Genomic DNA, 44,688 nt, shown 5'->3' on the forward strand with positions numbered 1-44,688 from the left:
ATATCTCCATGGCAAACTTGCAAGGAACGCTGCAGCTGATTGTCCAGAAGATGTTCGGCCAAGACCGCAGCATCCGCCTTCGTCCATCTTACTTCCCGTTCACAGAGCCGTCTGTTGAAGTGGATGTTTCCTGCTTTAAGTGTGGCGGAGCCGGCTGTAATGTCTGCAAGAAGACCGGCTGGATTGAGATTATGGGAGCTGGTATGGTGCATCCGCGCGTGTTGGAAATGAGCGGCATTGATGCAGAGAAATACTCTGGATTTGCCTTTGGTCTTGGCCAAGAGCGGGTAGCTATGCTCCGCTATGGTATCAACGATATTCGTGGTTTCTATCAAGGAGATATTCGTTTTTCTCAGCAGTTTAAGTAGAAACCAGTATTCATAGATACAGCTTTTCTGAGAAAGGAGTGCAGTATGCTAGTCAGAGTCAAGAAAGAAGAAGCGACCCTCCTGCGGGAGTTGGAGGTCGCGACCTATCAAGAAACCTTTGGTCCATTTATCAAGGAATCTGATATGGCTCATTATTTTGACAATGAGCTCTCACTTGCAACTATCGAAAAGGAGCTGGAAGATCCTGAGTCAGAGACTTATTTTGTTATCAAAGATGGTGAAATTGCTGGTTTTCTCAAGTTTAACTGGGGACAGGCTCAAACGGAGCAAGAACTGCCTCAGGCCTTTGAGGTTCAGCGAATCTATGTCTTGAAAGCCTATCATGGTCAAGGCTTGGGCAAGGAAATGTTTGAATTTGCCTTGGAAGAAGCCGAGAAACGAGGATTGGACTGGGTCTGGCTGGGCGTCTGGGAAAAGAATTTTAGAGCTCAAGATTTTTACTTCAAATACGGCTTTGAAAAATTCAGCCAGCACGACTATATCACTGGTGAGACGGTGGACACAGACTGGCTGCTGCGCAAGAAATTGAAATAAAAAAGAAAATTTAAAGAGAGGAAATGATACGACCTAAAAGTTTAAATTTAGATGATTTGGTCATTCAGATTCCTCAGCGATAGAATAGAGAAAGGAATTGAACTTGGGCTAAAAACTCGGAAAAAAGATAGATTTGCGAGCATTCATCGAATGCTTGGGTAATCTCCTATTTTTCAGTTGTTTTTGACGCCCTTGGCATCTTAAATATGCTAGTAAGTTATAAGTGGTTAAAAGAGTTAGTAGACATTGATGTGGCGAGCGCTGAGCTGGCTGAGAAAATGTCAACGACAGGAATTGAAGTGGAAGGTGTGACATCACCAGCTGCTGGCCTGTCAAAAATTGTTGTTGGTGAGGTGGTATCGTGTGAGGATGTTCCTGATACTCACCTGCATGTTTGTCAAGTCAATGTCGGAGAAGAGGAGAACCGTCAGATTGTCTGTGGTGCTCCAAATGTTCGCGCAGCCATCAAGGTCATGGTAGCTCTGCCAGGTGCTCGCATTGCCGACAATTATAAGATTAAAAAAGGGAAAATCCGGGGCTTGGAGTCACTGGGTATGATCTGCTCTCTGGGTGAGCTGGGCATTTCTGATTCTGTCGTGCCAAAGGAATTTGCAGATGGCATTCAAATCCTGCCTGAAGAAGCAGTGCCGGGTGAGGAAGTCTTCTCTTATCTTGACTTGGACGATGAGATTATCGAGCTTTCCATCACACCAAACCGGGCAGATGCTCTGTCTATGCGCGGGGTGGCTCATGAAGTGGCTGCAATCTATGACAAGTCAGTACAGTTCAAAGATTTTCCGCTGGTGGAAAATGAAAAGCAGGCAGCTGACAGTCTTTCAGTTGCCCTTGAGACGGAGAAGTCTCCTTACTATGCGGCTCGTATTCTGGAAAATGTCACCATTGCCCCAAGTCCTCAGTGGCTGCAAAATCTCCTCATGAACGAAGGAATCCGTCCGATTAACAATGTAGTAGACGTGACCAACTACATCCTGCTCTACTTTGGTCAGCCCATGCATGCCTTTGATCTGGATACGTTTGAGGGTAACCAGATCGTTGTGCGGGAAGCGCGTGCTGGTGAAAAACTGGTGACGCTGGATGGCGAAGAGCGCGAGCTGGAAGTTAGCGACCTAGTCATTACTGTGGCAGATAAGCCAGTGGCTTTGGCTGGTGTCATGGGCGGAGCAGCGACTGAAATCTCTGGCAAGTCCACTCGTGTTGTTCTGGAAGCAGCTGTCTTTGATGGCAAATCAATCCGTAAAACCAGCAGCCGCCTTAATCTTCGTTCTGAATCATCTTCCCGCTTTGAAAAAGGTATCAATGTAGCAACTGTCAATGAAGCTTTGGACGCAGCAGCAAGCATGATTGCGGACTTGGCAGGTGCAACTGTTCAGGCTGGTATCGTATCAGCCGGTCACTTGGATACTCGTGATGTAGAAGTGGTGTCTAGTCTCGCGGATGTCAACCGAGTTTTGGGAACAGACTTGCTTTATACAGATATTGTGGATGTCTTCCGCAGACTTGGCTTTGGCTTGTCAGGAAATGCTGAACAGTTCACTGTCAGTGTCCCTCGCCGTCGCTGGGATATTTCAATCGAAGCGGATCTCTATGAAGAAATTGCCCGCATTTACGGCTATGACAAATTGCCAGCTAGCCTGCCAAAAGATGATGGGACTGCCGGTGAATTGACTGCAACGCAGAAACTGCGCCGTCAAGTACGGACCTTGGCAGAAGGAGCAGGGCTGACAGAAATCATCACCTATGCTTTGACGACACCAGAAAAGGCGATTGAGTTCACTCTCAATCCTAGCAACTTGACTGAGCTCATGTGGCCAATGACAGTGGAGCGATCTGTTCTTCGTCAGAACATGGTTTCTGGCATTTTGGACTCCCTAGCCTACAATGTAGCTCGTAAAAATAAGAATCTAGCTTTCTATGAGATTGGAAAAGTCTTTGAGCAGACTGGCAATCCTAAGGAAGAACTGCCAAATGAAATCAATAGCTTTGCCTTAGCTTTGACAGGACTCGTTCAAGAAAAAGACTTCCAGACCAAGCCAGCAGCAGTTGATTTCTTCTATGCTAAGGGTGTAGTGGAAGCACTCTTTGCTAAGTTGGGCTTGACAGCTGAATACGCGGCTAGCAGCCAGATTAAGAGTTTGCATCCTGGGCGGACTGCTTTAATCTCTATCAATGGCCAGCCTGTCGGCTTTGTCGGCCAAGTCCATCCTGCGACAGCCAAGGCTTACGATATTCCTGAAACTTATGTGGCTGAGCTTAACCTGTCTGCTATCGAAGAGCAGCTCCAGCCAGCACATCCATTTACAGAAATCACTAAATTCCCAGCTGTTAGCCGTGATGTGGCCCTCTTGCTCAAGGCTGAAATCACTCACCAAGAGGTTCTTGATGCAATCCAAGCAGCTGGTATTAAGCGCTTGACCGATATTAAGCTCTTTGATATCTTCTCTGGTGACAAGCTGGGTGTCGGCCTCAAATCCATGGCCTACAGCCTGACTTTCCAAAATCCAGAAGCTAGCCTGACCGACGAAGAAGTGGCTAAATACATGGAAAAAATCGAAAAATCTCTGACCGAAAAACTCGGCGCAGAGGTACGCTAATGAACTATTCCCCAGTCATGTGATTGGGGATTTTGATTCATACTCTTCGAAAACCTATTCAAATCATAGTTGATTTGCAGTTTCGCTTTGCTTCCTATTATGGCAAGCTTATTGCTAGGATGCGAGCAAAGATGTAGACGAAACGAGAAGAATTCGAAATTGAAAATCAGTAGGAAAAGTAATTATGGAAAATTCAAACCAAATCTCCCAATGTCAGACTCTTTGGGCTAGAAATAAATATCTGGTTCTCAGTCATTCCAGTAAGATATATCAGGAAATCCGTCAGTATCTAAAAAGCGACTCGGTGGAAGCAGCACATGTTCAAGGCTTGATTGACCAGGCGGTAGCCTTGCCTGAAAACCGCGGTCAGGTCAGCAATGCTTTTCAGCATGTTTGGGGTTATTTTAAGAAAAAAGCCAGTACAACTGAAAAAGAAGATTTTATGCATCTTTTGCTTCGTTACCAATCCGGTCAGGCTGAGCAGAAAGACTTGGTAAGAGCTGTAAGGGATCTGCTAGTCAAGTATCCTAATCCTTATCTGCAAAACTCGACTTTATTATTTGGGGATGAAGAATGAGGAACTGAAATCCAGGTGAAAGATTGTTACTTTAGTAGCTTTGAGGGGTGTAGATGACAAGAATAATTTGTTAGGCTTATTAACAATATTATTTTGACTGTTTTTGATAAAGGCTTCACCTCGAGCAAAACGCGTCTTTAAAGTATGATTGGAGAAAAAATGTTTTTTACTTATCAGGGAAATAAATTATATTATAAAGTGATTGGTCAAGGAAAGCCGGTCTTGGCAATTCATGGTTTGGGCTGTTCATCTGAATTGATGGAAGGATGTTTGGAACCTATTTTTGAGAAACATGCTGACTATAAAAGGATTTATTTAGATTTGCCTGGCATGGGTAAGTCTGATGCCAATCCTGCTTTTGCAAGTGCGGATGCGATTTTAGAGATGCTCTTGAACTTTATAGAGACTGCAATCGGCGGACACAGCTTTCTCTTAGCTGGAGAGTCTTATGGTGGCTATCTCGCTCGAGGAATTTTGGCTAAGAAAAGGTCGGAGATTGATGGTTTGCTGCTTATTTGTCCAGTAGTTGTACCTAATCCGCAAGAAAGAATTCTTCCAAAAGACAGCCTGCTAATTAGAGAGGTGGGTTTTGATATAGCAGGCAAAAGCGAAGATTTCGTTGATTTAGCGATTTTACAGACTAAAGAAACTTATCAACGGTTTGAAAAAGAAATCCTAGCAGGGCTTCAGATGATGAATGCTCCCTTTGTCAAAAAGCTGCAAGAAAACTATTCTTTTTCGTTTGAAGTGGAACAAGAGATACAGGAAGAGGGCTATGACGAGCCCAGCCTTTTTATAGCAGGAAAGCAGGATCAAGTCGTGGGCTTCCAGCAGTTAGCGCAACTGTCTCACTATTTTCCAAGGGCAACCTATGCTGTGATGGATCTTGCTGGCCACAATGCACAGATAGATCAAGAGGCTCTCTTTACGGCCTTGGTTGAAAATTGGCTCAAGCGAATTGAACTTTCCTGATACTACAAGATTTAATATGTTGAACAGATGCAGATGAAAATAGAAAAAAGCGGTGTGACCGCTTTTTTGCTTATTATCCCCAGAATTTTTGGGCGATTTCTTGGCCTTGTTTGATTTTGGCCCATTGTTGTTCAATGGTGAGTTCGTTTCCAGAGTCACAAGAGGCGAAGCCGCATTGGTGGGAGAGCAAGAGTCGTTCTTTTGGTAGAATGGTTGCTGCTTTCTCGAGTAGGTCTAGGACGCGTTTTTCGTCATCCAAGCCTGTCGTCTTACTGGAGAGCAGTCCTAAAACGACTTCTGCATCCTTGTCTTTCAAAGCTGCTAGAGCTGATACATCACCAACTACATCGCTGTCCCACTCTAGGAAGTAGCGATCATAATGTTGGTCGCGCAGGAATTTTTCCGCGATAGCTTCGTAGGTGCCTTCAGCGGCAGAGCGGCTTTCGTAGTTGCCACGGCAGTTGTGGGTCCAGACAGTCAGTCCTAGCTCATGAGCGTGGTCTACGACTTCGTTATTAATAGCGACAAACTCGTCTGCTAAGTCAGCTAGACTAGCATTGCCCTCCGCAAAGAAGCTGGCAGGATTGGACTCGTCAAAAAGCTCCCAGAGACAGTCGTCAAACTGGATAATCTGTCCGCCAGCAGCCTTATAGTCGTCCAAAAATTCCTTGTAGGCTTGAATCAAGCCTTTTTTCAAGTCTTCATTGGTCTCATAAACTTGTCTTGGCCCCGCCAAGCGGTCAAAGATAGCTAACTCAGTATAAGCATGGGCAGGTCCCCAGACAGTCAGCTTGGTATCTTCACCAGCAGCCTCTTCCTTGACTAACTTATAAATCTCGATAAAGTGATGGTTTTTACCAGAGAGTAGTGCTGTGATGCGGATACCAATATCTTTCCGAGTCTCATATTGCCCACCGTCGTGGTCCTTGAAGGTGTAGCCGTGGTCAGCAATGTAGCGCTCGATTCCCTTAAGTCCCCAGACAAAGTCCAGATGCCACATGGACTTGGAGTATTCTCCATCCGTCAGGATGTCAATTCCCTTTGCCTTTTGCTCAGAGATAATCTCCTTGATGTCAGCTGTCTCCGTCTCATGGTAGCCTGGGAAGCTGTCGTAGAAGGGGTATTGAATATCATCGCGGTGCTCAATTTCTGTCTTATACTGGCGGAGATTTTCTGGGCGCAGAAGTGAACCAACCAATTGAAATTTTGATTTTGTCATAAGATTTCTCACTTTCATTACCTATTACTATCTATTGTATCGAAAATTTCTCGGCAAATAAAATAGTTAATTCTGCTGGTAGGGTATATCCGAAAACTATTGCTAGCGTTTCCTGAAATTGTTCTCTCAAATCAAAGTATCTTCTCCATTACAGTTTCCTGAGCCTGAAGCCCTAATCGCTCATAGAAACGCAGGGCTCCTACATTATCGTTCCAAACATTGAGAGTCAGATTATAGCAGCCGATTTTCCGAGCATAGCCTTCCGCAAAGCGGTAAAGCTGCTCGCCAACCTTTTGCCCTCTGGCTTTCTCATCTACACATAAATCCTCAATAAAAAGTGTCTTGATGAGATTGAGTACCGGACTGACAGGCTGCTTGATGGAGCAAAAGAGGTGACCAAGGATTTCTCCATCTTCATTTTCAAAGACAAAAATAGGGGTGGACTTTTGACCCAGAAACTTCTCTAGTTCTTCATTGCTAAACTTACTGCCTTTGGCCTTGAAAATATCCGGCCGAGCTTGATGATGGACAAGCAGGATTTGCTGAAGGAGTTCTTGTAGTGCAGGAATATCGCTGACTTTGGCTTTTCTGATTGGCATGATTTTCTCCTTTTATCTTTTATAGAATCATTATACGACAGGGAACTATTTTGTCAAGTTAGCTCGGGAAACCTATCAGAACAATTGGCGTCTGAATAGCAAAGTTCAGTCAGAGTACTTCATTTCCTTTAGATAGATGTATTTTCCTTATAATAAAAACTGCTTTTTCTTGACAAATGAAACAGACAAGTGTAGAATATAAGTATAAACTACAAATGTAGAAAAAGGAGAAAGCGATATGACTATTACAAAAAAAGCCTTTATCGGAATTCTATCTCTGACAGCAGCAGTTCTATTGGCTGCCTGCTCAGGCAATACCAACCAAGGAGGGAATACTAGTTCATCACAGAATACGCAAGGCCAGACATCACAATCTGCGCAAAATCAGACTTCGCAGTCATCAGCTGCATCTTCCTCTAATCAGCCTTCGTCATCATCAAATACAGGGCAGGCTACAAATCTAGATGGGCGCTACCAAGCAACCGACCATGATGGCGACCAACATGTCCTAGAAATCAATGGTACGACTGGTACTTGGACTGAGACTGAGGTTGATGGCAGCAAGGAAATCAAGCAGGTACAAGTAGATGCTGCTAATCAAAGACTGATTGTTGGTGATGATGTCAAAAGTTACCGCCAAAATGGCAATCAGTTGATTGTGGACGAATTGGATGATGATCCAGACACTCTGACCTTTACCAAGCAGTAAAGCGCTTTTCATTCTGCTCAGGACAACAGGAAGAGCAGTGAGGAAATCTAACTAGGAAACTCTGAGAAAGGAGTTTCCTTTTTTATAAGAATTTTATCGCCAATGATGTCAAAAATTTGACTTGAAGGGTGCTCTAAGTTGTATAATAGTTACTATAAAGATATCAAAGGAGAAGAAACGATGAAATTGGCAGTTTATACAAAAGCAGGTCAAGTTGGACTGACTGAGATTGATCGTCCGCAAATCATTGAGGCAGATGATGCCATTATTCGGATTGTTCGGACCTGTGTCTGTGGCTCTGACCTATGGCGCTACCGCAGTCCAGATATTGAAGCAGGCCATCAAAATAGTGGGCACGAAGCGATTGGAATTGTCGAGGAAATTGGCGATGCAGTAACGACTGTTAAACCTGGTGACTTCGTTATTGCACCTTTCACTCATGGATGCGGGCAATGTGATGCCTGTCAAGCAGGATTTGATGGCACTTGTGATTCTCATATTGGGAATAATTGGTCAGATGGGGTGCAAGCAGAATATATGCGCTTCGAATTTGCTAACTGGGCTCTTATCAAAATTCCGGGCCAGCCTTCTGATTATACAGAAGGAATGCTCAAATCACTCTTGACACTGGCAGATGTCATGCCGACGGGTTACCATGCCGCGCGTGTGGCAGACGTCAAGCCTGGTGATAAGGTGGTCGTGATTGGTGACGGAGCTGTTGGACAATGCGCTGTGATTGCTGCTAAAATGCGTGGTGCTTCCCAAATCGTTCTTATGAGCCGTCACGAAGATCGACAAAAGATGGCTTTGGAGTCAGGGGCGACAGCTGTTGTTGCAGAACGTGGCGAAGAAGGAATTGCCAAGGTCCGTGAGATTCTAGGTGGCGGGGCAGATGCAGCTCTGGAATGTGTCGGAACAGAAGCAGCTGTTGATCAAGCTCTAGGAGTCCTGCACAACGGCGGCCGCTTAGGCTTTGTCGGTGTACCTCACTATAATAACCGAGCTCTTGGTTCTACCTTTGCTCAAAATATTACAGTGGCAGGCGGAGCGGCCTCTGTCACGACTTACGACAAGCAAATCTTGCTCAAGGCAGTTCTTGATGGTGATATTAATCCGGGCAAGGTCTTTACTAGTGAGTACAGGCTGGATGAGATTGACCAAGCTTATAAGGATATGGATGAACGCAAGACCATTAAGTCCATGATTGTCTTTGATTAGGTGTAGAAGAAAAACAGCCTTGCTGCGGTCTCTTTATGATGGCAGTAGGCTGTTTTTGAATAGCTTGGTAGTTCTTTTCATGAAAGGAAATTCATTCTTTATGTTCTTTGCACCAAATTATCCATCTTGACCATTCGGCAGCCAGGTGGAGCTGGTGTTCTTTGATAAGGCTGTCTGGACAAAGGCTGGGGAATTCGACGCAGAATCGGGCTTCTAGGCCTTTTTCTGTGTCGCGAAACTGATGGCGAATGCCACCGATATTGCAACCATTCGCTAGACTGGCGGCACCGACAGTTTGGAAGGGATAAGACGCATCACGAGGCTCCTCTATTTCAGCTTCACCACCAAGGTCAAGGAAAAACTGTGTTGGCAGTGGGCTGTTTCCTGCAGTCTCAATGACTTCCAGTTTGCTGCCGTGCGGCTGCAAGGCATAATGGTCTGGACAGGCACCGAGATTGACGCTTTTATGAACATTTGTCTTTTCTAACATCAACTTTTCTAGCATTATACTGAAAGAAGCGGCAGTCAGTCCACTTGCAAAAATCGTTACAACAGCTCTTTTTCGTGGTTTCTTGGACCATTTGGCTGCCCATTTCATTAAATATTTGCTCCATTTGAGTTTGGTTCCGATTTGCTGGATTAGCTCCTCGTATGTCAGCTTCATTTTTGCTTCCAGTAGGGCTTGGTCTAAAATCTCCGTGTTGTCAGTATTCGGCAGCTGTAGATTAAGTATCTTAGCTGCTTTATGGATTCTTTGCTTTCTCCATTGTTCAATTCTTTCTTGACTAACTTCCTTTTGATTGATAATAATCTTCATCTTTTAATCCTCTTGTTCTTGTCTTCTGCTTATATTTATTATATAGTGGGAGCTGGATGGCATACAAGCATCAATTTTAGAGAGACTGTTGCATTTTGAGGTGAATGGCATGTATGAGAAAAAAAGAAGAGAGACAGAAAAGCGGATGGAGACTAGCTTGCTGCAGTTGATGAAAGAGCAGACTTTTGAGACAATCAGCATTCGCCAATTGATTGATTTGGCAGAGGTGAATCGCAGTACTTTTTACCGGCATTATTTGGATAAATATGATCTGCTGGAGAAGATAGAAGACCGCTTGCTAGGTGATTTGCAGGTCTATTATCAAGAGGCTCTAGATTCTGCCTGCTTGTTCAAGTTAGAAAAGGATTTTAAACTGGAAGACTATATCCATGAGAAACAAAATCTTTTTCATTTTTTTGAGCCTTACTTGGAAGGCTTAGCCATTCTTTTGGGTCCAAATGGCAGTCCAACTAGTTCGCGGCGGTTGCAGGAAGCTCTGAGGGAGATTTTCTCGCAGAGTATTTCCTTGGCTGATCCACATTTAGAGGAGATAGAAGCAGATTTGCTGCTGAATCATCAGGTCGCGTCCTTTATGGGAACCCTGACTTACTGGCTGGCTCATCCTTGTTATCAGGTTCAGCAAATGAGTGATTTTCATGCTAGGGTGACAGCAGTCGGTCTGGCGGGCTTTGTCAGAGAGCATATGGAGGGAGATTGACAGGATAGTTTTTCCAGTTTGCTGCTTTATGATATAATAGTGCCGTATATCTCAGAGGAGGGTAGCCGTGTTTTTAGCTTTTAAAGAGATTGTCTACAGCAGAGGGCGTTATCGTTTAGTGGTTGCTGTGGTCTTTCTCATTACCTATATGGTTTTCTTTTTATCCAGTCTTTCCGTCGGTTTGGCTAGGCTCAATCGCTTGGCTTTGGACCAATGGCAGGCTGAGTCGATCGTCTTGTCAGAGTACGCCAATAAGAATCTAATAGCTTCGACTCTCAAGGAAGAGGAATACAGCCGCCTGCTTCAAGGGGACTCAATCGCTGCTTTGGGACAAACGTCAGCAGTGGCCAATTATGAAGATGGGACTGATAAACTCAATGCTCAGGTTTTTGGTCTGCCTTGGGATAGTTTTCTAGCGCCTGACATTATTGAGGGACGTCCTGCTGAGAATGCTTATGAAGTTATTGCGGATAAGCGCCTCCAGCAAAAAGGTGTGAAACTAGGCGACCAGCTTCAGCTCAATGGCAGTGAGCGCCTTTATCAGGTTGTTGGTTTCACAGAGGATAATAGCTTCTTTACGCAACCTGTAATTTTTATGGATCTAGATGATTTCAGGGAATTAAAGTACGGCTCTAGTCAGGTTAAGAATATCAGCGCACTTGTGGTCAAGGATGGTCAGAAGATTGAAGAAGCAGGACTTAGTCAACTCTCTATGAGTGATTTTATAGAAAATATCCCTGGTTATCAGCCTCAGGTACTGACTTTTTCCTTTATGATTGGGGCCATGGTTCTGATTACATTTTTGGTATTGGGAATTTTCATGTACATCATTACCATCCAAAAGACGCATTTTTACGGTATTATGCGCGCCCAAGGAATTGCCAGTGGGAAGATTATTGCTTCTATTTTTTGGCAGATTTTCATCCTGTCCACTCTGGGAATCAGCTTAGCTGTCTTGGCTCTCTTGGGAACCCAGCTAGTCTTGCCGGCTTCTATGCCTTTTTACAGTGACTGGCGAGCTTATGCTGGATTGATTGTCCTGATTATTTTCATGTCACTGGCTGGCGGACTCTTGTCCATTCATCGGGTTCTGAAAATTGACCCTATCACAGCGATTGGAGGTGAGTAAATGTCAATCATAGAACTAAAAGGGGTTACAAAAGAATACGGCCAGGGACATACGCTGGTTCAAGCTCTAAAACCAACTGATTTCCGATTGGAAGCAGGGCAGTTTGTAGCTATTATTGGGCCGTCAGGCTCGGGTAAAACAACCCTTCTGACCTTGCTGGGGCATTTACAAAAGCCTTCAAAAGGGCAGATTCTTCTGCATGGGAAAGATACTTCCCAGCTCAAGGAAAAGGAACGGGCTGCTCTGCGTTTCAATGATTTCGGCTTTATTTTGCAGGCTTCCAATCTCATTCCTTTTCTGAAAATCGAAGACCAGTTTCAGCTGATTGACCGCTTATCTAAAAAGGAGAGAACAGATCTAGACAGTCTGATTGAGTTGCTGGATCTAAAAGGAACACTCAAGCAGTATCCGAAAGAATTGTCTGGCGGGGAACGGCAGCGGGCTGCTATCGCTAGAGCGCTTTACAATAGCCCAGATATTATCTTGGCTGATGAACCGACAGCTAGTCTGGATACGGAGCGGGCCAAGCGCGTGGTCCATTTGCTCAAAGAGGTGACCCAGAAATTCCATAAGAGCGTGGTCATGATTACCCATGATACCCGCCTTCTGGACGAGGTTGACAAGGTCTATGAGATGCAAGACGGAGTGCTGACTCAAGTTCGATAAAGCTTTAGAATGGTTTATGCAATCAAACAGAGAAAAAACAAGGAGAGGACTATGATTCATTATAAAACAAATCCGCAGCTAGATTTTGCGGCAGTACTAGACCTCTATGATTCGGTTAATTGGAGCAATTATACTAATCGTCCTCAGCAGTTAGAGCGGGCCTTCCAACAGTCCTTGTTTGTGATGGCGGCCTATGACGAAGGCAAGTTGGTTGGTTTGATTCGAGCAGTCGGGGATGGACTTACCATTGTCTTCATTCAGGATTTGCTGGTGTATCCACACTACCAGCGTCAGGGGATTGGCCGAAGCCTTCTTCAGAAAACATTGGAAAGATTTAAGGATGTTTACCAAATCCAGCTGGCAACGGAGCAGTCAGATAAAAATCTAGCTTTTTATCGAGAGCTCGGCTTTCGCCGACAGGAAGATTTCGACTGTACTGGCATGATTTATGCCCCTAATAAAAATTAAAATTCTAGAGGAGCTTGTTCGCAAGCTCCTTTTGTTATGTTTACAAGAGGAAAAGGGAAGTAGAACTAGATCGATGAAAATATTTCTCGGTCTCTTTTGTTTTTCCTTGACAGTTAAATTGTCAGAATTTATAATAAAAGAAGAAAGGTGATAACAGTGTTATCGAATTGAAACCATGAAAAAAGAAACAGATGAGTTAAACGAAAAAATCTTGGAAAGCGCAAGGAGTGAGTTCTTAGCTTATGGCTATCAAGATGCTTCACTGCGGAGAATTTGTCGCGCGGCTGGCTTGACAACTGGGGCACTTTATAAGCGCTATGAGAGTAAGGACAGTCTCTTTACTGCCCTGCTTGAGCCTACTCTGATAGCTTTAGATCAGTATGGACAAGAGCAGAAGCGACGTGACTATGCTTTCCTAGAAGAGGGACACCTGTCTGACATGTGGGCCTATCGCTTAGAGGATCTCCAGTCCCTGATGCGGATTCTCTATGAGCATAAGGATATTATGCAGCTCTTGCTCTTTAAATCTCAGGGGTCTTCGCAAGCGGACTTCAGGATGTGTCTGCCTCATTTGGCTGCAGACGAGACTTATCGCTATTTGGAGCTGGCTTACAAAGAGGGGAAGATCAGTCATTTGGTCAAACACGAGTTTCTGCGATCGTGCATGACAGCTTATTACACAGCTGTATTTGAGCCCTTGGCTCAAGACTGGCCCCAAGAGCAGGCGCTGGAATTTTGCCATTCCATCATGGACTTGTTTGACTGGGGAGGTTTGCTAGGTTTTTGATAGAAAGAAGGAAATTCTATGAAGAAAAAATCTGTTCTTGCTTGGATCTGGGACTTTGTTTACCTTCATAAGATATATTTTGTGCTCAGTCTGATCTTTGCCTTTGCTTCTGTGATTTCAGGATTTCTGCCTTATTTCTTTATTGGTGGAATGATTAATCAGCTCTTGGATGGCAATAAAAACTGGAATTTCTACTTGCAGCAGTCAGCTTGGGCAGGTCTGGCCTGGATTGGCTACTGGGGATTTCACGGTATTTCCACCATGCTGTCACATACGGCTACTTTTAAGATTCTAGCGGAAATGCGGCACCGCCTGACAGACAAGCTGGCTAGGCTGCCTCTAGGTACAGTGCTCAGTCAGTCATCAGGCAGTTATAAAAACATCATTGTCGAGCGGGTGGATGCGACCGAAACGACCTTGGCTCACCTGATTCCAGAGTTTACCGCTGGGATTTTTGGTCCGATTATTGTTCTCATTGCTATGCTGGTTATTGATTGGCGGCTAACCTTGCTGTCTCTCCTGACTATTCCCATCGTGGCGCTGGCCTATATGCGGATGGTTGCCAATAGCGAAGCAGACTATCAAAATACTCTGGTCAAGACCAAAAAGCTCAATGATACAGCGGTGGAATACATCAATGGGATTGAGGTTATCAAGGTTTTTGGCAAAGAAAAATTTTCTTACGATAAGTTTGTGACGGCTGCTAGAGAAGGAGCAGACTGCTTTATTGAGTGGATGCGCAAGTTCAATCTGGAGATGGGCATTGTGACTGCATTTCTGCCATCAGGCTTGCTCTTTCTGCTGCCGGCTGGCTGTTATTTCTATCTGCAAGGCAGCCTGACTGCTGGCAATTTCATTCTGATGATTATTCTATCGCTCAGTCTTCTGACTCCTCTGATTTTAGTTGCTAGTTATATGGACGATTTACGGAAAATCAGCACTATTTTTGGCCAAGTCATTGATATTTTGGAAAAGCCTGATTTGAAAAGGCCTCAGGAGCTGAGAGAACTTCCAAAAGCAACAGATCTGGTCATGACGGATGTCAGCTTTGGCTATACAGATGAAGAGGAGGTGCTACATGGAATTTCGCTAGATATTAAGGCTGGCAGCATCAACGCTTTAGTTGGGCCATCAGGCTCAGGTAAGTCTACAATTGCCAAGCTTCTAGCTTCTTTCTGGGATGTCACTTATGGTCAGATTAGCTATGGTGGCTTGGATATTCGCCAGCTTCCGCTAGACTATTACAGTCGGCAGATTGCTTACGTGACCCAGGATAACTATCTCTTTGATGAGACTATTATGGAAAATATCCGAATGGGAAATCCAGCAGCATCTGACGAAGAGGTCATCGAAATTGCCCGTCGCTGCGGCTGTTATGACTTTATCATGAACTTAGAAAACGGATTTGAGACTCAGGTAGGCTCTGGCGGCGGTCATCTATCTGGCGGGGAGCGTCAGCGGATTGCCATCGCCCGTGCCATGCTTAAGGATGCGCCGATTCTTATCTTGGATGAAGCGACTGCTTATACAGATCCGGAAAACGAAGCACGGATCCAGTCCAGTCTGGCTCGTCTGATTGAGGGACGAACCTTGATTGTCATTGCCCACAGGCTGTCTACGATTATGAGTGCAGACCAGATAGTTCTGGTCAATGATGGTCGGATTGAAGCAAGGGGCCGGCATGAAGAATTGCTTGCAGCTAGTGCGCTTTATGCTTCCATGTGGCGGGCCCATATTGCTACCAGGGATAATAGTGAGATGGAAGGAGGGCTGACTCATGCTTAACATACTGAAGAAATTCTTTGATTTCTGTACGGCAGAGGATCGCAGGAAATTTTATCAATCCATTTATCTGGGCATCATCAAGTCCTTTATCATCGCTCTGCGTATCCCAGCAATCGGCCTAGTCGTCATGGGACTGATTGAGAAGAACCTCTCTATGCAGACCTTCTGGCTGGCTCTGGGTATCATGTTGGTATCCACTGTGCTAAACGTCTGGATTACCCTGAAAATTACCATGCTGCAGACGGAAGCGGGCTATCATACCTGTGCTCAGAAGCGGATTGAAATTGCCGAGCACATGCGCTATTTGCCCATGGGTTACTTTAATCAAAATAGCTTAGGCAAGATTACCAGTGTTACGACCAATACGCTGGAAGGGCTGTCTGATGTAGCTACCAGAGTGGTTATGATGACTGTGCAGGGCTTTCTGACGACTGGTCTCATCACTATTTTGGTCTTTCTCTATGATTGGCGGGTTGGACTGGTTCTATTGGTGGGTCTCGTCTTCTTTCTCCTGCCGAATACCCTCATGCGTTGGCAAGTTGGTAAGGTTTCTGATGACAAGTATCAGGCGGATATGGATCTGGTAGCCGTTGTTTTGGAGTACAGCCAAGGGATTGCTGAAGTTAAGAACTACAATCTGGTCAACCGTTCTGCCAAGAAGCTGTCCAAGGCTATTGAAGGCAAGAGTCAGCAAGATACCAAAATGACACTCGTGACCTCACCTTACATCGCCCTACAAGGCATAGTGACCAAGCTGACCGGTCTCTTTATGGGGCTTTTCTCTATCTACTTTTATCTCAATGGCAGTATGGAGCTGCTGGTAACCATTATGATGATTGTCAGTGGTTTTATGATTTATGAAAATCTAGACGGCGTTGGCTCTTTCTCTTCTCTCCTGCGCATTGTTGATTTGTCGGTTGATATGGTCAATCAAGTTTTGGCTATCCAGCCGATGGACATCAGTGGTCAGGATATTGAGCCTAAGAGCAGCCGGATTGATCTGAGAGATGTTAGTTTCTCTTATGGAAATAAGAAAATCATTGACCGGGTTTCCCTCACCATTCCCGAAAAAACAACAACTGCTCTGGTCGGACCTTCTGGATCAGGCAAAACAACGCTTTGTAACCTCATTGCCCGCTTCTGGGATGTGGACCAAGGAAGTATCAGTCTGGACGGACATGATGTTAGGGATTACAGCTATGACAGCCTGATTCGTAATTTCAGCTTTGTCTTTCAAAGCGTTTATCTCTTTGAGGATACCATTGCTAATAACATTCGTTTTGGCAAGCCAGAGGCCAGTCAGGAAGAAGTAATAGAGGCTGCCAAGAAAGCGGCCTGTCATGACTTTATTCTCTCGCTGCCTGATGGCTATGACACCAAGATTGGTGAAGGAGGTGCTAGTCTTTCTGGAGGTGAGCGCCAGCGCATTTCCATTGCACGAGCAATTATCAAGGATGCGCCTATTATCATTCTGGATGAAGCAACAGCCAATGTTGACCCAGAAAACGAAGAAGCCCTCATGCAGGCTATTCAGGCTTTGACTCGCGATAAGACCATTATCATGATTGCCCACCAACTCAAGACGGTTGAGCATGCAGACCAGATTTTGGTGCTGGATCAAGGTCGTATTGTCGAGCAAGGCAAACACCAAGACTTACTAGCTAAACAAGGCATTTACAGTAAATTTATCCAAGAAAGAAAAACAGCCGCCAGCTGGCGGATTGAGATGGGTGAGTGATAAACTGATACAGCAAGCTATTTGGCTTGCTGTTTTTAATTTCGAGAAAGGATGGTATAATAATCATAAAGATTAACGAGCAGAAGTAGGAGAAAGATGGAAAGAGCAGATAAGCGGCCTCCTGGCCGGGCCTTTAGTTTGCATGATTTGAGCACTCGGAAGATTTGGCTGGAAAGCAATCATTTGCATGTTCAGTTTGATTATATGATTGATTATAGTCAGGAGGGCGAAAAGTATTATGAAGCTGGCATTTGCTTTGAAAATGTTGAGCTTGATTATTGTCAAATTTACATTTTGGACAGTCAAGAAAATCGGGCATTCACTGGTGTTTACTATCCATTAGAACATTTTCTAAAAGAATATCCGCAATTTATTATTACAATTATTCACGAATATTACAGTGATAAAAAGTGTCTTTGGCCGGGAGAATTATCAATAGGAAATAAGATTTTTCCTTGTCAGCTCCAAATAATGTATGAAGGCTGCATGAACTGTCGGATCGGAAAAGAAAAAGAATAAAGAGTTTAACTACAGAGAAAGAGGTACCCCATGAACGAAATCAAATGCCCCAACTGCGGGGAGGTTTTTATAGTCAATGAGAGCCAGTACAGTGAGCTTTTGTCGCAGGTTCGAACTGCAGAGTTTGACAAGGAGATTCATGCTCGGATTGAGCAGGAGCTGGCTTTAGCAGAGCAAAAATCCCAGAATGCCCATCAAGCTCTTCTATCGCAGAAAGATCAGGAAATTAGCAATCTTCAAAGTCAAATTGCTCAGTTTGAGACCCAGCAGGAATTGGCAAAGAAAGAGGCGGAGCAGGCAGCTAGTCTTCAATTGCAGGAGAAGGATAAGGAAGTTCAGCAATTGGAAAGCCAGCTGACAACGCTGCGCTTGGAGCATGAAAATCAACTGCAAAAAACCTTATCTGCGCTGGAAAAAGAGCGCGACGAGGTTAAGAATCAGCTAATTCTGCAAGAAAAGGAAGCAGCGCTGGCTCAGACCTCTCTCAAAGAGCGCTATGAGGTAGAGCTGCGGCAGAAAGATGAGACCATAGAATTCTACAAGGATTTCAAGGCCAAGCAGTCTACTAAGATGATTGGTGAGAGTTTGGAACAGCACTGTGAGTACGAGTTTAACAAGAACCGTATGGCCATGTTTCCACGAGCGGAGTTTGGCAAGGACAATGATGCCAGAACCGGCAGCAAGGGCGACTACATTTACCGTGAGGTGGATGAAAATGGTGTAGAAATCCTCTCCATCATGTTTGAGATGAAAAATGAAGGCGATGAGACAGCGACCAAGAAGAAAAACGAGCATTTCTTCAAAGAGTTGGATAAGGATCGGCGGGAGAAAGGCTGTGAGTATGCTATTCTGGTGACACTTCTTGAGGCTGATAGCGAGCTTTACAATTCAGGTATTGTCGATGTGTCCTATGCCTATGAGAAGATGTATGTTATCAGGCCTCAGTTCTTCCTCCCCATGATTACCCTCCTGCGTAATGCTGCGCTCAACTCGCTCCAGTACAAGCAGGAGCTGGCCTTGGTGCGGGAGCAGAATATTGATATTACGCATTTTGAGGAAGATTTGGATGCCTTTAAAATAGCTTTCGCTAAGAACTATCAGTCTGCTTCGACCAACTTTGGCAAGGCCATCGAAGAGATTGACAAGGCCATCCGCCGGATGGAAGAAATCAAGAAGTTCCTGACGACCTCTGAAAACCAGCTGCGCTTGGCAAACAACAAGCTGGACGATGTCTCTGTCAAAAAACTGACACGCAAAAATCCTACCATGAAAGCTAAGTTTGAAGCATTGAAGGAGTGACTAGGAGGATCCTATGCAGATACGAAAAGCAACCATGAAAGATGCTGAAGCTTTACTGTCTTTATACGAAGACTTGGGCTATCCAACGACCGCTTCTAAGCTGGCTCGACGTTTAGAAACGATTCTTTCTCAGCCGCATTATGGCTGTCTTTTAGCTGAAAGAAACGGAGAAATTTTAGGTTTCTTAGGTTATGCAAAGCTCTTCTTTTTTGAAGCAGATGGATCTTACTATCGTATTTTGGCTTTGTCAGTTGCAAAAGAAGCAAGACGACAAGGAATTGCTAGTAGGCTAATCGATGAATTGAAAAAACAAGCGGTAAAAGAAGGAGTTAAGGCACTGGCTCTAAATAGTGGATTAACTGCTGAACGAAATGCTGCACATCAGTTTTATCAGGCGGTTGGATTTGAAAAAGTGACTGCCGGCTTTGCTCTGCATTTAAAAAGTCAACATGAATAAACATGATAAGATAGTAAGGGAAACGAAGTAATGTCTTCAACTAAGGGGAAAACCTTATATTTTAACAATAAGAGCATGGAATATGTGACCTTTGGAAAAGGTAAGAAACCTCTGCTCATCATTCCAGGTCTAGGGGATGGTTTGGCGACAGTTAAGGGAATGGCGCAAATGCTTGCTCTATCTTATAGGAGCTTCGCAACAGCTTACCAAGTGTATGTTTTTAGCAGAATCAATGAGTTGTCAGAAAATTATACAACACGAGATATGGCGACTGATATAGCTGAAGCTATGGATGTTTTAGGTTTGAAAACGGTAGCTGTCTTAGGAATTTCTCAAGGTGGTATGCTTGCCCAATGGTTGACAGCAGATTTCCCAGAAAGAGTTGAAAAATTGATTTTGACAGTTACTACTGCGAAACTGAATAATCTTGGTAGGGAGCGGATTACTCACTGGCTTGAGTTGAGTCAGACGGGATCCTATAAAGAACTAATGTTCGATATTGCAAGTCACTCTTATACGCCAAAATCTTTTGGAAAGTTTAAATACCTTTATCGGATAATGGGAATCTTTGGTCGCATTAAAGATAACCAGCGTATTGCTGTTCAGGCCATATCTTGCTTAAAACATGATAGTCTGGCAGTTCTGGAAAATATCAACTGTCCTACGCTGATCATTGGAGCAAAAGAAGATGATGTTCTAGGTGTGGGAGCTTCGCTCGAATTGCATCACCATATCAAAGATAGCCAGCTCACTATTTTGTCAGACTGTGGCCACGCACTCTATGAACAGCATAAGTATTTCCAAAAGAGAGTTTTAGTATTTTTAGAAAGTTAATCAATGAACGGAATTATCAACCTAAGAAAAGAAGCGGGCATGACCTCGCATGATGCGGTATTTAAGCTGCGCAAGATTTTAAAAACCAAGAAAATCGGTCACGGGGGAACCTTGGATCCGGATGTGGTCGGGGTGCTTCCCATTGCTGTGGGCAAGGCGACGCGCTTGGTCGAGTTTATGCAGGAGGAAGGCAAGGTCTACGAGGGGGAGATTACTCTAGGCTGCTCAACTACGACAGAGGATGCCAGCGGAGACATCTTAGAGCGAACGCCAGTGACGGAACTTTTAGATGAAGCTCTCATTGATGAAGCGATGGAGTCCATGACTGGTGTGATTCGCCAGATTCCGCCCATGTACTCTGCAGTCAAGGTAAATGGCCGCAAGCTTTATGAGTATGCTCGTGCGGGTCAAGAAGTGGAGCGGCCAGAGCGGCAGGTGACTATCTATAGCTTTGAGCGCACCAGTCCGATTTCCTACGAAGATGAGGAAGCCCGCTTTCGTTTTCGAGTGAAATGCAGCAAGGGGACCTATGTCCGAACCCTGTCTGTTGATTTGGGAGCTAAGCTTGGCTTTGCCAGTCACATGTCCAAGCTGACACGGACTTCCTCTGCAGGTATGAGCTTAGATGATGCCTTGACCCTGGATGAAATAGCAGAGCGAGTAGAAGTGGAAGATTTCTCCTTTCTCCAACCACTCGAATTGGGAATCGGAGATTTAGTGAAAGTTGAGCTTTCTGACGAGCAAGTTGAGGACGTGAGGAACGGCCGTTTTATCAGCTTGATATCAGAAGAAGCTGAGCTAGCTGGCTTCTATAAGGAAAAGTTAGTAGCCATTTTAGAAAAGCGGGAAGCAGTTTACAAGCCCCGCAAAGTCTTCCTTTAATATCCGCAGTAGAATTGTCAAAAGATTGTTACTCTTTTGTAATATGAAATGTGCGCTTGCATGTTATAATAATTTCATTAAACCTCACAAAAGGACAGCAACTGCACAACTGCTGTCCTTTTGTTTTACATTTTTCAGCTTTTGACAAACGTCCTGCATTAGAACGGTAAAAATCTTTTTGAATATTTTGCGGTTTCGAGCGGAACGGATATTGTAAAAATAGCAAATGCGTAGTAAAATATAGAAATGATGATAACCAAGAGAATTACAGATGAAAAAGGGATTGATCAGACAGAAGATACGGTCCTTGTTCTAGGCTATTTCGATGGGCTGCATAAGGGCCATCAGGCACTCTTTGAGAAAGCGAGAGAGATTGCAGCGGAGCAAGGTCTCAAGATTGCAGTGATGACCTTCCCAGAGTCGCCTAAGCTGGCCTTTGTCCGCTATCAGCCTGAGCTCATGCTGCATCTGGCTAGTCCAGAAGATCGGATGGCTCAGCTGGAAAGTCTGGGTGTTGACTATCTTTACCTGATTGATTTTACTAGCCATTTTGCGGGGAATACAGCCCGAGACTTTTTTGAGAAGTACGTATCTCGTTTGCGCGCCAAGGCTGTGGTAGCTGGCTTTGACTATCATTTTGGCTCAGACCGCAAAGAGTCACATGAGCTGAGAGATTATTTTAACGGTAAGATTGTTATCGTTCCTTCGGTTAATCTGGATAATCGGAAGATTTCTTCCACACGGATTCGGGAGACGATTGCTGTCGGTGATATGCTGAAAACCCAGGAATTGTTGGGCTATCCTCTGTCCACTCGCGGGATCGTGGTTCATGGCAATGCCAGAGGACGGACGATTGGCTATCCAACAGCCAATCTAGCTCCCTTGGATCGAGTTCATCTCCCAGGAGATGGCGTTTATGTAGCGGACGTTGAGCACAATGGTCAGCGCTATCGTGGTATGGCTAGTGTTGGGAAAAATGTAACTTTTGACGGTGATGAACTCCGTTTTGAGGTCAATATCTTTGATTTTTCTCAGGATATCTATGGCGATAGCATTCGGATTTTCTGGCTGGATAAGATTCGCGATATGGTCAAGTTTGATGGTATTGACAGCTTGATTGCTCAGCTGCAGAGTGATGAACGGATCGCTAGAAGTTGGACTGGTTATCGAAATAGTTGAAAAATTTATATTTTCATGACATTCGGCAGTAATTTTCAAAAAAATATAGTCAAGCCAAATAAAATTTAGTATAATAGAGGTAGTTATTATACAGAATTAGAAGAGAAACGCATGATTACATTATTTTTATCGCCGAGTTGTACTTCTTGCCGTAAGGCGCGTGCTTGGCTGCTAAATCATGAAGTGCCCTTTCAGGAACATAATATCATGACGAGCCCTCTGTCAGCTCCCGAATTGCAACATATTCTTTCTCTGACAGAGAACGGTACAGACGACATTATTTCAACTCGCTCAAAAATTTTTCAGAAATTAGATTTGGATGTGGAGGATTTGTCCATTTCAACTTTGATTCAGTTGATTGAGGAAAATCCCAGTCTTTTGCGACGCCCAATTATTTTAGACGGCAAACGGATGCAAATCGGCTTTAACGAGGATGAAATTCGTGCTTTCCTGCCTCGTAGTTATCGTAAGGAAGAGTTAAGATCCGCAACCATGCGGGCAGATATTCAGTAAAGATGAACAAAAATTATAGTTACCCACTAGATTTATCGTGGAGCACTGAAGAGCTTGCTTCGGTGCTCTCTTTTTTTAATGATGTAGAAGCAGCTTATGAGCAGAAAGTCCAAGCTGAAAAGCTCTTGAAGTCCTATGCGGCTTTCAAGCAAGTTGTTCCTAGCAAGGGCCAAGAGAAGCGAATCGGCCGTGAGTTTGAAAACGTCAGCGGTTATTCGCTTTATCGTGCTGTTCAAGAGGCAAAAAGTAAAGGTAAAGGAAGCATTTCTCTTGGAAAATAAATTTCATTTTGCTAAAGAAATCATCTACCAAGCTGGTGCTTTTTTGAGAGAACATCTCTATGATGATTTGGATGTGAGTCAAAAGACTAGTGCCACTGACTTGGTCACCCAGATGGACCGGAAGGTTCAGGATGATTTGGTGGCTAAGATTCTAGCCCGCTATCCGCAGGATGCTATTTTAGCGGAGGAAAATGGACTCCGACATAATATTACTGATGGCAATGTCTGGGTGATTGATCCGATAGACGGGACCACCAACTTTATCACTCAGAAGGCTGATTTTGCCGTTATGATTGCCTATTTTGAAGAGGGTATTGGCCGTTTTGGCCTGATTTATGATGTGACTAGAGACCAGCTCTATCATGGTGGCGGAGACTTTGATGTCTATTGTAACGACAGGAAACTTCCTGCTTTTGAGGACCGGCCTTTTCAAGATTTTCTCATGGCTTCTAATGCCGGTATGCTGCAAGCCAATGATTGGGGCTTGGCAGACTTGGCTAGGGAGTGTCTAGGTGTTCGTGTTTATGGCAGTGCTGGGATTAGCTTTAGCAAGGTGCTGTCTGGTGGCCTCTTGGCTTATTTCTCCTACAACTGGCCCTGGGATTATGCAGCGGCTTCGATTATGGCGGAGAAGCTAGGCTTTATCGTCCAGACCTTGGATGGCAGTCAGCTAAATTTCCAGACTCGGCAGCCTGTCATGATGGCACCTAAGTGCAAACTATCAGCTCTGAAGCCTTATTTAGAAAAGGGGAAGCAGTAGATGGACTTTCCTAAAGGTTTTAAAGAAAAATATGATCAGATTTTAGGCGCAGAAGCAGCAGAATTTTTTGCGACCTTTGATGAGGAGCCGATTTCAGCCTTTCGTACTAATCCTTTAAAAGAAGGCCAGCAGAATTTCTCAGATGCCATTCCTCAGACAGACTGGGGCTTTTATGGCAAGGTGTCTGGCAAGTCTGCTGAGCATGTGACTGGTCTGGTTTATTCGCAGGAGCCAGCAGCTCAAATGGTAGCCCAGATAGCAGCACCAACTAAGGGGATGAAAGTCTTAGATTTGGCGGCGGCACCAGGTGGCAAGTCAACTCATCTCTTGTCTTTTCTGGACAATACGGGCTTACTGGTCTCCAATGAAATCAACATCAAACGCTCTAAAATCTTAGTGGAGAATATTGAGCGCTTTGGTGCCAGAAATGTGGTGGTTACCAATGAATCAGCTGATCGTCTGGCTCAGGTTTTCGAGGGCTATTTTGATTTGATTGTGCTAGATGCACCTTGTTCGGGCGAGGGCATGTTTCGTAAGCAGCCGGATGCTACCCAGTATTGGACTCCGGATTATCCAGTCCAGTGCGCCCAGCTCCAGCGAGAGATTCTAACAGCTGCTATGAGCATGCTTGCCAAGGATGGTCACTTAGTTTATTCAACCTGTACTTGGGCTCCTGAAGAAAATGAAGACATCGTTGCTTGGTTACTGGAAGAATTCCCTCTTGAACTGATTGATATTCCTAAGATAAACGGGATGACTGAAGGAATTGGCTTTCCTGAGACGGCTCGGATGTATCCGCATCGTTTCAAAGGTGAAGGTCAGTTTGCAGCTCATTTTCACTTTACTGGTGAGAATAGCAGTAAGAAGATTAAACCAGGTAAGAATCGTTTGACGAGCGAGCAAAGAAAGCTATGGCAGGACTTTGAGAGCAAGCATTTAAAAACAGTCTTGATTGGAGAGCTGCAGACCTTTGGGGACAATCTTTATTTGTTGCCAGCTGGACTGCCAGACTTGTCCAAGATTAAGATTGCGCGTAACGGTTTGCATCTAGGAACGTTTAAGAAGAATCGCTTTGAGCCTAGCTTTGCCCTAGGCTTGGCTATGAAGCCCAGCGAGGTTCTGAATCGAGTTGAAATCAATAATCAGGACTTCAAGAAATATGCTGCAGGCGAGACGATTGAACTGGCAGAAACGCAGCCGAACGGCTGGTACCAGCTGGTCCTTGGCGGGAACGGCCTGGGCTTTGCAAAAGTCACTGGAAAAACCCTGAAAAATTATTTCCCAAAAGGCCTGAGATTTAGATAAAATATTAGGAAAAGCTGGTATTATATGATATAGTTGAAGATGTGAATGTATTGAAAAAAGCTTCTTTCTGCTAAGTAAGAAATACTAAAGATACTTCCCATCCTCTTGATTTTATTAAAGGAGAAATCTTTTGAACAAATTGAAAAAATTTGCTTTAGCGCTGACAGCTCTGGGCTTAGGACTCACCTTATCAGCTTGTTCATCATGGATTGACCGTGGTGAATCTATGACAGCAGTAGGGTCAACTGCTTTGCAGCCTTTAGTTGAAGCGGCAGCTGATGACTTTGGCTCTAACAACATCGGTAAAACAGTCAATGTTCAGGGTGGTGGATCTGGTACAGGTCTGTCTCAAGTGCAGTCAGGAGCTGTTGAAATCGGGAACTCGGATGTTTTCGCTGAAGAGAAGGAAGGAATCAAAGCGTCTGACTTGGTGGACCATAAGGTCGCCGTGGCTGGGATTGCTGTGATTGTCAATAAAGAAGTTGACGTGGATAATCTGACATCCGAGCAGCTGCAGAAAATTTTCACTGGTGAAATCACCAACTGGAAAGAGCTGGGCGGTAAAGACTTAGAGATTTCGATTATCAATCGTGCGGCTAGCTCTGGTTCCCGCGCAACCTTTGACAGTGTCATCATGGATGGGAAATCAGCTGTGCAGAGCCAGGAGCAGGATTCCAACGGTATGGTCAAAAATATCGTTTCGCAAACTCCTGGTGCGATTTCTTACCTAGCCTTTGCCTATGTTGATGAGTCTGTAAAAACTTTGAAACTCAATAACTACGAGCCAACAGCAGAAAATGTTGCTACCAATAACTGGTCGCTCTGGTCTTATGAGCATATGTATACATTGGGCAAGCCGACTGGTCTGGCTGCTGAGTTTCTTGAATACATGCTGTCAGATGATGTTCAAAAAGGGGTAGTTACCAGCATGGGCTATATCTCAATCAACGATATGAAAGTCAGCAAGGACGCTGATGGGAATGTCACAGCAATAGAAGGAGATTCAAAATGAAAAATGAGGAATTAACTAAAAAGTTGTTATCGCCTTCTAAAAATTCTCGCTTGGAGAAGTTTGGTCGCTATCTGACTTTTGCCTGTCTGTCACTGATTGTGGTGATTGTGGCTATGATTCTAATCTTCGTTGCTCAGAAAGGTCTATCTACTTTCTTTGTCAACGGCGTTAATGTTTTTGATTTTCTTTTTGGTGGTGTCTGGAATCCTTCTGGTAAGGAATTCGGTGCCCTGCCAATGATTTTAGGCTCTTTTATCGTTACCATTTTGTCAGCCCTGATAGCAACTCCCTTTGCGATTGGTGCAGCTGTCTTTATGACAGAGGTGTCTCCAAAAGGAGCAAAGATATTGCAACCGGCGATTGAACTTTTAGTTGGTATTCCGTCTGTTGTTTATGGATTTATCGGTCTGCAAATCGTAGTACCTTTTGTCCGTACAGTCTTTGGCGGTACTGGTTTTGGGATTTTGTCTGGTATTTTTGTGCTCTTTGTCATGATTTTGCCGACAGTAACTTTTATGACGACGGACAGTCTGCGTGCTGTGCCGCGCCACTATCGTGAAGCTAGTCTGGCTATGGGCGCAACACGCTGGCAGACCATTTGGCGGGTAACACTCAAGGCTGCTCGCTCAGGTATCTTTACAGCTGTGGTCTTTGGAATGGCGCGTGCCTTCGGTGAAGCCCTAGCTATCCAAATGGTCGTTGGGAACTCTGCGGTGATTCCAACCTCTCTGACAACACCAGCAGCTACACTGACCTCTGTCTTGACCATGGGAATCGGAAATACCGTTATGGGAACAGTGGACAATAACGTTCTCTGGTCTCTAGCTCTGGTGCTCTTGATGATGAGCTTAGCCTTTAACAGTGTGATTAAACTAATTACAAAAGAAAGAGGTAAGAAAAACTATGCACGCTAAGAAATTAGATAAATTGGCGACTGGTGTTCTCTACACAATAGCGAGTATCATTGTTGCCATCCTTGCCTCTCTCATCCTCTATATCTTAGTTAGAGGTTTGCCGCATGTTTCCTGGTCTTTCTTGACAGGGAAATCCTCTTCTTACCAAGCTGGCGGTGGTATCGGGATTCAGTTATACAATTCCTTCTTCCTGCTAGTAATTACTCTGATTATCTCTGTGCCTCTTTCTATGGGGGCTGGGGTTTATCTGTCAGAGTATGCTAAGAAAGGGCCAGTGACCAACTTTGTCCGCACCTGTATTGAAATTCTGTCTTCGCTGCCTTCGGTAGTGGTAGGGCTCTTTGGTTATTTGATCTTTGTTGTCCAGTTTGAGTATGGCTTCTCAATTATTTCTGGTGCCTTGGCCCTGACTGTCTTCAATCTGCCACAGATGACGCGGAACGTCGAAGATAGCCTGCGTCATGTCCATCATACGCAACGTGAAGCTGGTTTGGCCTTGGGAATCTCCCGCTGGGAAACGGTCCTGCATGTGGTCATTCCGGAAGCTTTGCCTAGTATTGTGACAGGGATTGTACTGGCTTCCGGTCGTATCTTTGGTGAAGCAGCGGCCTTGATTTATACAGCAGGTCAGTCAGCGCCGGCTCTTGATTGGTCCAACTGGAATATTTTCAGCGTTACCAGCCCTATCTCTATCTTCCGTCAGGCTGAAACCTTGGCTGTCCATATCTGGAAGGTCAATAGTGAGGGTACAATTCCTGATGGAACGGCTGTTTCTGCAGGTTCAGCAGCAGTTCTCCTGATCTTCATTTTGATTTTCAATCTGGGAGCCCGCAAACTGGGCAGCTATCTGCATAAGAAATTAACCTCTGCTTAAAGGAGAAGAAATGACAGAATATAATTGGAATGAAAAACATATCATTACTTTTCCTGAAGAAAAGGTAGCCCTGTCAACCAAGGATTTGCATGTTTACTACGGTAAAAAGGAATCCATCAAGGGCATTGATATGCAGTTTGAAAAAAACAAAATCACTGCTTTGATTGGCCCCTCTGGCTCAGGAAAATCAACCTATCTTCGCAGCCTCAACCGCATGAACGATACCATTGATATTGCCAATGTGACTGGAGAGATTCTCTATGAGGGGATTGATGTCAACCGGCCTGAAATCAATGTTTATGAAATGCGTAAGCATATTGGCATGGTTTTCCAACGACCAAATCCTTTTGCCAAGTCCATCTATCGAAATATTACCTTTGCTCATGAACGGGCTGGTGTCAGAGATAGAAAGGTTTTGGATGAGATTGTGGAGACCTCGCTTAAGCAAGCAGCTCTTTGGGATCAGGTCAAAGATGACTTGCACAAGTCAGCCTTGACTCTCTCTGGGGGTCAGCAGCAGCGGCTCTGTATTGCCCGTGCTATCTCGGTCAAGCCAAACATTCTGCTCATGGATGAGCCAGCGTCAGCCTTGGATCCGATTGCGACCATGCAGCTGGAAGAAACCATGTTTGAACTTAAGAATAACTATACCATTATCATTGTGACCCACAATATGCAGCAGGCTGCCCGTGCTAGTGACTACACTGGATTCTTCTATCTGGGCGACTTGATTGAGTACGATAAGACGGCCAATATTTTCCAAAATGCCAAGCTTCAGTCCACTAATGACTATGTTTCAGGTCATTTTGGTTAAGCAGCTGTCCGTATTCATCACGATTCAACAAGCTTAGTCTTTGGTTGAATGTAAAATAAAATGAAGGAAAAACGTATGACAGAACCTATTTTGCAAGTCAAGGACTTGTCGGTTTATTATAATAAAAAGAAAGCCCTTAATAGCGTTTCACTTGATTTCATGCCAAATGAGATTACGGCTTTGATTGGACCGTCAGGCTCAGGTAAGTCAACCTTGCTTAAGGCCATCAACCGAATGGGCGACCTGAATCCAGAAGTAACGACTACAGGAACGGTCATTTATAACAGTCACAATATCTATGGTCCGAGGACAGATACGGTAGAGCTTCGCAAAGAAATCGGAATGGTTTTCCAGCAGCCTAATCCCTTCCCTATGACTATCTATGAAAATGTGGTCTATGGACTTCGGATTAATGGTGTTAAGGACAAGGCCGTCTTGGACGAAGCAGTAGAACGTTCCCTTATTGGCGCTTCTATCTGGGATGAGGTCAAGGACCGTCTGCATGATTCCGCTATCGGTCTTTCCGGTGGTCAGCAGCAACGGGTTTGTGTGGCTCGCGTGCTAGCTACTAGTCCTAAGATCATTCTCTTGGACGAGCCGACATCAGCCTTGGATCCAATCTCAGCTGGGAAAATCGAGGAAACTCTCTACAGTCTGAAAGACAAATATACCATGCTTTTGGTCACTCGCTCCATGCAGCAGGCATCTCGGATTTCTGAAAAGACCGGCTTCTTCCTTGGTGGAGACTTGATTGAATTTAATGAAACCAAGAAGATGTTCCTTAATCCAGCCCACAAAGAGACCGAAGACTACATTACTGGTAAATTCGGATAATAGAAAGGAATCTTATGCTTAGAGTACAATTTGAAGAAGATTTAGAAAAACTTCATAATCAATTCTATGCGATGGGAAATGAAGTCCTATCGCAGATTAACCGGACGGTGCGTGCCTTTGTTACACACGACCGTGAACTGGCTCGTCAGGTCATTGAAGATGATGCTGAAGTCAATGACTACGAGGTCAAACTGGAGAAAAAATCTCTGGAAATCATCGCCCTGCAGCAACCTGTGTCTCAAGATTTGCGAACCGTTATCACTGTGCTGAAAGCCAGCAGTGACTTGGAACGCATGGGTGACCATGCCGTATCTATCGCCAAAGCTACTGTTCGGATGAAAGGAGAGGTCCGCATCGAGTCCGTAGAGGATGCTATCAGCAAGATGGGGCGCGATGTTAAGAATTTCGTCGAAGAAACCCTAAACGTCTACCTCAATGGAAATGTAGACCAAGCTTATGCCGTAGCAGCTATGGATGAGAAAATCAACCAATACTTTGATGATATTCGCGATCTGGCTACAGAGGAAATCAAACAAAATCCAGAACTGATTGTTACTGGCCGTGACTACTTCCAAGTTATCTCTTACTTGGAACGAATCGGTGACTATGCCAAGAATATCTGTGAATGGGTTGTTTACTTTGAAACAGGTAAAATTATTGAGTTGTGATGATAAAAGATACGATTTGTTTCGTGTCTTTTTTGTATATTCTCAAGAATTGTCAGAATTCTGTTTTGTGTTTTAACTTACAACTAACTATGTTATACTACGAGTGTAGATTCAAAAAATATATATTTTTATATTAGTACATAATGGAGAATGTTTATGAAGAAAAAGATCATTTTCACCTTGGCAGTTCTGATGCTTCTCATTCCAGGTGGAATCTTTGGTATGACAAAATGGATTGAACATCAAAATTCGCCATATAATGTTAGTGACGTTTTAGACGATAAAGGAGTGAAACTTTACAAACGCGGATTTCGTTTGTTAGAAGAACAACTGGCGACTTACATCAAAGAACACTATTCAGGAGTTAGTAAAATTGAGTTTTCACCAATTTTTGTTCAAGGTGGAGATGAGCATAGCATGTTTCGGGCAAATATTGTTCCTGTGGTTTATGATTTACAAGGCAATAAAGCCTACTTGGGAAAAAAATTGGTGAGAAATCCTACAGTCATTATGGTAGTTTTTGGGATGTTAGGCTTGATTTTAATGGCTGGGATGAAGAAATCATAGAATTAAAGGTTGGTGACGATTTTATTGATATTTCCGAGAGTAAAAAATTACCTGTGGAAGCCAAATTATCAACTAAACCAAAAATTGATGAGAATATAGAAGCTTTAGTTCAAGAACATCAGCTCGTAGATGTTAAAAAAAGCAAGAACGGTAGTCCTGATGCAGAAATTAATTATAATACGGACATAAAAAAAGGGAGTGTGATGAAATGACGAAACTAAAGAAAGATAAGGTCATAAATCTACACTGAAATCAAAATGGAAAGTTAATAAAATGGTATTTATATTATAATACAGGCATGTAGTTGCTTTTACACAGTTTTCACGAAATACAAAAGGAGGAGACTGATGAAGAAAAAAATTTTTGCCGTCAGCGCAGTTCTTATAGTTTTAATTTTTGGAGGAGTATTTTATATGGTGAATTCACAAAAGAGTTCGACAGGACTTGATGCAAAAGAAGAAAAGATTATTAAGCATGGTTTTCGCTTGCTGGAAGAACAGATTGGGACCTATATCAAAGAAAACTACTCCGGAATCTCTAAAATAGAATTTTCACCAATTTTCATTCAAGGTGGAGAGGACAATCCCCCTTTTACAGCAGATGTCTTGCCAGTAATTTATGATGAGGAAGGGAATCGGGCGGTGATGGGAAAGCGAATCGGTAAAAGAGGCTATCCTTCTTATGGAACAACTGGTGACTTAACTCTTGACTTTGATCATATGGGCAATGAAAGTATTTGGCTAGAAGGTTCAGCGACAAGTTTGGATAAAAAAATTGATGTTAGTAATGCTAATCATTTGCCGGAGGAGGCGAAATTAACAACACCAATTAAGGGTACAGACGATAACATTGATGCTTTGGTAAACGATGGTCAGTTGAAAAAAGTTACTAAAAGTGAGAAGGGAAGTCCTAAAGCAAAAATAGATTATAACCTTGAAATTAAAAGAGGGAGATATTCATAATGGGAACAATTATCTAAATGATGTTTTAAAAAATGAGGAATAATAATGATGAAAAAAATTTTAACGACATTTGCCCTTATTCTTGTCTTGGTATCTGGTGGCGTCTTTGTCTACAACAAACTAACAAAACCTAACTTTAGCCCCAAAACAACCAAGCTTTATCAGCGAGGTTTTCGACTCTTAGAAGAACAAATTGGCACTTATATTAAGGAGAAATATTCAGGTATTGAAAAAATTGAATTTTCTCCAATATATGTCACAGGAGATGATGATTCTTCAATGTTGAATGCTTATGTACGTCCGACGATCTATGATAAATATGGGAATAAGGCTACTTTGGGTACACAAATAAAAAATATGTCCCAAATAGTTTTGGTATTGTTACTGACTTAATCGTTGATTTTGACTGGGATGGTAACGAGGTAATTGAATTATTTGATTCATATGACGAGAGAATTGATGTTTCGAATGCAAAGAAACTACCTAAAGAAGCAAAACTAAGAGATGCAAAAAGTATAGATATAAATATTCAAATGTTAGTAGAAGATGGTCAGTTAAAGGATGTTATTAAGGATGAAAAAGGCAGTCCGAATGCAGAAATTGTTTATAATGTTAACTTGAGTAAAGGAGACGAATGATATGACTTTGTCTGATCAAGAGGTTCAAAGATTACAGTTTGGTCTTAAGGGAAACGTAAAGAATGAAAGCGAAGTTATTTATAGGATTTGAAATAGAACTTTTTTATGTAAAAGATTCAAGATATCATAAACAGATAATTAAAAGCGCTTTTATAAAGAAATGAATGAGACCAGAAATAATGATATGACTAGAAATATTATGATATACTATAATTAAAAAATAAAAGCGTTTTTATAAAGGTGTGAGGTAAGTAAATAATGAAGAAAAAATTTTTTGCAATCGGAGTAGCTCTTATAGTTTTAATTTCAGGAGGAGTATATTGTATGACAAAATGGATTGAACACAAAAATTCTCCATATAATGTTAGTGATGTTTTAGACGATAAAGGAGTGAAACTTTACAAACGCGGATTTCGTTTGTTGGAAGAACAACTGGCGACTTACATTAAAGAACACTATTCAGGAGTTAGTAAAATTGAGTTTTCGCCAATTTTTGTTCAAGGTGGGGATGGGCAGAGCATGTTTCGGGCAACAATTGTACCTGTCATTTATGACAATCATGGTAATAAGGCTTATTTGGGACGTTCTGTTGGAGAAGAAGATTTTGGCCGTTTTACAAGTAGTGGCAGTATTCAACTTAGCTTTGATGGGGACGATAATGAAATTGTTGAAATAAAGGCGGATAATGGCTATGTCAATATCTCCAATAGTGAGAAACTGCCTGAAAAAGCAAAATTATCAACAAGCCAACGAATTGATAATAATATATCAGCTTTGATTAAAGTTGGACAGATAAAGGGCATAGAAAAGAATGAAAACGGAAGTCCTAATGCTGAAGTGAAATTTAATACTCAAATTAGAAAAGGAGATCATTTCAAATGGCGTTGATAGAATGGCAATGTTTATATTAAATAACGCTTAGCAAGGCTAATAATTTGTAAAAAGTTAAGTCATAAACATTATGAATCTTACCTTGTTGTTATAATCCTTATATATGCGTTCTAATTACAAATTTTTTACAGAACATAAGAGACTGATGAAGAAAAAAATTTTTACGACACTTGCCCTTATTCTTGTCTTGGTATCTGGTGGGATCTTTGTCTATAATAAACTGACTAAACCCAACTTAGGTTCCAAAACAACCAAGCTCTATCAGCGAGGCTTTCGGCTCTTAGAAGAACAAATTGGCACTTATATTAAGGAGTAATATTCAGGTATTGAAAAAATTGAATTTTCTCCAATTTATGTGACTGGAGATTATGATTCTTCTATGCTGAATGCTTATGTACGTCCGACTATTTATGATAAATACGGGCATAAAGCAACATTAGGAAGAACAATAGAGAACTACACACCTAATAGCTATGGATTAGTTACTCATATATTTCTTGATTTTGATGGTTCAGGAAATGATGTTATAGAATTAATGGACTCAGAAGGTAATGAGATTGATGTTTCAAATGCAAAACATTTGCCAGACGAAGCAAAGCTCACGAAGGCTAGAAGTACAGATGAAAATATTTCTTTATTGGTTGAAAACAGTCAGTTAAAAGATGTTGTCAAGGATAAAAACGGAAGCCCAGAAGCTCAAATTGTATACAATATAGAGTTACAGAAAGGTGAGGCTGGATGAAGAAAAAAATATTTATAACACTTGCTCTTATTCTTGTCTTGGTATCGGGTGGCATTTTTGTCTATAATAAGATGACAAAACCTAACCTTAGCCCCAAAACAGCTAAACTCTATCAGCATGGCTTTCGACTTCTGGAAGAGCAACTAGGAACTTATATAAAAGAGCATTACTCAGGGGTTGAAAAGATTGAGTTTTCCCCAATCTACGTTACTGAGGAAGGGTCAACTTTCTCAAATGTCTATATCCGTCCAACTATTTATGATAAGCATGGAAATAAAGCCACTCTTGGTACTAAAGTTAATAATGTGTATCCAAGTAGCTTTGGTATCGTCTCACATATAATTCTTAATTTTGATGGAGGTGGAAATGAAGCTATAGATTTAAAAGACTCAAACGGGAATAACATTGATGTTTCTAACGCGCAACATTTACCTGATGAAGCTAAACTCACAAGAGCTAAAGGGATTGATTTGAATATGGAATTATTAGTTGAATACGGTCAGTTAAAGGATGTTATTAAGGATGAAAAAGGAAGTCCGAATGCAGAAATTGTTTATAATGTTAACTTGAGTAAAGGAGACGAATGATATGACTTTGTCTGATCAAGAGGTTCAAAGATTACAGTTTGGTCTTAAGAAAGACGTAAAGAATGAAAGCAAAGTTATTTATAGGATTTGAAATAAAACTTTTTTATGTAAAAGACTCCAGATATTATAAACAGATAATTGAGAGCGCTTTTATAAAAAATGAATGAGACCAGAAATAATGGTATGACTAGAAATATTATGATATACTATAATTAAAAAATAAAAGCGTTTTCATAAAGGTGTGAGGTAGGTAAACAATGAAGAAAAATAAATTTGCGATCATTGCAGTTCTTGTAGTTTTAATTTCAGGAGGAGTATATTGTATGACAAAATGGATTGAACACAAAAATTCTCCATATAATGTTAGTGATGTTTTAGACGATAAAGGAGTGAAACTTTACAAACGCGGATTTCGTTTGTTGGAAGAACAACTGGCGACTTACATTAAAGAACACTATTCAGGAGTTAGTAAAATTGAGTTTTCGCCAATTTTTGTTCAAGGTGGGGATGGGCAGAGCATGTTTCGTGCAAATATTGTTCCTGTGATTTATGATTTACAAGGCAATAAAGCCTACTTGGGAAAAAAAATTGGTGAGAAATCCTACAGTCATTATGGTAGTTTTTGGGATGTTAGGCTTGATTTTAATGGCTGGGATGAAGAAATCATAGAATTAAAGGTTGGTGACGATTTTATTGATATTTCCGAGAGTAAAAAATTACCTGTGGAAGCCAAATTATCAACTAAACCAAAAATTGATGAGAATATAGAAGCTTTAGTTCAAGAACATCAGCTCGTAGATGTTAAAAAAAGCGAGAACGGTAGTCCTGATGCAGAAGTTGTCTATAATACAGAAATTAGGAAAGGAGACTTTTTAGAATGGCCTTAACAGACGAGAGCATACAGGAATTACAAGTTGAAGTTCTTAATATAATAAAAGAAGAAAAAAATGGGAATGAGTTCTCACTTGATGAGAGCGGAAAGAAATATAAACTGATTAACGAAGTCAACGAAACAACCCAAGCCATTGCTGTTGCGCCTCTTGATAAGGAAGGTAAGCCAGATTACACTCAAACTACTATTGTTGTTGCTGGTACTCAATCACCTAATAACGAAAATAATAACCATGTTACAGAATCAGTATTCAATGCGGTAATAGCAAGAAATCAATTAACAGAACAGACAAAGGACGTTCGAGAATTTTATAATCAATCATTAGCTAGTGCTAAAAAAATGGCTGGAACAGGACAGGAAGTTGATATTAGTAATATGTCGGGATTCAGTCAAGCTGGACCAGCAGTTGCTAAAGTAGCTGCGGAAATGAAAGTCCAGAAGATTACAAATTTCATGGACTGGGGTGCGTGGAATTCGTTGACAAAAAATACAGCCGATTATAGAGGTATTAGTGATGAAGAATTAGCATATATTAATAAACACTTACATTCATACAGTGATCAAGGGAAAGATTTAACAAGTTGGGATGGTCATGGAGGAATCATTCCGTATGGAAAAGTATTTACTGTAGAGGGAAAAAATCATAATGCTGGATTACCAAAGATTAAAGGTAATAGGCTAGATTTTGAGTGGTATGAAAAAAATGGTCTTTTCTGCACTGGTATGACCGAAAAGCAAGTCAGAAAGATTGCAAAACATAAAGCAAAAATGTATGAAATAAATGTAGCAACCGCAAATTTTGGATTAGACTATGCCAAAAAGAATCCTGAAAATTATGTTCTTGAGTATTTAAGGGACTACGGAGACTTCGCTCCTGAGCCTTCTAAGCATGATTTAATCGCCATAAATAGGAAATACATTGATGAATTGCATGCTTCTTTAAGAATTAGTTCTGGCGAAATAACAATTAGTTTAAGAGAGGAACTCGTTCGCACAAGCGCTCAAACCGCTCAGCTTCAAGCTGAGGTCTACGAGCAAGAGATTAAAGATAAGTTAGCAAGTGCAAAATCGAAAGTTGAAGCACACATCTCAGAACTGAGCAATGCAGCCTATACTCTAGCCCATAATCTTTCAGCTGATGAGGTAGAGGGCTTATTATCTGAGTTGAGCATGTCAACTGCTTGGAATGATGGAAAAGAAGCAAGTACCCTTGCCTCAGCAAACTCTTATATGACTACAATGACTGGTATTGCAGGGAATTTAAACAAAGCAGCAGATAGGATAGTAGAAATCGATCAACAAGGTGCCCAGATTTTTGAAAAAAGCTAGGAGGTAGAGTATGATTGAACCAAATACAGAAGATCGAGTTGAAGCCGAACGTATAAAAAAAGAATATTTAAAGATTCAGGAACGCATAGCTATTCGTGGCTTGATTTCAGCTAAAAGAGCCATTCTTCTTGAGGAGAGTCAAGCTTTACAAAGCTGGCTGGATAATCAAGCTGAGACTATGAAATCTTTTGCGTCTTCTCAAGTGCCTGCCGACTTATCTGGGGCTTTCTCTGGAGGAGCGGCAGATTCAATCAAGGAGGTGCTTGGTGCTGTTCCAAAGCCTGAATTGGCCAGCCCTATCCTATAGGAGGCCGTATGGATATTCAGAAAAAAATTAAGCGCCTTGATGACGAGCATATAGCTTTTAGAAAGAAAGTCAGCGAGTATGAATGGGATTATCAGGACATGAGACGAGAGGCTAAAAATGTTTCAGAGCAAATGAGCGAATGGATATTATCTTTTTGTCGCAATAGTCCTGATACCGTCCCCTCATATGAATTAAATCAAATAGAGGAAAACAGGGAAATTTTTGAGAGAAAAATTCAGCGTTATGAAAAACGGCTAAACAAAATTTATCACGAAGAAAATCGAATCTATAACAAAAAATTAGAGGAACTTGAGAAAGAAAAGAAGAACTCTTGACCTTTCTTCTATTATCATAAACCAAATGGACAGGTTTTCCTGTCTTTTTGTTTACATTTATTCTGCACTGAAATCATTTAAATATGATACAATAATAACAGATTATAAGCGGACAAGTATGGCGGAGTAATCTTGCTGCATTGTTCGTTAGATGAGGAGAAGCAGATGCAAGCAGTTAAACATTTTATTGAAACTTTTGTTCCTGAGCACTATGATCTTTTTTTGGATTTGAATCGTGCTGATAAGACTTTTTCAGGCAAGGTGTCCATTACTGGGGAAGCTAAGTCAAGCAAGATTTCCCTACACCAAAAAGATTTGACAGTTGAAGCTGTAGAAGTGGCTGGTCAAGCTCGTCCTTTCACTCTTGATAAGGACAATGAAGCTCTTTATATTGAGCTGGAAGCAGCTGGGCATGTAGTGGTGACAATAACTTATACTGGTAAGATTACGGACAATATGACGGGGATTTACCCATCTTACTACACGGTTGATGGTGTGAAAAAAGAGATTATTTCTACGCAGTTTGAGAGCCATTTTGCCCGCGAAGCCTTTCCGAGTGTGGATGAGCCAGAAGCTAAGGCAACTTTTGATTTGGCTTTGAAATTTGACCAAGCAGAGGGTGAGTTGGCTCTGTCTAATATGCCGGAAATTGATGTTGAAAACCGCAAAGCGACTGGCGTTTGGAAGTTTGAAACGACTCCACGTATGTCTTCCTATCTCTTGGCTTTTGCTGCAGGTGATATGCAAGGAATTACTGCTAAAACCAAGAATGGAACCTTAGTAGGAGTTTATGCGACCAAGGCCCACCCAGCCAGCAATCTAGAGTTTGCTTTGGACATTGCGGTTCGCTGTATTGAATTTTACGAAGAATATTATGGAGTCAAGTATCCTATTCCTCAGTCACTTCATGTGGCTCTGCCAGACTTTTCTGCTGGTGCTATGGAAAACTGGGGCTTGGTAACCTATCGGGAAATCTATTTGCTGGTGGATGAAAATTCAACAGCTCTGAGTCGTCAGACAGTTGCCTTGGTTGTTGCACACGAACTAGCTCACCAATGGTTCGGAAATCTAGTGACCATGAAGTGGTGGGATGATCTTTGGCTCAATGAAAGCTTTGCCAATATGATGGAGTATGTCTCAGTTGATGCGATTGAGCCTAGCTGGAAAATTTTTGAAGATTTCCAGACCAGCGGAGCTCCTTATGCCCTCAAGCGTGACGCGACAGATGGCGTTCAGTCGGTCCATGTAGAGGTCAAGCATCCTGATGAAATTAATACACTTTTTGATGGAGCAATTGTCTATGCGAAGGGCAGCCGTCTCATGCACATGCTGCGCCGTTGGCTGGGAGATGATGCTTTCCGTAAGGGGCTAGGCGCCTACTTTGAGAAGCATCAGTATGGTAATACTATCGGTCGTGATCTTTGGGATGCTCTTTCTCAAGCTTCTGGCCGTGATGTAGCTGCCTTTATGGATGCTTGGCTGGAGCAGCCGGGTTATCCAGTTGTAACTGCCAAGGTCGAAAATGACTCCTTGATTTTGAGCCAGAAGCAGTTCTTCATTGGGGAGCACGAGGATAAGGGCCGTCTCTGGCCAGTACCGCTTAACAGCAACTGGCAAGGACTTCCTGATACTCTGACGACAGAAAGACTGGAAATTCCTAATTATGCAGCCTTGGCAGCGCAAAATGAAGGAGCCCTGCGTCTCAATACAGAAAATACAGCCCACTATATTACAGATTATCAAGGTGAGTTGCTGGATGCTCTTCTGAATAATCTCAGCTCTTTGGACAATATCAGCAAACTGCAAATCGTGCAGGAGCGTCGACTTCTGGCAGAGTCTGGTAAGATTTCCTATGCGGACCTGCTGCCAGTCATCAGTAAGCTGGCAAACGAAACTTCTTATATGGTGGTTTCAGCTGTTTCCCAAGTTCTAGAAGGGTTGAATCGCTTTGTGGATGAAGGCAGTCAGACAGAAGAAGATTACAAAGCTCTGTTGAAAGTTCTCAGTCAAAGTAATTTCGACCGTCTTGGTTTTGAAAAACAGGAAGGCGAAAGTGATGAGGATGAGATGGTTCGCCAGCTGATTGTGGGTAATATGATTAAGGCGGACGATGAGACAGCTAGAGCTCAAGCTAGCCAGATTTTTGAAAGATATCGTGATAATTTGGAAAAACTCCCTGCCGCTATTCGTTTGCAGGTATTGGTCAACCAAATCAAACATCATGAAAGCAAGGAGCTGACTAAGCTTTATCTGGACCTATATGTCGCTTCAAATGATGGAAGCTTCAAGAATGCTCTTTCTACAGCCCTTTCTTATACGAAGAACAAGGAAACCTTGGATGAACTGTTAGCGACTTGGAAGGATAAATTTACTGTGAAACCGCAGGATTTGTCAGCTTGGTATGCCCGCTTCCTCAGCCGTGATTTTACTCAAGAAGCAGTGTGGACTTGGGCGCGTGAGAATTGGGACTGGATCAAGGCAGCGCTAGGTGGCGATATGAGCTTTGATAGCTTTGTCATTAGCCCAGCAGTGGTCTTCAAGACAGAAGAGAGATTGGCAGAGTACAAAGCCTTCTTTGAGCCACAGTTGGATGATATGGCGATTAGCCGAAACATCAGCATGGGAATCAAGGAAATCGCTGCGCGTGTTGAACTGGTGAAGCGCGAGAAAGAAGCAGTGGAAAAAGCGATTCGAGCTGCGATTTAATGGATTTAATTATAATGACTAGAACAGTCTGAGATAGTAGTCTACCTCAGGCTTTTTCTTTATTATTTTTAGTATTTAAACATTGCTTATTTGCCTTTGCTCTGATAAAATAGAATAATATGGACAATAAACAGGTAACTGTTTAAAGGAGAAATGGAGATTATAATGGAAAAGAAAATAGTCTATGGCTTCCGCAAGAGCCGCCTTTCTAAGGGCTTGTGCGGAGCTGTTTTGGGTGCGGCTTTGTTGCTAGCTGCTGGGTCGGTTCAGGCTGAGGAAAAGTCAGCTGAAGCAGCAGATCAGTCTTCCCTTTCTGAAGCTGCACTTTCACCAACCGAAGCACATCAGCCAACTGTTGCGCCAACTCAGTCAGAGCCTGTAAGTCAAGACAAGCTTCCTTTGGAAGTTTCTCATGCGGACTTGGACCAAACCTTAGCTGAGGCTGAGAAAGCGGGCATCGAACTAAAGCAGGAGCCGACTGTTGATTTAGGAACAGCTAGAAATCCAGAAGAAGCTGCGAGTAAACGGGAGACTGCACTAGCAGATTATGTGACACAAGTAAAGGAAATACGTGAAACCACAGCAGCTTATCAAGAGCAACTGAAGACCTATGAGAAAGATCTCAGTCAGAAAGAGTCTGCCAATCAAGCCTTGAAAGACCAATATGACAAGACTCTGGCTTCCTATGCACAAGAGTCCAACCGTATTCAAGCTGAAAATGCTCAGCTACAGGCGGACTATGAACAGAAACGTGCTGCTTATCAAGCAGAATTGAGCCGTATTGTAAAAATCAATCAAGAGAAAGAAGCCTCCTATCAAGCAGCTTTAGCAGCCTATCAAGAGGAGAGTTCACGAATTTTACAAGAAAATGCTCAAGCGAAAGCAGACTACAAAACTGCTATGGAGAGCTATGCTACAGAGCTTAAAGCTACCCAGGAGAAGAATGCAGAAGCAAAGCGTCGCTATGAAGAAAAGCTTGCTCAGGTCTCAGCTCACAATAAAGCTGCTCAAGCTGAAAATGCAGCCATTGCAGAACGAAATCAGGCAGCTGAAAAGACCTATCAGGAAGCAGTCAAGCAGTATGAAGCTGAAGTTTCCAGACTGATTCAGGTTAAGGCAGAAAAAGAAGCTGTTTATCAAGCTGCCTTGGCTGACTATGAGAAAGAATTGGCTCGAATTCAGAAAGAAAATGCTGAGCTAGAGCAGCAGTATCAGTCAGATTTAAGGGCTTATCAGCAGGAAGTAGAACGTATTCAAACAGCCAATCAAGAAGCTAAACAATCTTATGAGACAGCCTTGGCTAAAATCCAAGAGCAGAATAAAGAGATTGAGACCCAAAATCTAGCCGTTCGGAAGAAAAATGCAGCTTTAAAGGAGCAGTATCAGGCTGATTTAGCTGCTTATCAAGAGCGATTGGCTGAGATTCGACAAAAAAATCAAGCGGCTGAGAAAGACTATGAGAGCAAATTAGCTGCTTATCAAAAGAATCGCTCTGAAATCGAGGCGTCCAATGAGGCCAGAGAAAGAGATTATCAAGCGGCTTTAACTGCCTATCAATCTGAACTTGAGCGTGTCCAAGCTGAAAATAAGAAGCGCCAAACTGCCTATGAGACAGAAAAAGCAGAAGTAACAGCCCGTAATGCTGCCATTGAAGCTGAAAATGCACAGATTCGTCAGCAAAATCAGGAAAAACAAGAGCTTTATAAAAATCAATTAGCCCAATATGAGCAGGATGTAGCTCGAATCACTGAAAGCAACCAGAAAAGTCGAGAAGCATACGAGAAAGCCTTGCTTACCTATCAGGAGGCGACTGCTCGGATTGAGACGGAAAACAAGAATAAATTAACTGCTTATCAGGCAGACTTAGCGACCTATAAAGCAGATCTTGCAAGAATTGAAGCAGAAAACCAAAGACTAAAAGAAGATTATGAGGCAAACCTTGCAGCTGTTTCAGCGCAGAACGCAGTGATTGAGCAAGAAAATGCAAGCATTAAAGAAAAAAATGCCCGCTTGAAAGCTGACTATGATAAGCTCTTAGAAGAATATAAGAAGGCAAAAGCTGCCTATGATACTGCCAAAACTAAGTATGATGCAGCTCTTGTAACTTTTGAGAGAGAGTTGCAGGAAGCGGAGGCTAAGAAAAATGAAGAAGGCTATCTCAGCAAAGTTGAAAGCCAGCCTTTTGTTTTCAAATCTGAGCCCCAGGCCGTCTTGACACTTGATCCCTCTATTAGAACATATACCAATGATGAGCTGACTGATGAGGTTCGTTCTTGGAGAATGGATGAATCAGGAATGAGAGCTTTGACCAGTGTTTTAAAAGGGAAAGAGCATCAGACTAAAGTCGTTTTGCAAAAAGATGTGCCTCTGGTAGCTACTTATACCAATATCAAAAATTCCAGTATTCAAGGCAAGAAAATCGCTAAAGTTGTCTATACTTATACTCTGAAAGAATCAACGAAGAGTCAGGATAAGCTGCCGGTTTTCTTAGTTAAGGATCCGACCTTGACTGTGTGGACCTTGGATTTTCATGGCCAATCTCGAGTCAATGTCCAAGCGGAATTTTTCGATGAGGCTGGAGAAAGGCTTGATATGACAGGTTCGCTTGTCAGCTTCTCATCTTTAAATACTAATAAAGCTGCGATTGAGTACATCAAGAATTTTAATGGTGAATATGTTCCTATCACAGGTTCTGCTATTAACATTCACCCAGATACCAGTGTCCATGCCGATATTTCTATTAACTTTGAGAGAGAAGGTTCTCGCTTTGAGTATAATAAGTGGGATACACCTACTAGTCCTTATAACTGGTATGGCGCTATTGTCGGTAAGGCACAGGGCGATGTCATTTCCTTTGATATTGGTTCACGAAATCGGGGTTCTGCTTGGTTTGTATTTAACTCAGATATTAAAGCTAAAGGTGTCCCAATGAAGCCTGTCGCTCCGACTGAGATCGCTCAACCACAAGAGCCAACCTATGAAGAGCTCAAGGCACTGCAGCCTCTTCCAATTCAGCCCGTTTATCAATCTTTGCCAGAAGAGCCAGCTCAGCCAGCCTATCAAGAACTTCCTAGCCAGCCGACAGAAACTCAGCCTCTTGCTCTTCCAAGTCGGCCTGAGGAACTAGTAGCTCTACCGGAAAGAGATTTGGAAGTTTTACCGCAAGAGCCGACTTATAAGGCTGAGCCGCTTCAACCGCAGGCGCCAGCTTATCAGGAGTTGCCAGACGAACCTAGCGCCCCTTCTTTATTGAAAGAGCTGGATGCAATTGAAGAGCCGACCTATGAGAAGGAGCAGTCCTTGCTGAGTCTTCCGCAAGCTCCGGTTGAAGAAGCGCTGCCACAGGAACCACAGCTCCCATCTTATTTGAAGGAACCAGAGAAACCTCAAAAAGATCCTGAAGTAAGCACGGGTGAGGCTCCGAAACCGCCTGTTTATGAAGAAGAAATTGCTTTAGAGGAGCTGTCTCAGGAGCCAAGCTATCTGCAGGAACCACAGCTTCCTCAAGAACCAGTTCTTCAGCCTGAACCCCAGTCACCTATCAGAGAAAGTGACTTGCCTTTGATTGCTGAGCCTGACAAGCCGAACTATAAAGAGCTTCCTCAAAAGCCGGCTGAACCTAGCTATCAAGCTTTGCCAAGCCGTCCGCAAGCGCCGACTCAAACTTATCACTATAACCAGCTTTTTATCCAGTTAAAAGTCAGAGAAGAGTTGGAGGATGAGTCCAAGAAGAATATTCATCAACAAGAGGTTAGCCAGGGAAGTTTTGCTGTCCTTAATCTGGTAACGGATGCTTTGCCTGCTTATCGCCTGCCAATTCATTCTTTCGTATTGGAAGATCGCCTGCCGGAAGGTTTTGAATTGGATCTAGAAGCGACTAGAGCGAAAAGTCCTGGTTATGAGGTTTCTTATGAGCCGAGCACCAGAGTCTTGACTTTTGTTGCTGCACCAGGTCTGCTTGAACGCTACAATGCTGATTTGAATATTGCGACTGAGACTATAGCTCCAGCAGCAGTCGGCCGACTCTTGTATCCAGGCAGAACCTATACCAATCATTTCAGCTTGCTGATTAATAATCAATACCGGATTGAATCCAATCAGGTTAGTGTTTCAACACCTCCTGCAGAAATTACTGTTCAAACAGCGCAGAAATTTGAGCCTCTTTCAAACCGAACTTGGCAGCATCCAAGATCTGCAAGTAAGCAAGCAAGTAGCTTGCAGCTATCTGTCAGCTACCAAACCACACAAGGTCAATTGCCTAAAACTGGAAGCAGTTCGAGTGCTCTTCTTACTTATCTTGGCTTTGCGGCCTTGCTAGCTGCAGCAGGTTTCCGCTCATCTAAGAAAGAGTCGTAAAAATATAAGCAGCTCCTGCATCAAGAGCTTTTGAACGCGATAAATTTAGACTGAGACAATTTTGTCCCAGTCTTTTTTACTGCGAATTTTTTGAGGAAATGGTTGATATCATCCAGTTTAGAAAGAGAATTGGAAAAATTCCTTTTCATGCTCCATTTTCCCTATCTTTTCAGCCTTTTTTAAGAAAAAATTCAGTCCTGTTTAAGTAAAAAAATATATGATAATGCTATTCTAGTGAAAGGATGTGTATTGGATGACTTGTAAGCTGCATTAGCTTCTTGCTTGATAGAATGA

At 42.7% G+C, this 44,688-nt stretch carries 41 protein-coding genes and 4 pseudogenes; 42 read left to right on the plus strand and 3 right to left on the minus strand.

The window, feature by feature from the left end; genetic code table 11:
* From pheS to QZ169_RS05575, 5 genes and pseudogenes are all read left to right on the plus strand, one after another.
* Positions 1 to 368 (plus strand): annotated as a pseudogene (gene pheS / locus QZ169_RS05555) (phenylalanine--tRNA ligase subunit alpha); the annotation flags it as partial.
* A gap of 45 nt (positions 369 to 413) precedes the next feature.
* Positions 414 to 923 carry a GNAT family N-acetyltransferase gene (locus QZ169_RS05560; RefSeq protein WP_295505242.1) on the plus strand — a complete coding sequence of 170 codons (510 nt, stop codon included), beginning with the start codon at positions 414 to 416 and terminating at the stop codon, positions 921 to 923.
* Positions 924 to 1,129: 206 nt separating this feature from the next.
* Entirely contained in the window at positions 1,130 to 3,535 is a 2,406-nt protein-coding gene (gene pheT / locus QZ169_RS05565) for a phenylalanine--tRNA ligase subunit beta (protein ID WP_295505243.1), read from the plus strand.
* 184 nt (positions 3,536 to 3,719) lie between these two features.
* The gene (locus QZ169_RS05570) at positions 3,720 to 4,112 is read left to right on the plus strand and encodes a YbgA family protein (protein ID WP_295505245.1); all 393 of its coding nucleotides are present in this window, start codon (positions 3,720 to 3,722) and stop codon (positions 4,110 to 4,112) included.
* Positions 4,113 to 4,256: 144 nt separating this feature from the next.
* Entirely contained in the window at positions 4,257 to 5,084 is an 828-nt protein-coding gene (locus tag QZ169_RS05575; RefSeq protein ID WP_295505246.1) for an alpha/beta fold hydrolase, read from the plus strand.
* Between the two features lie 73 nt (positions 5,085 to 5,157).
* Here the strand turns inward: QZ169_RS05575 and QZ169_RS05580 are convergent, their stop codons facing one another.
* Together QZ169_RS05580 and QZ169_RS05585 are read right to left on the minus strand one after the other, a co-directional pair.
* Positions 5,158 to 6,303: a cobalamin-independent methionine synthase II family protein gene (locus tag QZ169_RS05580; protein WP_175859769.1), complete on the minus strand. Its 1,146-nt coding sequence runs from the start codon at positions 6,301 to 6,303 to the stop codon at positions 5,158 to 5,160.
* A gap of 131 nt (positions 6,304 to 6,434) precedes the next feature.
* Positions 6,435 to 6,902: a GNAT family N-acetyltransferase gene (locus tag QZ169_RS05585; RefSeq protein ID WP_295505247.1), complete on the minus strand. Its 468-nt coding sequence runs from the start codon at positions 6,900 to 6,902 to the stop codon at positions 6,435 to 6,437.
* Between the two features lie 238 nt (positions 6,903 to 7,140).
* Here QZ169_RS05585 and QZ169_RS05590 point away from each other — a divergent pair, with 238 nt between their 5' ends.
* On the plus strand, positions 7,141 to 7,611 hold the full coding sequence (locus tag QZ169_RS05590) for an SP_0198 family lipoprotein (protein ID WP_295505248.1): 471 nt from the start codon (positions 7,141 to 7,143) through the stop codon (positions 7,609 to 7,611).
* A gap of 180 nt (positions 7,612 to 7,791) precedes the next feature.
* Entirely contained in the window at positions 7,792 to 8,829 is a 1,038-nt protein-coding gene (locus QZ169_RS05595) for a zinc-binding dehydrogenase (protein WP_295505249.1), read from the plus strand.
* Between the two features lie 91 nt (positions 8,830 to 8,920).
* Here the strand turns inward: QZ169_RS05595 and QZ169_RS05600 are convergent, their stop codons facing one another.
* A complete protein-coding gene (locus tag QZ169_RS05600) occupies positions 8,921 to 9,646 on the minus strand; it encodes a hypothetical protein (protein WP_295505250.1) in 726 nt (241 codons plus the stop codon).
* A gap of 109 nt (positions 9,647 to 9,755) precedes the next feature.
* Here QZ169_RS05600 and QZ169_RS05605 point away from each other — a divergent pair, with 109 nt between their 5' ends.
* The 35 genes and pseudogenes from QZ169_RS05605 (at position 9,756) to QZ169_RS05775 (ending at position 44,394) form a co-directional block, all read left to right on the plus strand.
* A complete protein-coding gene (locus QZ169_RS05605) occupies positions 9,756 to 10,364 on the plus strand; it encodes a TetR/AcrR family transcriptional regulator (protein ID WP_295505252.1) in 609 nt (202 codons plus the stop codon).
* Between the two features lie 67 nt (positions 10,365 to 10,431).
* Positions 10,432 to 11,493: an ABC transporter permease gene (locus QZ169_RS05610; RefSeq protein WP_295505253.1), complete on the plus strand. Its 1,062-nt coding sequence runs from the start codon at positions 10,432 to 10,434 to the stop codon at positions 11,491 to 11,493.
* The gene (locus tag QZ169_RS05615) at positions 11,494 to 12,159 is read left to right on the plus strand and encodes an ABC transporter ATP-binding protein (protein ID WP_009660407.1); all 666 of its coding nucleotides are present in this window, start codon (positions 11,494 to 11,496) and stop codon (positions 12,157 to 12,159) included.
* A gap of 51 nt (positions 12,160 to 12,210) precedes the next feature.
* Positions 12,211 to 12,627: a GNAT family N-acetyltransferase gene (locus tag QZ169_RS05620; protein ID WP_295505254.1), complete on the plus strand. Its 417-nt coding sequence runs from the start codon at positions 12,211 to 12,213 to the stop codon at positions 12,625 to 12,627.
* Between the two features lie 175 nt (positions 12,628 to 12,802).
* A complete protein-coding gene (locus QZ169_RS05625; protein ID WP_295505255.1) occupies positions 12,803 to 13,414 on the plus strand; it encodes a TetR/AcrR family transcriptional regulator in 612 nt (203 codons plus the stop codon).
* An 18-nt stretch (positions 13,415 to 13,432) separates the two neighbouring features.
* Positions 13,433 to 15,199: an ABC transporter ATP-binding protein gene (locus tag QZ169_RS05630; RefSeq protein ID WP_295505256.1), complete on the plus strand. Its 1,767-nt coding sequence runs from the start codon at positions 13,433 to 13,435 to the stop codon at positions 15,197 to 15,199.
* Entirely contained in the window at positions 15,192 to 16,937 is a 1,746-nt protein-coding gene (locus QZ169_RS05635) for an ABC transporter ATP-binding protein (protein WP_295505257.1), read from the plus strand. Before QZ169_RS05630 ends, QZ169_RS05635 begins: the two co-directional genes overlap by 8 nt.
* A gap of 96 nt (positions 16,938 to 17,033) precedes the next feature.
* Complete coding sequence (locus QZ169_RS05640; RefSeq protein WP_295505258.1) at positions 17,034 to 17,456, plus strand: hypothetical protein; 423 nt, start codon at positions 17,034 to 17,036, stop codon at positions 17,454 to 17,456.
* A 30-nt stretch (positions 17,457 to 17,486) separates the two neighbouring features.
* Positions 17,487 to 18,755 carry a DUF2130 domain-containing protein gene (locus QZ169_RS05645; RefSeq protein WP_295505259.1) on the plus strand — a complete coding sequence of 423 codons (1,269 nt, stop codon included), beginning with the start codon at positions 17,487 to 17,489 and terminating at the stop codon, positions 18,753 to 18,755.
* Between the two features lie 13 nt (positions 18,756 to 18,768).
* Positions 18,769 to 19,212 (plus strand): GNAT family N-acetyltransferase, encoded by a 444-nt coding sequence (locus tag QZ169_RS05650; RefSeq protein WP_061602736.1) that lies wholly within the window; start codon positions 18,769 to 18,771, stop codon positions 19,210 to 19,212.
* Positions 19,213 to 19,242: 30 nt separating this feature from the next.
* Complete coding sequence (locus tag QZ169_RS05655) at positions 19,243 to 20,046, plus strand: alpha/beta fold hydrolase (RefSeq protein WP_161543286.1); 804 nt, start codon at positions 19,243 to 19,245, stop codon at positions 20,044 to 20,046.
* A gap of 3 nt (positions 20,047 to 20,049) precedes the next feature.
* Positions 20,050 to 20,928 (plus strand): tRNA pseudouridine(55) synthase TruB, encoded by an 879-nt coding sequence (gene truB / locus QZ169_RS05660; protein ID WP_268682151.1) that lies wholly within the window; start codon positions 20,050 to 20,052, stop codon positions 20,926 to 20,928.
* Positions 20,929 to 21,177: 249 nt separating this feature from the next.
* A complete protein-coding gene (locus QZ169_RS05665; protein ID WP_295505270.1) occupies positions 21,178 to 22,107 on the plus strand; it encodes a bifunctional riboflavin kinase/FAD synthetase in 930 nt (309 codons plus the stop codon).
* Positions 22,108 to 22,218: 111 nt separating this feature from the next.
* On the plus strand, positions 22,219 to 22,620 hold the full coding sequence (locus QZ169_RS05670; RefSeq protein WP_002906786.1) for a Spx/MgsR family RNA polymerase-binding regulatory protein: 402 nt from the start codon (positions 22,219 to 22,221) through the stop codon (positions 22,618 to 22,620).
* 2 nt (positions 22,621 to 22,622) lie between these two features.
* The gene (locus tag QZ169_RS05675; protein WP_002897770.1) at positions 22,623 to 22,901 is read left to right on the plus strand and encodes a UPF0223 family protein; all 279 of its coding nucleotides are present in this window, start codon (positions 22,623 to 22,625) and stop codon (positions 22,899 to 22,901) included.
* Positions 22,891 to 23,661, plus strand: coding sequence for an inositol monophosphatase family protein (locus tag QZ169_RS05680; RefSeq protein WP_295505260.1), 771 nt, complete (start codon positions 22,891 to 22,893; stop codon positions 23,659 to 23,661). The genes QZ169_RS05675 and QZ169_RS05680 overlap by 11 nt, the downstream gene beginning before the upstream one ends.
* Complete coding sequence (locus QZ169_RS05685) at positions 23,662 to 24,966, plus strand: RsmF rRNA methyltransferase first C-terminal domain-containing protein (protein WP_295505263.1); 1,305 nt, start codon at positions 23,662 to 23,664, stop codon at positions 24,964 to 24,966.
* Between the two features lie 130 nt (positions 24,967 to 25,096).
* Positions 25,097 to 25,978 carry a phosphate ABC transporter substrate-binding protein PstS family protein gene (locus QZ169_RS05690; protein WP_002900576.1) on the plus strand — a complete coding sequence of 294 codons (882 nt, stop codon included), beginning with the start codon at positions 25,097 to 25,099 and terminating at the stop codon, positions 25,976 to 25,978.
* A complete protein-coding gene (gene pstC, locus QZ169_RS05695; protein WP_002895771.1) occupies positions 25,975 to 26,892 on the plus strand; it encodes a phosphate ABC transporter permease subunit PstC in 918 nt (305 codons plus the stop codon). Before QZ169_RS05690 ends, pstC begins: the two co-directional genes overlap by 4 nt.
* A complete protein-coding gene (gene pstA / locus QZ169_RS05700; RefSeq protein ID WP_002895770.1) occupies positions 26,882 to 27,766 on the plus strand; it encodes a phosphate ABC transporter permease PstA in 885 nt (294 codons plus the stop codon). Before pstC ends, pstA begins: the two co-directional genes overlap by 11 nt.
* Before the next feature lie 10 nt (positions 27,767 to 27,776).
* Positions 27,777 to 28,580, plus strand: coding sequence for a phosphate ABC transporter ATP-binding protein PstB (gene pstB / locus QZ169_RS05705; RefSeq protein ID WP_002895769.1), 804 nt, complete (start codon positions 27,777 to 27,779; stop codon positions 28,578 to 28,580).
* Between the two features lie 75 nt (positions 28,581 to 28,655).
* Positions 28,656 to 29,414 (plus strand): phosphate ABC transporter ATP-binding protein PstB, encoded by a 759-nt coding sequence (gene pstB, locus QZ169_RS05710; protein WP_009660526.1) that lies wholly within the window; start codon positions 28,656 to 28,658, stop codon positions 29,412 to 29,414.
* A 14-nt stretch (positions 29,415 to 29,428) separates the two neighbouring features.
* Positions 29,429 to 30,082 carry a phosphate signaling complex protein PhoU gene (gene phoU, locus QZ169_RS05715; protein ID WP_002900571.1) on the plus strand — a complete coding sequence of 218 codons (654 nt, stop codon included), beginning with the start codon at positions 29,429 to 29,431 and terminating at the stop codon, positions 30,080 to 30,082.
* A gap of 222 nt (positions 30,083 to 30,304) precedes the next feature.
* Positions 30,305 to 30,861, plus strand: a pseudogene (locus QZ169_RS05720) (hypothetical protein).
* 135 nt (positions 30,862 to 30,996) lie between these two features.
* The gene (locus QZ169_RS05725; protein WP_295505264.1) at positions 30,997 to 31,611 is read left to right on the plus strand and encodes a hypothetical protein; all 615 of its coding nucleotides are present in this window, start codon (positions 30,997 to 30,999) and stop codon (positions 31,609 to 31,611) included.
* 45 nt (positions 31,612 to 31,656) lie between these two features.
* Positions 31,657 to 32,249, plus strand: a pseudogene (locus tag QZ169_RS05730) (hypothetical protein).
* Between the two features lie 258 nt (positions 32,250 to 32,507).
* A complete protein-coding gene (locus QZ169_RS05735; protein ID WP_295505265.1) occupies positions 32,508 to 33,137 on the plus strand; it encodes a hypothetical protein in 630 nt (209 codons plus the stop codon).
* 148 nt (positions 33,138 to 33,285) lie between these two features.
* Positions 33,286 to 33,882, plus strand: a pseudogene (locus tag QZ169_RS05740) (hypothetical protein).
* The gene (locus QZ169_RS05745) at positions 33,879 to 34,469 is read left to right on the plus strand and encodes a hypothetical protein (protein WP_125410324.1); all 591 of its coding nucleotides are present in this window, start codon (positions 33,879 to 33,881) and stop codon (positions 34,467 to 34,469) included. Before QZ169_RS05740 ends, QZ169_RS05745 begins: the two are co-directional and overlap by 4 nt.
* Positions 34,470 to 34,726: 257 nt before the next feature.
* Positions 34,727 to 35,356, plus strand: a complete 630-nt coding sequence (locus QZ169_RS05750) for a hypothetical protein (protein WP_125410325.1) — start codon at positions 34,727 to 34,729, stop codon at positions 35,354 to 35,356.
* Positions 35,347 to 36,690, plus strand: a complete 1,344-nt coding sequence (locus tag QZ169_RS05755) for a hypothetical protein (RefSeq protein WP_295505266.1) — start codon at positions 35,347 to 35,349, stop codon at positions 36,688 to 36,690. The genes QZ169_RS05750 and QZ169_RS05755 overlap by 10 nt, the downstream gene beginning before the upstream one ends.
* 10 nt (positions 36,691 to 36,700) lie before the next feature.
* Entirely contained in the window at positions 36,701 to 36,997 is a 297-nt protein-coding gene (locus tag QZ169_RS05760; protein WP_004187246.1) for a hypothetical protein, read from the plus strand.
* Positions 36,998 to 37,005: 8 nt separating this feature from the next.
* Positions 37,006 to 37,332, plus strand: a complete 327-nt coding sequence (locus tag QZ169_RS05765) for a hypothetical protein (RefSeq protein WP_295505267.1) — start codon at positions 37,006 to 37,008, stop codon at positions 37,330 to 37,332.
* A 165-nt stretch (positions 37,333 to 37,497) separates the two neighbouring features.
* Entirely contained in the window at positions 37,498 to 40,038 is a 2,541-nt protein-coding gene (locus QZ169_RS05770; RefSeq protein WP_295505268.1) for a M1 family metallopeptidase, read from the plus strand.
* A 153-nt stretch (positions 40,039 to 40,191) separates the two neighbouring features.
* The gene (locus QZ169_RS05775) at positions 40,192 to 44,394 is read left to right on the plus strand and encodes a GbpC/Spa domain-containing protein (RefSeq protein WP_295505269.1); all 4,203 of its coding nucleotides are present in this window, start codon (positions 40,192 to 40,194) and stop codon (positions 44,392 to 44,394) included.
* Positions 44,395 to 44,688: the final 294 nt, after the last annotated feature.

The organism is uncultured Streptococcus sp. (genome assembly GCF_905372115.1).
Lineage (GTDB): Bacteria > Bacillota > Bacilli > Lactobacillales > Streptococcaceae > Streptococcus.

Excerpts from the sequence above, each read along its gene's own strand:
- phoU (WP_002900571.1), top strand. The coding sequence starts at position 29,429 with ATGCTTAGAGTACAATTTGAAGAAGATTTAGAAAAACTTCATAATCAA.
- QZ169_RS05685 (WP_295505263.1), top strand. The coding sequence starts at position 23,662 with ATGGACTTTCCTAAAGGTTTTAAAGAAAAATATGATCAGATTTTAGGC.
- QZ169_RS05625 (WP_295505255.1), top strand. The coding sequence starts at position 12,803 with ATGAAAAAAGAAACAGATGAGTTAAACGAAAAAATCTTGGAAAGCGCA.
- pstB (WP_009660526.1), top strand. The coding sequence starts at position 28,656 with ATGACAGAACCTATTTTGCAAGTCAAGGACTTGTCGGTTTATTATAAT.
- QZ169_RS05570 (WP_295505245.1), top strand. The coding sequence starts at position 3,720 with ATGGAAAATTCAAACCAAATCTCCCAATGTCAGACTCTTTGGGCTAGA.
- QZ169_RS05635 (WP_295505257.1), top strand. The coding sequence starts at position 15,192 with ATGCTTAACATACTGAAGAAATTCTTTGATTTCTGTACGGCAGAGGAT.
- QZ169_RS05670 (WP_002906786.1), top strand. The coding sequence starts at position 22,219 with ATGATTACATTATTTTTATCGCCGAGTTGTACTTCTTGCCGTAAGGCG.
- QZ169_RS05580 (WP_175859769.1), bottom strand. The coding sequence starts at position 6,303 with ATGACAAAATCAAAATTTCAATTGGTTGGTTCACTTCTGCGCCCAGAA.
- QZ169_RS05575 (WP_295505246.1), top strand. The coding sequence starts at position 4,257 with ATGATTGGAGAAAAAATGTTTTTTACTTATCAGGGAAATAAATTATAT.
- truB (WP_268682151.1), top strand. The coding sequence starts at position 20,050 with ATGAACGGAATTATCAACCTAAGAAAAGAAGCGGGCATGACCTCGCAT.
- QZ169_RS05615 (WP_009660407.1), top strand. The coding sequence starts at position 11,494 with ATGTCAATCATAGAACTAAAAGGGGTTACAAAAGAATACGGCCAGGGA.
- QZ169_RS05765 (WP_295505267.1), top strand. The coding sequence starts at position 37,006 with ATGGATATTCAGAAAAAAATTAAGCGCCTTGATGACGAGCATATAGCT.
- QZ169_RS05760 (WP_004187246.1), top strand. The coding sequence starts at position 36,701 with ATGATTGAACCAAATACAGAAGATCGAGTTGAAGCCGAACGTATAAAA.
- QZ169_RS05745 (WP_125410324.1), top strand. The coding sequence starts at position 33,879 with ATGAAGAAAAAAATATTTATAACACTTGCTCTTATTCTTGTCTTGGTA.
- pheT (WP_295505243.1), top strand. The coding sequence starts at position 1,130 with ATGCTAGTAAGTTATAAGTGGTTAAAAGAGTTAGTAGACATTGATGTG.
- QZ169_RS05590 (WP_295505248.1), top strand. The coding sequence starts at position 7,141 with ATGACTATTACAAAAAAAGCCTTTATCGGAATTCTATCTCTGACAGCA.
- QZ169_RS05645 (WP_295505259.1), top strand. The coding sequence starts at position 17,487 with ATGAACGAAATCAAATGCCCCAACTGCGGGGAGGTTTTTATAGTCAAT.
- QZ169_RS05735 (WP_295505265.1), top strand. The coding sequence starts at position 32,508 with ATGAAGAAAAAATTTTTTGCAATCGGAGTAGCTCTTATAGTTTTAATT.
- QZ169_RS05640 (WP_295505258.1), top strand. The coding sequence starts at position 17,034 with ATGGAAAGAGCAGATAAGCGGCCTCCTGGCCGGGCCTTTAGTTTGCAT.
- QZ169_RS05725 (WP_295505264.1), top strand. The coding sequence starts at position 30,997 with ATGAAGAAAAAAATTTTTGCCGTCAGCGCAGTTCTTATAGTTTTAATT.
- QZ169_RS05655 (WP_161543286.1), top strand. The coding sequence starts at position 19,243 with ATGTCTTCAACTAAGGGGAAAACCTTATATTTTAACAATAAGAGCATG.
- pstC (WP_002895771.1), top strand. The coding sequence starts at position 25,975 with ATGAAAAATGAGGAATTAACTAAAAAGTTGTTATCGCCTTCTAAAAAT.
- QZ169_RS05600 (WP_295505250.1), bottom strand. The coding sequence starts at position 9,646 with ATGAAGATTATTATCAATCAAAAGGAAGTTAGTCAAGAAAGAATTGAA.
- pstB (WP_002895769.1), top strand. The coding sequence starts at position 27,777 with ATGACAGAATATAATTGGAATGAAAAACATATCATTACTTTTCCTGAA.
- QZ169_RS05775 (WP_295505269.1), top strand. The coding sequence starts at position 40,192 with ATGGAGATTATAATGGAAAAGAAAATAGTCTATGGCTTCCGCAAGAGC.
- QZ169_RS05585 (WP_295505247.1), bottom strand. The coding sequence starts at position 6,902 with ATGCCAATCAGAAAAGCCAAAGTCAGCGATATTCCTGCACTACAAGAA.
- pstA (WP_002895770.1), top strand. The coding sequence starts at position 26,882 with ATGCACGCTAAGAAATTAGATAAATTGGCGACTGGTGTTCTCTACACA.
- QZ169_RS05560 (WP_295505242.1), top strand. The coding sequence starts at position 414 with ATGCTAGTCAGAGTCAAGAAAGAAGAAGCGACCCTCCTGCGGGAGTTG.
- QZ169_RS05675 (WP_002897770.1), top strand. The coding sequence starts at position 22,623 with ATGAACAAAAATTATAGTTACCCACTAGATTTATCGTGGAGCACTGAA.
- QZ169_RS05770 (WP_295505268.1), top strand. The coding sequence starts at position 37,498 with ATGCAAGCAGTTAAACATTTTATTGAAACTTTTGTTCCTGAGCACTAT.
- QZ169_RS05750 (WP_125410325.1), top strand. The coding sequence starts at position 34,727 with ATGAAGAAAAATAAATTTGCGATCATTGCAGTTCTTGTAGTTTTAATT.
- QZ169_RS05605 (WP_295505252.1), top strand. The coding sequence starts at position 9,756 with ATGTATGAGAAAAAAAGAAGAGAGACAGAAAAGCGGATGGAGACTAGC.
- QZ169_RS05755 (WP_295505266.1), top strand. The coding sequence starts at position 35,347 with ATGGCCTTAACAGACGAGAGCATACAGGAATTACAAGTTGAAGTTCTT.
- QZ169_RS05595 (WP_295505249.1), top strand. The coding sequence starts at position 7,792 with ATGAAATTGGCAGTTTATACAAAAGCAGGTCAAGTTGGACTGACTGAG.
- QZ169_RS05665 (WP_295505270.1), top strand. The coding sequence starts at position 21,178 with ATGATAACCAAGAGAATTACAGATGAAAAAGGGATTGATCAGACAGAA.
- QZ169_RS05650 (WP_061602736.1), top strand. The coding sequence starts at position 18,769 with ATGCAGATACGAAAAGCAACCATGAAAGATGCTGAAGCTTTACTGTCT.
- QZ169_RS05620 (WP_295505254.1), top strand. The coding sequence starts at position 12,211 with ATGATTCATTATAAAACAAATCCGCAGCTAGATTTTGCGGCAGTACTA.
- QZ169_RS05630 (WP_295505256.1), top strand. The coding sequence starts at position 13,433 with ATGAAGAAAAAATCTGTTCTTGCTTGGATCTGGGACTTTGTTTACCTT.